General features: G+C 73.2%; 41 protein-coding genes and 1 tRNA gene. 15 read left to right on the top strand and 27 right to left on the bottom strand.

What is annotated here, in order from left to right; all coding sequences use genetic code 11:
* Nucleotides 1–68: 68 nt before the first annotated feature.
* From ACFV2S_RS03970 to ettA, 4 genes are read right to left on the bottom strand one after another with little or no spacing between them, the layout of a single operon-like run.
* A complete protein-coding gene (locus ACFV2S_RS03970) occupies nucleotides 69–470 on the bottom strand; it encodes a GNAT family N-acetyltransferase (protein WP_385553973.1) in 402 nt (133 codons plus the stop codon).
* Nucleotides 467–1,126, bottom strand: a complete 660-nt coding sequence (locus tag ACFV2S_RS03975; RefSeq protein WP_385553975.1) for a hypothetical protein — start codon at nucleotides 1,124–1,126, stop codon at nucleotides 467–469. The genes ACFV2S_RS03970 and ACFV2S_RS03975 overlap by 4 nt, the downstream gene beginning before the upstream one ends.
* The gene (locus ACFV2S_RS03980; RefSeq protein WP_385553977.1) at nucleotides 1,123–1,548 is read right to left on the bottom strand and encodes an acyl-CoA thioesterase; all 426 of its coding nucleotides are present in this window, start codon (nucleotides 1,546–1,548) and stop codon (nucleotides 1,123–1,125) included. Before ACFV2S_RS03980 ends, ACFV2S_RS03975 begins: the two co-directional genes overlap by 4 nt.
* A gap of 5 nt (nucleotides 1,549–1,553) precedes the next feature.
* A complete protein-coding gene (gene ettA / locus ACFV2S_RS03985; RefSeq protein WP_385553979.1) occupies nucleotides 1,554–3,218 on the bottom strand; it encodes an energy-dependent translational throttle protein EttA in 1,665 nt (554 codons plus the stop codon).
* Nucleotides 3,219–3,581: 363 nt separating this feature from the next.
* Here ettA and ACFV2S_RS03990 point away from each other — a divergent pair, with 363 nt between their 5' ends.
* Both ACFV2S_RS03990 and ACFV2S_RS03995 read left to right on the top strand, forming a co-directional pair.
* Nucleotides 3,582–4,091 carry a hypothetical protein gene (locus tag ACFV2S_RS03990; RefSeq protein ID WP_385553981.1) on the top strand — a complete coding sequence of 170 codons (510 nt, stop codon included), beginning with the start codon at nucleotides 3,582–3,584 and terminating at the stop codon, nucleotides 4,089–4,091.
* A gap of 259 nt (nucleotides 4,092–4,350) precedes the next feature.
* Nucleotides 4,351–4,677: a deoxyxylulose-5-phosphate synthase gene (locus ACFV2S_RS03995; RefSeq protein ID WP_385553983.1), complete on the top strand. Its 327-nt coding sequence runs from the start codon at nucleotides 4,351–4,353 to the stop codon at nucleotides 4,675–4,677.
* Here the strand turns inward: ACFV2S_RS03995 and ACFV2S_RS04000 are convergent.
* The 5 genes from ACFV2S_RS04000 to ACFV2S_RS04020 all read right to left on the bottom strand — a co-directional run bounded on the left by ACFV2S_RS04000 (nucleotide 4,674) and on the right by ACFV2S_RS04020 (nucleotide 11,051).
* Nucleotides 4,674–4,796 carry a hypothetical protein gene (locus ACFV2S_RS04000; protein ID WP_385553985.1) on the bottom strand — a complete coding sequence of 41 codons (123 nt, stop codon included), beginning with the start codon at nucleotides 4,794–4,796 and terminating at the stop codon, nucleotides 4,674–4,676. The two genes, ACFV2S_RS03995 and ACFV2S_RS04000, sit on opposite strands and share 4 nt — an antisense overlap.
* Before the next feature lie 453 nt (nucleotides 4,797–5,249).
* Nucleotides 5,250–6,692 (bottom strand): LAETG motif-containing sortase-dependent surface protein, encoded by a 1,443-nt coding sequence (locus ACFV2S_RS04005; RefSeq protein ID WP_385553986.1) that lies wholly within the window; start codon nucleotides 6,690–6,692, stop codon nucleotides 5,250–5,252.
* A gap of 225 nt (nucleotides 6,693–6,917) precedes the next feature.
* A complete protein-coding gene (locus tag ACFV2S_RS04010) occupies nucleotides 6,918–7,385 on the bottom strand; it encodes a single-stranded DNA-binding protein (RefSeq protein ID WP_385553988.1) in 468 nt (155 codons plus the stop codon).
* 218 nt (nucleotides 7,386–7,603) lie between these two features.
* The gene (locus ACFV2S_RS04015; protein ID WP_385553990.1) at nucleotides 7,604–9,421 is read right to left on the bottom strand and encodes a GTPase; all 1,818 of its coding nucleotides are present in this window, start codon (nucleotides 9,419–9,421) and stop codon (nucleotides 7,604–7,606) included.
* Between the two features lies 1 nt (nucleotide 9,422).
* Nucleotides 9,423–11,051, bottom strand: a complete 1,629-nt coding sequence (locus ACFV2S_RS04020) for a dynamin family protein (RefSeq protein ID WP_385553992.1) — start codon at nucleotides 11,049–11,051, stop codon at nucleotides 9,423–9,425.
* Between the two features lie 292 nt (nucleotides 11,052–11,343).
* On the opposite strand from ACFV2S_RS04020, the gene ACFV2S_RS04025 reads away from it, so the two are divergent.
* Nucleotides 11,344–11,416 (top strand) — tRNA-Arg (locus ACFV2S_RS04025).
* Nucleotides 11,417–12,294: 878 nt separating this feature from the next.
* Here the strand turns inward: ACFV2S_RS04025 and ACFV2S_RS04030 are convergent.
* A complete protein-coding gene (locus ACFV2S_RS04030) occupies nucleotides 12,295–13,767 on the bottom strand; it encodes a S1 RNA-binding domain-containing protein (RefSeq protein WP_385553994.1) in 1,473 nt (490 codons plus the stop codon).
* Nucleotides 13,768–13,933: 166 nt separating this feature from the next.
* On the opposite strand from ACFV2S_RS04030, the gene ACFV2S_RS04035 reads away from it, so the two are divergent.
* Nucleotides 13,934–14,701, top strand: a complete 768-nt coding sequence (locus tag ACFV2S_RS04035; RefSeq protein WP_385553996.1) for an SUKH-3 domain-containing protein — start codon at nucleotides 13,934–13,936, stop codon at nucleotides 14,699–14,701.
* 55 nt (nucleotides 14,702–14,756) lie between these two features.
* Here ACFV2S_RS04035 and ACFV2S_RS04040 read toward each other — a convergent pair whose 3' ends face one another.
* Nucleotides 14,757–16,901, bottom strand: a complete 2,145-nt coding sequence (locus ACFV2S_RS04040) for a hypothetical protein (RefSeq protein ID WP_385553998.1) — start codon at nucleotides 16,899–16,901, stop codon at nucleotides 14,757–14,759.
* Between ACFV2S_RS04040 and ACFV2S_RS04045 the strand changes: the two genes are divergently transcribed.
* Nucleotides 16,889–17,233, top strand: coding sequence for a DUF3761 domain-containing protein (locus ACFV2S_RS04045; RefSeq protein WP_385554000.1), 345 nt, complete (start codon nucleotides 16,889–16,891; stop codon nucleotides 17,231–17,233). The genes ACFV2S_RS04040 and ACFV2S_RS04045 overlap by 13 nt on opposite strands.
* A 520-nt stretch (nucleotides 17,234–17,753) precedes the next feature.
* Nucleotides 17,754–18,581, top strand: coding sequence for a hypothetical protein (locus tag ACFV2S_RS04050; protein ID WP_385554001.1), 828 nt, complete (start codon nucleotides 17,754–17,756; stop codon nucleotides 18,579–18,581).
* Nucleotides 18,582–18,773: 192 nt separating this feature from the next.
* Here ACFV2S_RS04050 and ACFV2S_RS04055 read toward each other — a convergent pair whose 3' ends face one another.
* Genes ACFV2S_RS04055 through ACFV2S_RS04070 form a run of 4 tightly spaced genes read right to left on the bottom strand, consistent with a single transcriptional unit; the run spans nucleotide 18,774 to nucleotide 22,358 of the window.
* Nucleotides 18,774–19,979, bottom strand: coding sequence for an ABC transporter permease (locus tag ACFV2S_RS04055; protein WP_385554003.1), 1,206 nt, complete (start codon nucleotides 19,977–19,979; stop codon nucleotides 18,774–18,776).
* The gene (locus tag ACFV2S_RS04060; RefSeq protein ID WP_385554005.1) at nucleotides 19,976–20,683 is read right to left on the bottom strand and encodes an ABC transporter ATP-binding protein; all 708 of its coding nucleotides are present in this window, start codon (nucleotides 20,681–20,683) and stop codon (nucleotides 19,976–19,978) included. The genes ACFV2S_RS04055 and ACFV2S_RS04060 overlap by 4 nt, the downstream gene beginning before the upstream one ends.
* Nucleotides 20,680–21,828 (bottom strand): peptidoglycan-binding protein, encoded by a 1,149-nt coding sequence (locus ACFV2S_RS04065; RefSeq protein ID WP_385554007.1) that lies wholly within the window; start codon nucleotides 21,826–21,828, stop codon nucleotides 20,680–20,682. Before ACFV2S_RS04065 ends, ACFV2S_RS04060 begins: the two co-directional genes overlap by 4 nt.
* A complete protein-coding gene (locus ACFV2S_RS04070) occupies nucleotides 21,825–22,358 on the bottom strand; it encodes a hypothetical protein (RefSeq protein WP_385554009.1) in 534 nt (177 codons plus the stop codon). The genes ACFV2S_RS04065 and ACFV2S_RS04070 overlap by 4 nt, the downstream gene beginning before the upstream one ends.
* A 333-nt stretch (nucleotides 22,359–22,691) precedes the next feature.
* On the opposite strand from ACFV2S_RS04070, the gene ACFV2S_RS04075 reads away from it, so the two are divergent.
* On the top strand, nucleotides 22,692–23,348 hold the full coding sequence (locus ACFV2S_RS04075) for a response regulator transcription factor (protein ID WP_385554011.1): 657 nt from the start codon (nucleotides 22,692–22,694) through the stop codon (nucleotides 23,346–23,348).
* Nucleotides 23,345–24,532 carry a sensor histidine kinase gene (locus tag ACFV2S_RS04080; protein ID WP_385554012.1) on the top strand — a complete coding sequence of 396 codons (1,188 nt, stop codon included), beginning with the start codon at nucleotides 23,345–23,347 and terminating at the stop codon, nucleotides 24,530–24,532. The genes ACFV2S_RS04075 and ACFV2S_RS04080 overlap by 4 nt, the downstream gene beginning before the upstream one ends.
* Nucleotides 24,533–24,614: 82 nt before the next feature.
* Here the strand turns inward: ACFV2S_RS04080 and ACFV2S_RS04085 are convergent, their stop codons facing one another.
* Nucleotides 24,615–24,827, bottom strand: coding sequence for a DUF4287 domain-containing protein (locus ACFV2S_RS04085; protein WP_385554014.1), 213 nt, complete (start codon nucleotides 24,825–24,827; stop codon nucleotides 24,615–24,617).
* Nucleotides 24,828–24,940: 113 nt separating this feature from the next.
* Nucleotides 24,941–25,630: a DUF998 domain-containing protein gene (locus ACFV2S_RS04090; RefSeq protein WP_385554016.1), complete on the bottom strand. Its 690-nt coding sequence runs from the start codon at nucleotides 25,628–25,630 to the stop codon at nucleotides 24,941–24,943.
* Nucleotides 25,631–25,931: 301 nt separating this feature from the next.
* Between ACFV2S_RS04090 and ACFV2S_RS04095 the strand changes: the two genes are divergently transcribed.
* Entirely contained in the window at nucleotides 25,932–26,603 is a 672-nt protein-coding gene (locus ACFV2S_RS04095; protein ID WP_385554018.1) for a DUF4097 family beta strand repeat-containing protein, read from the top strand.
* A 79-nt stretch (nucleotides 26,604–26,682) separates the two neighbouring features.
* Entirely contained in the window at nucleotides 26,683–27,576 is an 894-nt protein-coding gene (locus ACFV2S_RS04100) for a PhzF family phenazine biosynthesis protein (protein ID WP_385554020.1), read from the top strand.
* Here ACFV2S_RS04100 and ACFV2S_RS04105 read toward each other — a convergent pair.
* The gene (locus ACFV2S_RS04105) at nucleotides 27,494–28,381 is read right to left on the bottom strand and encodes a LysR substrate-binding domain-containing protein (protein WP_385554022.1); all 888 of its coding nucleotides are present in this window, start codon (nucleotides 28,379–28,381) and stop codon (nucleotides 27,494–27,496) included. The genes ACFV2S_RS04100 and ACFV2S_RS04105 overlap by 83 nt on opposite strands.
* A gap of 129 nt (nucleotides 28,382–28,510) precedes the next feature.
* On the opposite strand from ACFV2S_RS04105, the gene ACFV2S_RS04110 reads away from it, so the two are divergent.
* Nucleotides 28,511–28,966 (top strand): cupin domain-containing protein, encoded by a 456-nt coding sequence (locus ACFV2S_RS04110; RefSeq protein WP_385554024.1) that lies wholly within the window; start codon nucleotides 28,511–28,513, stop codon nucleotides 28,964–28,966.
* Here the strand turns inward: ACFV2S_RS04110 and ACFV2S_RS04115 are convergent.
* Nucleotides 28,945–30,726: an IucA/IucC family protein gene (locus ACFV2S_RS04115; protein ID WP_385554025.1), complete on the bottom strand. Its 1,782-nt coding sequence runs from the start codon at nucleotides 30,724–30,726 to the stop codon at nucleotides 28,945–28,947. The genes ACFV2S_RS04110 and ACFV2S_RS04115 overlap by 22 nt on opposite strands.
* Between ACFV2S_RS04115 and ACFV2S_RS04120 the strand changes: the two genes are divergently transcribed.
* The gene (locus ACFV2S_RS04120; RefSeq protein WP_385554027.1) at nucleotides 30,725–32,383 is read left to right on the top strand and encodes an IucA/IucC family protein; all 1,659 of its coding nucleotides are present in this window, start codon (nucleotides 30,725–30,727) and stop codon (nucleotides 32,381–32,383) included. The genes ACFV2S_RS04115 and ACFV2S_RS04120 overlap by 2 nt on opposite strands.
* 22 nt (nucleotides 32,384–32,405) lie before the next feature.
* Here ACFV2S_RS04120 and ACFV2S_RS04125 read toward each other — a convergent pair whose 3' ends face one another.
* From ACFV2S_RS04125 to ACFV2S_RS04135, 3 genes are all read right to left on the bottom strand, one after another.
* On the bottom strand, nucleotides 32,406–33,746 hold the full coding sequence (locus ACFV2S_RS04125; protein WP_385554029.1) for an esterase-like activity of phytase family protein: 1,341 nt from the start codon (nucleotides 33,744–33,746) through the stop codon (nucleotides 32,406–32,408).
* A 141-nt stretch (nucleotides 33,747–33,887) separates the two neighbouring features.
* Nucleotides 33,888–34,754: a hypothetical protein gene (locus tag ACFV2S_RS04130; RefSeq protein ID WP_385554031.1), complete on the bottom strand. Its 867-nt coding sequence runs from the start codon at nucleotides 34,752–34,754 to the stop codon at nucleotides 33,888–33,890.
* An 80-nt stretch (nucleotides 34,755–34,834) separates the two neighbouring features.
* On the bottom strand, nucleotides 34,835–34,987 hold the full coding sequence (locus tag ACFV2S_RS04135; RefSeq protein WP_385554032.1) for a hypothetical protein: 153 nt from the start codon (nucleotides 34,985–34,987) through the stop codon (nucleotides 34,835–34,837).
* Between the two features lie 52 nt (nucleotides 34,988–35,039).
* On the opposite strand from ACFV2S_RS04135, the gene ACFV2S_RS04140 reads away from it, so the two are divergent.
* Together ACFV2S_RS04140 and pucL are read left to right on the top strand one after the other, a co-directional pair.
* Nucleotides 35,040–36,185, top strand: coding sequence for a winged helix DNA-binding domain-containing protein (locus tag ACFV2S_RS04140; RefSeq protein WP_385554034.1), 1,146 nt, complete (start codon nucleotides 35,040–35,042; stop codon nucleotides 36,183–36,185).
* A gap of 240 nt (nucleotides 36,186–36,425) precedes the next feature.
* Nucleotides 36,426–37,343 (top strand): factor-independent urate hydroxylase, encoded by a 918-nt coding sequence (pucL, locus tag ACFV2S_RS04145; protein WP_385554036.1) that lies wholly within the window; start codon nucleotides 36,426–36,428, stop codon nucleotides 37,341–37,343.
* A gap of 9 nt (nucleotides 37,344–37,352) precedes the next feature.
* On the opposite strand, the gene crcB (ACFV2S_RS04150) is transcribed toward pucL, so the two are convergent.
* Both crcB (ACFV2S_RS04150) and crcB (ACFV2S_RS04155) read right to left on the bottom strand, forming a co-directional pair.
* Nucleotides 37,353–37,709, bottom strand: a complete 357-nt coding sequence (crcB, locus tag ACFV2S_RS04150; protein WP_385554038.1) for a fluoride efflux transporter CrcB — start codon at nucleotides 37,707–37,709, stop codon at nucleotides 37,353–37,355.
* A complete protein-coding gene (crcB, locus tag ACFV2S_RS04155; RefSeq protein ID WP_385554040.1) occupies nucleotides 37,706–38,122 on the bottom strand; it encodes a fluoride efflux transporter CrcB in 417 nt (138 codons plus the stop codon). Before crcB (ACFV2S_RS04155) ends, crcB (ACFV2S_RS04150) begins: the two co-directional genes overlap by 4 nt.
* A 419-nt stretch (nucleotides 38,123–38,541) precedes the next feature.
* On the opposite strand from crcB (ACFV2S_RS04155), the gene ACFV2S_RS04160 reads away from it, so the two are divergent.
* A complete protein-coding gene (locus ACFV2S_RS04160; RefSeq protein WP_385554042.1) occupies nucleotides 38,542–39,804 on the top strand; it encodes an IS701 family transposase in 1,263 nt (420 codons plus the stop codon).
* A gap of 3 nt (nucleotides 39,805–39,807) precedes the next feature.
* On the opposite strand, the gene ACFV2S_RS04165 is transcribed toward ACFV2S_RS04160, so the two are convergent.
* From ACFV2S_RS04165 to ACFV2S_RS04175, 3 genes are all read right to left on the bottom strand, one after another.
* On the bottom strand, nucleotides 39,808–41,823 hold the full coding sequence (locus ACFV2S_RS04165; protein WP_385554044.1) for a helix-turn-helix domain-containing protein: 2,016 nt from the start codon (nucleotides 41,821–41,823) through the stop codon (nucleotides 39,808–39,810).
* Nucleotides 41,824–41,999: 176 nt separating this feature from the next.
* Nucleotides 42,000–42,941, bottom strand: coding sequence for a BTAD domain-containing putative transcriptional regulator (locus ACFV2S_RS04170; protein ID WP_385554046.1), 942 nt, complete (start codon nucleotides 42,939–42,941; stop codon nucleotides 42,000–42,002).
* A 307-nt stretch (nucleotides 42,942–43,248) separates the two neighbouring features.
* On the bottom strand, nucleotides 43,249–43,731 hold the full coding sequence (locus ACFV2S_RS04175) for a DUF1772 domain-containing protein (protein WP_385554048.1): 483 nt from the start codon (nucleotides 43,729–43,731) through the stop codon (nucleotides 43,249–43,251).
* Nucleotides 43,732–44,184: the final 453 nt, after the last annotated feature.

Raw genomic sequence — 44,184 nt, forward strand, 5'->3', positions numbered from 1 at the left:
GGGGGGGGCCCCGGGGGGGTTGTTTGCGCCGCGCGCGGGCCGGCGGGGCGGCACCCCCACCACACCCCCTAAGCCGTCCGAGGGTCGAGCGCCATGAGCCCGGCGGCCGTGGGACGGAAGCCGCACCGCTCGTGGAAGGCGGTGAGGTGCGGCTCGAAGTCCACGTGCAGCCAGTGCGCGCCACGCTCCCGGGCGGCTCCGGCGGCCGCCCGTACGAGGGTGACGCCGAGGCCCCGGCGGCGCTCGTCGGGGTGGACGGTGGTGTCGAGGAGGAAGGCGTGCACGCCGCCGTCCCCGGCGACGTTCACGTACCCGACGAGCCGTCCGGCGCGCCGGGCGGTGACCCGGAGCAGGCTCCGGGCGAGGACCGGACCGAAGTCGGTGTCCCGGTGCCCGGGCCAGGACGCGTGGAAGAGGGCGTTGAGCTCCTCCCCGGTGAGGGGCCCGTCGACCTGGACGTCGACGGTCATCGGGGGGCGACACCCAGCGAGATCGGCACCGTGCGCAGCGCGATCGAGCCGTACGGGGTACGCAGCCGCAGCCACGGCCCGGAGGCGAAGAGCCCCACCGGCGCCTCCCCCGGCGGCAGGAAGCCGAGCGACTGGGCGGCGTGCACGGCGCGCAGCGGCAGCCCGGTGGTGCCGAGGGTCCGGGACCAGATGTCGCGGCCGAGGGCGTCGCGCTCGGCCCGGGTCCGCCGCTCCTGGGGCAGCTGCTCGTCCCGCGTGCGGAACTCGGCCACGGCGGCGGCGACGGCGCCCCGCATCGCGGTGACGTCGGGGAGGCCGGGGACCGGCTCCCAGCCGCCGCGCGGCGGGAGCACCCCGGCCCACGGCGGGCCGGTCACGGAGCCCGGGACGACCGCCTTGCCCGCGGACTCCTCGACGCCGTCGAGGAGTTCACCGGCGGAGACGGTGACGTCGAGGTCGACGGCGTCGACGAGGCGGGCGGTGCGGATCGCGAGCACCTCGAACGACGGGGGCCGCCCGAAGACGGCCAGCGCCCCGCCGCCCGCCTGGAGGCGGACGGCGGCGGCCCGGTCGTAGTGGACGAGCCGGGTGAGGAAGGCGGCGAGGGCCGCCGCCTCCCGGGCGTCGGCGAAGTGCAGCGGAGCGAGCACGGTCATGCGGCCGACGACATCCCGTCGTCGACGTACTCCTGGAGGAACGAGCGCTCCTCCTCGGTGATCCGCCGCGGCCGCTGCGCCTCCAGGTCGAAGGGCACGACGACCGTGGACGCCCGCACGTACACGACGTCGGCGTCCTTGACCTCGTAGGCGATCGTCAGCGACGCCGCGCCTATCTTCGTGACCCACGACTCGATGGTCACCGGCTCGTGCCGGTGGACCAGCGGTCGCTTGTAGTCGATCTCGTGCCGGGCCACGACGGACCCGCCGGAGAACGAGGGGGAACCGTCTCCCGGCGCCAGCCGGAACATGAAGTCGATCCGCGCCTCTTCCAGGTACCGCAGGAAGACGACGTTGTTGACGTGCCCGAAGGCGTCCATGTCCGACCAGCGCAGGGGACAGCTGTAGATGTGCCTGGTCACTGACCTCAGCCTCGGGTCAGCTTCTTGTACGTGGCGCGGTGCGGACGGGCCGCGTCCGCGCCGAGGCGCTCGATCTTGTTCTTCTCGTACGACTCGAAGTTGCCCTCGAACCAGAACCACTTCGACTCGCCCTCGTAGGCGAGGATGTGGGTGGCCACCCGGTCCAGGAACCAGCGGTCGTGGGAGATGACCACGGCCGCGCCGGGGAACTCCAGGAGCGCGTTCTCCAGGGAGGACAGGGTCTCGACGTCGAGGTCGTTGGTCGGCTCGTCGAGGAGCAGCAGGTTGCCGCCCTGCTTGAGGGTGAGCGCGAGGTTCAGACGGTTGCGCTCACCGCCGGAGAGCACACCGGCCGGCTTCTGCTGGTCCGGGCCCTTGAAGCCGAACGCGGAGACGTAGGCGCGCGAGGGCATCTCGACGTGGCCGACGTTGATGTAGTCGAGCTCGTCGGAGACGACGGCCCACAGCGTCTTCTTCGGGTCGATGTTGGCGCGGCTCTGGTCGACGTACGAGATCTTGACGGTCTCGCCGACCTTGACGGAGCCGGAGTCCGGGGTCTCCAGACCCTGGAGCATCTTGAAGAGCGTGGTCTTGCCGGCGCCGTTCGGGCCGATGACACCGACGATGCCGTTGCGCGGCAGGGTGAACGACAGGTCGTCGATCAGGACCTTGTCGCCGAAGGCCTTCGACAGGTTCTCGACCTCGACGACGATGGAGCCCAGACGCGGGCCCGGCGGGATCTGGATCTCCTCGAAGTCCAGCTTCCGCATCTTGTCGGCCTCGGCCGCCATCTCCTCGTAGCGGGCGAGACGGGCCTTGGACTTGGCCTGACGCCCCTTGGCGTTCGACCGCACCCACTCCAGCTCTTCCCGGAGCCGCTTGGCGCGCTTGGCGTCCTTCTGGCCCTCGACCTTGAGCCGCTCGGACTTCTTGGTCAGGTAGGTCGAGTAGTTGCCCTCGTAGGGGTGGGCGCGACCGCGGTCGAGCTCCAGGATCCACTCGGCCACGTTGTCGAGGAAGTACCGGTCGTGGGTGATGGCCACGACGGTGCCCTTGTACTGCGCGAGGTGCTGCTCCAGCCAGTTCACCGACTCGGCGTCGAGGTGGTTGGTGGGCTCGTCGAGGAGCAGGAGGTCGGGGGCCTCCAGGAGGAGCTTGCAGAGCGCCACGCGGCGCTTCTCGCCACCGGAGAGGTTGGTGACGGGCCAGTCGCCGGGCGGGCAGCCCAGGGCGTCCATGGCCTGCTCCAGCTGGGTGTCGAGGTCCCAGGCGTTGGCGTGGTCCAGGTCCTCCTGGAGCTTGCCCATCTCGTCCAGGAGCGCGTCCGAGTAGTCGGTCGCCATGAGCTCCGCGACCTCGTTGAAGCGCTTCAGCTTCCCCATGGTCTCGGCGGCGCCCATCTGGACGTTCTCCAGGACGGTCTTGCTCTCGTCGAGCTTCGGCTCCTGCATGAGGATGCCGACGGAGAACCCGGGCGACAGGAACGCGTCACCGTTGGACGGCTGCTCCAGGCCCGCCATGATCTTCAGAACGGTGGACTTACCGGCACCGTTCGGGCCGACCACACCGATCTTCGCGCCCGGCAGGAAGCTCAGCGTCACGTCATCGAGGATGACCTTGTCGCCGTGCGCCTTGCGCGCCTTGCGCATCGTGTAGATGTACTCAGCCAAGAGAAACCGTCCGGCAAAGAGTGAGTGGGCAGATACACCCCATCTTGCCTGACCGCCACCCCCGGGAGCCAACCAGTAGGCGGGACTCCCCCTGACCTGCACGTTCCCGAGCCCCTCGCGTAGCCCACCTGTCACTGTCGGTCGCCGACGATCACCCCTGAGCCCCCTCGCACGGCCTGCGGACGGCCCGGGAATGCTCGGCTCTGACCTGCCCGCCACGGGGGGGGGCGCCGCCCACCCCCTTGAGATGCGCACCACCGGGAACGTCCTGGCCGTGGGCGAAGGAGACGGCTCCCCGCGCGCGGGTGGGCCTGCCTGGATACTCCTTGGTAACCGCATGAGCGGGAGGGTTAACGTGCCCTCATGGATCGCCTACGCCGTGCAGCCCTGAAGCTGGCCCTCGGAGAGCAGCCCACCGAAGACCTGCCGATGCTCGCTGCCGAGGCCCTGGCCGACGGCCTGGACAGCCCGGCCCTGGTCGAGCTGGCAGGGCTTTCTCGACGTGACCCGCCGGCCGACATCCGCGACCTCTTCGTGGAGGCCATGGCAGAGCTGGGGCTCCCCGTGCCCGGGGTCGAGGACGCCTGGCGCGAACGAATGCTCGGGGCGGCGGAAGGCATGCTCAACGGCTCCCTTACGCACCTTGAGGCCAGCAACGAGATCTATTGGTGCGCCTGCCATCTGGAACGGACGGACACTACGACCGAGCTTGTGCACCGGTTCATAGGGCTATGGAGCAGCTGGGAAGACTGGCCGGACGAGCGCGCCTCCATCGAACGGGACATGCGGCTGGCTGCTGCCGACCTTCTGCGTAGCCATGGCAAGCAGGTGCCTGAGCGAGTCCGGCTTCCCGCACTGTCGGACACGGAATAGGCACGGCTGTCTTCTGATCCGTAGCTCTCGCTGGATCGGTCAGCGACAGTCATACCGGCCACCCTGAGGTCCTGGAGAGGCGCTATCGGGCGGGGCCGGTTGCTGGGATTGCAGTACGGAAGGCGGGTCTCTTCGGCCCGCCGTGGGCGAACCGATCCGATCTGACGCGAGTGAGTATCCGACCGACTCGGGATGGCTGACCCACGTCAGCGGGGCAATTGCCTGGCAGCGCTGCCGCGCAAGCGCCTAGCCTGCCCCCATGAGCCACGGCAAGACCTCCTACGTGTGCCTGCCGTGTCGGGCCTCGTACAAGCAATTCCACGGCCCCGATCGCGAACGGCGCTGTCCGCGGTGCGCGCGGGTGATGATCCACGCCGGTTCGGCGTTCGCGCCGCCCCGGCGTCGCGACAAGGACGCCTGGCGAGTGCTGTCGGTCCTTCTCCACGCGGGGATCGGCTTCCACAAGAGCTGCTGCGGAGGCCCCGGCTGGCGGCCCACCACCCTGCGCGAGGTCAAGGCCCGCACCGCGTACGCGCGCCGCACCGGCGAGCCCGCCGCGCGAGCCCTGCAGCGCTACGTCGTCTAGCCGTCGAACCAGACGACGAGCCGGACCTGCTCATCACCGTGGACGTCGGCCAGGGCACGCATCGTCGCCCACACCGGAGCCCACGCGCCGCGCTCGGGCACAGCGTCCCGCCGGCTCATGCGCACGCGCCGGAAGAGCCGGCCGTCCTGGGAACGCCTGCTCCCGCAGGGCCTGGGCCGGAAAGGTGGGCGCGCGCACCGGCTTCCTGAGCATCGAGGTCACGCTTCCCGGGCTCCGGCCCGACGGCGAGTCGCTGACCAGGACCCTGATTTCCATGCCCGTCAGGCTGACGGCACCTCATCCTGCCCGACCGCCCCGGGGCCTGGACGTGCGACGACCCCGGGCGCGGATGCGGTCCGGGGTCGTGCGGGGGTCATGGGGTGGAGCGTCCTGACGCGGATCACTCCGCGGGGTCGGCCGCTCACTCCATGAGGCCGGGCGCCTGGGGCGCGGCCCTGGCTTCAGGGCTTAGCGGCCCTGGCGCCCTGGGTCACGCCCCTGCGTGGGGCGCGGGCCCCGGTGCGTGGGCTGCGGCCCGGGTGCCGGCGTGGGTCCGGCACCCGGGAGCGGGCTCACTGGCCGGCGGTCTTCTTCTTGCGGAGGAAGAACACCGCGCCGCCACCGACCACGACGAGCGCGGCGGCGATGCCGGCGATCATCGGGGTGGCGTTGGAGCTGCCGGTCTCGGCGAGGTCGCCGCCACCGGTCGTGGTGGTGCCGGTGGTGCCGGTCGAGCCGCCCGTGGTGTCACCGGTGGTGCCACCGGTGGTCGACGGGGTGGAAGGCGTGGCCGAGGGGGTGGTGGAGGGGGTCTCCGACGGCTTCGGGCCGGGGGTGGCCGTCTTGCAGTCCAGGACGCCCTCGAAGGTCTCCTCGAAGCCGTTCGGGCCGGTGATCGTGAACTTGTACGCCTCGTCCTCGGCGAGCGGGACCGTGATGGTCTTGGTCTCCCCGGCGGGGACCGTGTACGAGGTGCCCTTCAGGTCGAAGGTCCAGTCCTCGTCACCGGCGTTGGAGGCGATGACCTCCAGGCCGCCCTTGGCGCAGTCCTTGGCGACCGTGACGGCCGGGACGGCACCCTTCTTCGCCCAGGAGGCGGAGGCCTTGGCCGTGACGGTGGAGTCGCTGGAGCCGGCCAGGATCAGGGTCTGCGACGGGCCGTCGACGGAGACGAAGGCGCGGCCGAGCGAGACCTTGGTGGTGGCCTCGGCGGTCAGCTCGGCGGTGCCGTCGGCGGTGCCGGCCGGGACGTCGAGGAAGACCTGGTCGCCGTTCTTGGCGTCGGTGACGGGCTTGCCGTCCTTGTCGACGACCTTGACGCCGGCGGGGGTGCCCGCGGCCGTCTGGAGCTTGGCCTTCTCGGCGTTGGTGGTGACGGTGATCGGGCCGAGCTTGTCGCCGGCCTTGCCCGCCACGGTGGCCGGGGAGAGGCTGAGGGAGGCCTTGGGCTCCTCGAGCTTCACGGCCTCCTTGAGGAGGTACTCCGTCAGCTTCTCGGCGTCGGGGCTCTTCGGCGTCGCCTTGACGTCGTCCGAGAGGGTCCAGATCGCGGCCTGGGTGCCGGCGGCGGCCTCCTTCTTGGAGAGGTCGACGCCGAGCTTCGCGCCGAGGGCCTCGGCGGAGTTCTTCGGGTACGCGTTCTCCAGGATCCAGAGGATCTTGCCCGCGTCACCGTTGTTGTGCAGGGACGACTCGTCCCAGCCGACCTCCTTGTAGGTGTAGTCGCGCTTCGCCCCCGTACGGAGGTCGATGCAGTAGGTCTGGAGGGTGCCCCCGCCGTCGACCTGCATCGTGAAGAGACCACCGGAGACCGGCCAGGTCTTGCCGTCCTTCTCCTCGATGACGACGCCGTCGGCCTCGGTGAGGCCTCCGAGCTTCGCCGTGACACCGCCGGTGCCGGCACCGTCATCGGCCAGCGCAGGACCCGCGGTGGCTATCGCACCGGCGGCGACCAGGCCGGAGACCAGGATCGTGGCGGCCGCACGGGCAACGCCACGCCCACGAACTGAAAACATTGGATTCCCCTCCGGGCGCGCCGCTCCGCGAACATGGTCGATTCGCGTGGGGGGAGCGCACGCCAGCAGAACTCACAGACTCGATGGGCTCACGTGCCACATGAGTATCCGGGAATCCTAGGGACGCGAAACCCCCCGGTGCCCTGCCTTCCGGTCAGATAACCATTCCGACTCGGAATCGTTATCGCACAGGCCAGTTGGTCGACAAATCCCCACAACACAAGGTCAGGAGGCGGTTACCAGCTGAGGCGTCACGGCCTCGCCCTCCTCCGCCGCGGCCGCCCAGGGGTCCGGCTCCGGCTGCTGCCGGGGGTCCGGCCGAGGCGGGGACTCCACCCGCGCCGCACGCCGGAAGGCCGCCGTCCCCCGGCTCAGGTCGTGTCCGACGGCCACCGCGTCCACGTCCACGAAGGTCCTGCGCTGGCCGTCGCGCTCCTCCTCACGGACCCTCAGCCGTCCGTGCACCACGAGCGGTTCGCCGACGGACACCGAGGCCGCGAGATTGGCCCCGAGCGAGCGCCAGGCCGACACCGTGTAGAAGCTGGTGTTCCCGTCGGACCAGAGCCCGCTCTCCCGGTCCCAGCGGCGCGCCGTCACCGCGAACCGGAAGCGGGCCACCCCGCCGGCCACGGTGTCCCGGTACTCCACCGCCGTCGCCACGTTGCCGACGAGCGTCACGGTCGTGTCGTTCATGCTTGCGCCCCCTGTGTCCCGGTGCCCCGCCGTGGGGCCACCCCGTGGGAACCATGCTGGGGCGGCCGGGCGGACCCCGCTCGGGCCTGTGGACAGCTCCGTACCGGTGGACAACTCCCCCACCCACACGGGTGAAACCGCCCTGTACCCGGACGACTCGGAACCCGGACGGCTCGACTACCCGGACGGCTCGGAGCTTCGCGCCGCCGGCCGTCCCGCTACCTCCCCCGCACGCCCGCCCGCGTCGCCCCCAGCCGCGCCGTGCCGGAGCGGCGGCCGCCGCCCACGACCCGGGACGCCGCCGAGGGCCGGGCGCCCACGACCGTCGCGTACTGCTCGCGCACCTCCCGGTAGCGCATGAGTTCCGCCGCCACCGGGTCGAGGACCCGGGCCCGGCCGCAGGCGGCGGTCGCCTCCCGCAGGCGGCGCTCGGCCTCCTGGCCGTACCGGCGGGCCGGGCCTTTCACCGCGCCCTCGCAGGCCCATTCGACGAGCGGGCCGCCGATGATGCCGCCGAGCATCACGAGGACCGGCGGCAGCAGGCCCGGCTGCACGACACCGACGATCTGCGCCACCAGCCACAGCGCGCCGAAGATCTGCAGGAGCGTCATCACCGCCTGGGCCAGGACGGCGGCGGGCCACCAGGCGGGCCGGGGCGGCCGGGCGGCCGGGTCGCCCAGGGAGACCGTCAGCTCGTCCAGGGCCTCCGGCAGCCCCTCCGCCCCGCGCGCCGCCGCCTCGCGCACCGCCTGCGCCCAGGGCACCGGGAGCCCGCGCGAGGCCTCGTCGGCGACGATCCGCACCGCCTGCTCGACGCGTTGGCGTGCCGTCAGCTCGTCCTCGACGGGGGGTTCGAGGCGCGGGTCGGTGGCGCCGTGCGCGCGCGTCCGCTCGTACCAGCGGTAGAGCCGCAGCCAGGGGGTTCCGCAGGCGCGGATGGCGCCCCGGCGCCAGACCCGCTCGGCGGCCTCGCCCGCGGCCTGGGCGCCGACGGCGACGGCGAGGCGGTCCGTGAAGGCGTCCCGGGCGCGCTCGTCGAGGCCGGCCCGTCCTTCGGCGACGTACGCCTGGCGCAGCCGGCCCGCGGCGGCGTCGACGTCGGCGGCGAGGCGGCGTTCGGGAGCGGTGCGTTCCTGGACGAACCGGGCGACGAGTTCGCGCAGTTCGGGGATGCCGTCGCCGGTCAGGGCGGAGACCGCGAGGACGGTCGCGCCGGGCTCGCCGTGCTCGCCGAGCGCCACGCCGTCCTCGTCGAGGAGGCGGCGCAGGTCGTCGAGGACGAGGTCGGCGGCCTCGGTGCCGAGCCGGTCGATCTGGTTGAGGACGACGAAGGTGACCTCGGCGTGCCCGGCGAGGGGCCGCAGGTAGCGCTCGTGGAGGGCGGCGTCCGCATACTTCTCGGGGTCGACGACCCAGATCACGGCGTCGACGAGGCCGAGGACCCGGTCGACCTGGTCGCGGTGGGCGGTGACCGCCGAGTCGTGGTCGGGCAGGTCGACGAGGACGAGCCCCTGGAGCTCGGTGTCTGCGGCGCCGCCCGCGAGGGGGCGGCGCCGCAGTCTGCTGGGCACCGCGAGCCGGTCGAGCAGCCCGGCGGCGCCCTCGGACCAGCTGAGCGCGATGGGCGCGGAGGTGGTGGGGCGGCGCAGTCCGGTCTCGGAGACGGGGACGCCGGCGAGGGCGTTGAAGAGGGTGGACTTGCCGCTTCCGGTGGCTCCGGCGAGGGCGATCACGGTGTGCCGGGAGGAGAGCCGCTGGCGGGCGGCGGCCTCGTCGAGGACGCGTCCGGCCTCGGCGAGCGCCTCGCTCTCGACGCGGGCGCGGGAGAGCCCGACCAGCTCGTGGAGGGCGTCGAGGCGGCTGCGGAGGGCTCCGCCGTAGCTGCCGCCGAAGGACGGCAGGACGTCCTCCTCCGGTGCCTCCGGGGGCGTCTCGGCCGTCTCGTCCGCGCCGGGGGCGGACCGCTCGCCCGCCCGCCGCGCGATCAGGCCGTCGTCCCAGCGCGCGCGGGCGCGCTCCCGGTCGTCGTCCACCACGTCACTTCTCCTTCTGCAGTACGGAGAGCGCGGCGATCAGCTCCGCCTGCGGCTCGGGGGTCACGTCGAGCGCGTCGAGGGGGGCGAGCCGCCGGTCGCGCTCGGCGTGCAGGACCCGGTCGACGTACGAGAGGACGAGTTCGCCGCCCTTGTCGCGCAGCCGCAGGGCGGCCTGGGCGCCGAGGAGTTCGGCGAGGCGTTCGCCGGCGGCGCGGGCGCGGCGGCCGCCGAGGAGGGAGGCCGCGAGGAGCGCGGCGACGGTGTCGGGTTCGGGGACGGCGGCGCGGGCCGCGCGCGAACCCGGGGGGCGCTCGACGTCGCGCACCTCCTCCTCGGCCAGCTCCTCGAGCACGCGGCGCCAGCGGCGTACCTCCACGCCGATCCGCTCCACCGCCTCCCGGTCGCCGCCGGTCCGGGACGGGCCGAGGGCCTGGGAGGCGGGTTCGCGGCGCCAGGTGTCCCGTACGCGCTCCTCGGCGGCGGAGACCGCGCAGTGGAGGAGGGCGGCGAGGGACTCGGCGAGGGCGTCGAGGAGCTCGTCCGCGGTGCTGTCGCGGGGATAGCCGCGCCAGCGGGTGCGGGCGTCGCCGGCGAGGACGGCGCCGCGGCCGAGCTCCTTGCGGACCCGCTTGCCCTGTTCGCCGTAGGCGGTCCGGACGGCGCCGCCGAGGCGGACGGAGGTGGCGTACTGGGCGGCGACGGCGGCGGCGAGTTCGGGCAGCCGGGCGTCGAGCGAGTCGATGACCCCGGAGGCGGTCCGGTCGGCGGCCTGCTGGCGGGCGGCCGGGTCCTGGGCGCGGTGGGCGAGCCAGTCGCGGAGGGCGGTGACGGCGCTGTCGGGCAGGAGTCCGCTGCCGCCGTCGGTGGACTCGGGCAGTTCGGGGATGGTGAAGCGGGGGACGTCGCAGAGGCCGGCCTTGTCGAGCAGGGCCTCGAACTGGCGGGAGACCTCGCCGATGACCTGGTGCGGGACGCGGTCGAGGACGGTGACGAGGGTGGCGTCGTACTCCTTGGCGGTACGGAGCAGGTGCCAGGGCACGGCGTCGGCGTACCGGGAGGCGGTGGTGACCATCACCCAGATGTCGGCGGCGCAGATCAACTCGGCGGCGAGGAGCCGGTTCTCGACGACGAGGGAGTCGATGTCGGGCGCGTCGAGCAGGGCGAGCCCGCGGGGCAGCGAGGCGGCCGTCTCGACGCGCAGCGCGTTCTCCTCGGGGGCGGGCTCCTCGACGGGGTGCTCCTCGTCGGCCTGCGGCAGCCAGACGCGGGTGAGCTGCGGGAGGACCCGCATCCCGGCGAACCAGTGGTGGTCCTCGGGGTGGCAGACGAGCACGGGGGTCCGGGTGGTGGGCCTGAGCACCCCGGACTCGCTGACGCGGCGCCCGACAAGGGAGTTGACGAGGGTGGACTTCCCGGCCCCGGTGGATCCGCCGACGACGGCGAGCAGCGGGGCGTCAGGATCCTTCAGCCGCGGCACCAGGTAGTCGTCGAGCTGGGCGAGCAGCTCGGCCCGGGTCTGGCGGGCGCGGGGAGTGTCGGGGAGGGGCAGGGGGAGACGCACGGCGGCGACTCGGTCGCGCAGGGCGGAGAGTGCGTCGATCAGCTGAGGCCGTTCGTCCAAGGTCACCACATGCGAAGAATGCCCAATTTATGAGTGTTTTTGAAGCCTATTGCGACCCTGCGCGCCGAAGAGAAGGGTGGTGACCGGAAGGCCGGGCATAACGAGTGCACAACACCCGCCCCGAGCGGCGCGAAAAGCGCTGCGCGAATCGCACCTGCCTGCGATTATCGGTTCGCTTCACCGAACCTCCACATCGTGCCACGCAGGTGAAGCAACCGGGCCAAGGCGATCGGAGCCCTATCCTTGTCCCGGCTGGCACACCCCACCCACCAGGGGCTCCCGGCCACACGGCCACCACCCGGCCCCCGTAGCTCAGTGGATAGAGCAGGTGCCTTCTAAGCACTTGGCCGCAGGTTCGAGTCCTGCCGGGGGCGCACAGCGGGACCCCTCCTTCGGGAGGGGTCTTTTTGCTGGTCATGGGCGGTTTTCGGCCGGGGGCGGGGGTACCGAAGAGAGAGTGTCGGATGGCTGAATCCGTCCGACTGGGACCGGTCAGGGGCGGCCTCCGGCGGCTGGTCTTCCCGAAAACTTCCCGAAGTTTGGGCCTGCCCGCAGCCATGCCTCAGTCCGACCGGCGGGCTCTCCTGTGTCGATCAGCCCCCGGCCGGACGACGGTGAGCCACCCCTCCGCACCGGCCGGCAGGGTGGAGCGGGGCGCGGCGTGGGGCGAAGCGACCGAAGAGGCGAAGATCGCAAACAAGTCGTGCGGCACGCTGGCGCTGAAGCTGGCGCATCACAGGTACGGATCCCCGACGACAGGCTCGGCCCCACACCTGCCAGCCGAGTCGGCCGGGCCGCGGATCGGCATCGCGGAGGAGCGGCGGCACCTCCTCCAGGAATCTACGGGGACAGGCCGATGGCAGGGCGTTGCAGTCCGAGAGCAGGAGAGGGGGCCTGAAGGCGCTGGACAAGAAGGGTTCTCGGCGGATCACAGCCGACGGGGCCGCCTACCGCTGGCGGATCCGCCGGAAGCCGTCCTACATGCAGGGACCGTGCTGGACGCCTATGGCCGACGCCGTCGAACTCGCCCGACGACGACCGCCCCGGCAGGACATTGGTTGTCACCACTGGCCAACCGCACCCCAGTAACTGGCTGGGCGTTGAAGCGGAGCCCGTCAGGCCGGATCATGTTGCCGCCAGCATCAAAGGGGCACTGGCGCAGGGCTGGGAGCCTGCCGCGTCCGGCTCCCCCTTCCTGGTTGACCAGTCGGCGACTTTCGTCCCGTCGCCTTGATCGTCAGGCAGCCTGGGGCTAGAGCCCTGAAACAGCTTGCCGGTGCGAGAGGGTGATTCGACGCCGGACCGTGTCGATGTCAAGGATCTTGACCAGTAGCGCGTCACCCACCTGGATGCCGAGCTGAGGGTTTTCCAGGTACTCGTCGGCCAGTTCGGAGTTGTGTACCAGCCCCTCGAAACCGTTCTCCACCTCTTCAATGCGTACGAAGACGCCGAACGGTATGAGTTTGGTGACGCGGCCGACGAGGGTCTGGCCGATCTCCACGGTCAGCAGTGGCATCGGATCTTCGTACAGGGCCCTGAGGGACAGTGATACGCGTTCGCGGACGGGATCGACGTCGAGGATTTCGGCGTTGACCTCCTGACCGACGGAGACGATGTCGGATGGGTGGTCGAAGGGGCGCCATGACAGCTCGGGGATATTGATCATCGCTTCGAAGCCGCCGATGTCCACGAAGGTGACGCCGAAGTCGGCGATGCGGGTCACCGTGCCGGTGACGATCTCGCCTCGGTGAAAAGTCTTGAGAAGGGCCCAGTTCCGGTCGCTCGGCGTCGGCTCGGTCTGCCAGCGGGCCCGTACCACTCCGTCGTCGTCAGGCATGACGGCGGTGAACAGAGGCGCACGCTCATCGGCATACACGGACAGGATTGCTGCAGCTTCGGCATCGGACAGCCGGGCGGCCAGCTCCGCGAACTCATCCTCGTCAGCGACGGCGCTGTGGATCCGGCCGTCCTTGTCCTGCCAGACACATTCGACGAGGCCCTCGGCGGGGAGGGCACCGATGGCTGCGTCGACGTCGGAGGACAGGTCCGGCCACACGGCCAGCCGGGCGCGGGGAGCGATCCCGGCGCGAACCGTGTCGACGGAGTCGCGCGTGAGGCGGTGCCATCGCGAGGCGCCTTCGACGTGCGTCTCTTCCAGAAGCCCGGCGCGGCATGCGGCGACCGCCCAGCGCAGACCGGCCCAGAACTCGTCGTCGCCGGGCCGCTGGACATCAGCGCCGTCGGTCTCCATCGCGTACGGAGAGGAGCCCAGGCGTTCCGGGAACAGCCCCAGCGCGCGGGTTCGGGCCAGCGCCTCCTCGCAGGGCCGGCTACTGCCGATGTAGAGGTACTGGTCCCATCCCACATGGACCGCGAACGCGCCTTCCGCCTCCAGCCGGCACCAGGCACCACTGCCACGCAACATGGCGCGCACCAGCTCCAGCGCGATGTCGAGCGGTACCTCTGCTCCGTCGTGAAGACCGGTCGGACCGGCAGGGAAGAGTCCGGCCAACCCAAAGCCGTCCACTGGAGGCTCCGAACCGAAGTGCGCGAAGGACGGGACCTGCGGTTCACGTACGGCCAGGTGCTCGACGCCGGTGCCTTCGGCGAAGGCCGCGACCGCCTGAAGATAAGACGCCTCGACCTCGCCGTGATCGCTGACCGTGTCCTCACTGCCGGTGTAATGCCCGTGTTCGTCACGGTCGGCGGGGTCGTACTTGGTCACGCGGTAGACGTAGGGGAGCTGCACCATCCCATCATCCAGCACACTGCCTGCCACCCCGCGAGAAAGGGTCGTCTGGAGCGTTCACGCCGGGATCGTCGCACGTCGGATGCCGGTGTCCACAGACATATCCGTTGACGGAGGTGATCGACACCGCCAGGGTCGGTGCATGGATTCCGCTCCCGCGTCGCTCGGTCACACGGCAGCCTGGCCGAAGCTGCTGGAGACGTACCGTCCTCGGCCCGCTGATGAGCAGCAGGGTCCGCCGTCCCTGGGGCGCCTGATCGAGGCGGCCGGCCGCAACACCACGCTCGGTGCGATGTATCCCTGGGTGTCGATGCAGCAGCTGAGTGTGTCCACTGAGGACAAATGGGAGGAGTGGGGGCACGCCCCACTTCCGGCGATGTTCGCCCGGCCCGACGGGTACGAGGTAGCCGCCGCGTTCGCAGCGGGCCTGGTGCGCACCGATGGCGCCGTGAGGCCGGAGGGGCCGCGGGCCTGGTCGTCCGAGGTGGAGCGAGTTCTACGGGAGGCGGGCTGGCGTCCCGGGCGGGCTGTCGATACGACCGGCTGGAAAAAGCAATTGGAGCAGGACGGCTTCCGCTCTCATGCCGCTGCCGAGGACTTCCTGGGCGAGTTCGGCGAACTGGTGGTCGGGCACGGAGGTGCAGGCATCACACGCGCCCGAGAACCCTTCGATCTGGACCCGCTCCTGGCGCTGGGCGAAGCCGAGCGCTTCGACGAGCGGAGCGAGGAGATCGGCCACCGCCTCTTCTCGGTGGGCGAACTCGCCGGTGGTCACGCGTTTCTCGGCCTGGACGAGGACGGTGAACTGTACGTCGTCGACGACTGGCTGGCGCGATTCGGCCGTATGCCCGAGGCCATGGAGAACCTCGTTCTCGGCATCATGCCCGTTCGCATGCCGGAACCCGAGTAGGCCGGAGCGCAGGAGAACGTCCCGCGCCGCCGGCACAACGCTCGTAGTCGCCCCCTCAGGGCGTCGCGGCATTCCTGAACGTGGCGAGGAGCGCCCGGGCGCGGTCCCGGAAGGCTTCGTCCTGGCGGATGATGCGGTTCTCGACTCCCGAGCGGACTACGCGGGCGTCGCCGTCGGCGAGGACTTCGAGCCGGCGCAGGTGGTCGTCGTTCAGTGCGGCGCATCCGAGGGCTTCCAGAGCGCCACAGGCCCCTGCCGGATCGGCGTCCGACTCGGCGGACGCCAGGGCGGCCGAGGCGAGTGCGGCATGGTCCAGAACAACAGGGTCCGCCACTGCTGCGAGGGCCAGCACCACGGCCGGCGCCTGCACCGGATCGTCGAGGGCCGCCTCCAGCCTGGCGGTGAGCGGACGACCGGCCGGGCCGAGGAGCGCGGTCGCCCGGGCGGCCCTCGCCACCGACCAGCGGGTCCACTGGCTCTGCGCGGCGCGGTCGAAAACCGACGCAAGGACGGCGACGGCAGGTTCCGGGTCCCCCGTGACACGCCACAGGGCTTCGGCGAGGGCCGTGTCCGTGTCCAGCGCGGGCGTGGTGTCCTTGCCCGGGTCACTGAGGGCTCCACGCAGGAGTGGCGCCAGAGCAGCTCCTCGGGAACCGAGCGCGGCAGCGGTCCTGGCGGCATCGCGCAGGTCCCAGCCACCACGGCCGAGCTCCTGTTCGAGGCATCGCAGCAACGGTGCGGGATCCTCCGTGAGGTCGTACAGGGCCTTCGCCGCCGGGAGGACGTCCCCTTGGGCTGCCGTACGCAGCGCGGCAAGGGCCATGTCGCGATCGGACGGAGCGCAGTCCGCCACGACGGAGACGAGGGCACGTGAGGCTTGGGCAGGAAAGTGCGGGACCGCTGCACACAGCTCGGGCAGCGCGGCCGCCGCTTCGGCGCCCCACCCGGCCAACAGACTGGTCAGCTGCCATGGTTCGTTGCTGCTGAGTGCCTCCGGCTGGGAGAGGCGGGAGCGAACAGCATCGAAGAGTTCCCTGTCGAACGGGAAAGCCGCACTCTCCGCGTCCCACAGGCCGGTCGCCGCGTCGAGGGCGCGCGGGCGGTGCCCGAGGCCGGCGGCGAGGAGCGGGGCAGCCTGCTCGGGTGCGACGAGCACGAGTGCGGCCAGAGCACGATCGGCGTGATCATCCTCCCGGTCCAGGTTCCTCCCAGCGAGAGGGGCGAGCACGGCCGCAGTGGGTTCGGCAGCACGGGCCAGCCGCTCCAAGAGAGACGCCATGCCCACCACTGCCTCGTCGTCGACAGCCGCCGCACGCAGGCTCTCCACCAACTGCTGCGGGGCACTGCGCGAGAGCATGCAGGCGCGGTCGGCCGCCCAGGCGCCCTCGGCCCGGACCTCGGCCCGGCTGTCGCGCAGGGCCGCGTCGACCAGGGCGAACGCGGCCTCCCGCTCCGGCCCACGATCCCGGCCCAGGAGGGCCTCGACAAGGGCGGCCAGCGGCTCGCCGCGTTCGAAATCGAGGTCGGAACGCAAGGAATCGGCAGGCAGGAGCGACAGCGTCGTCGCGTACAGGGAATCAGTCCACGGAGCGTCCGCGTCGAGGCAGGCGAAGAGGGCGGCCAGCCGCACCACGGCAGGCTGGGACGGGTCCAGGACGGAAGCCGCCTCAACCGCTCCGCGCTGCGGGTCGAGCCGAGCGATCCCGGCCAGGACCTCGGCCCGGACGGCCGGCTCGGTCTCCTCCGCCCAGCGAATCCCCAGCACGGACAGGACGGTACCTGCGCGGGTGTGTGAAACCGCCCAGGCGGCGGTCCGCCGGACCTCCGGCTCGGCATCGGCCAGCAAAGGCAGAAGCAGCTCCAACTGCGCGGCCACGGCAGCACGGACGCCACCCGATGCGACACCGTACTCGTCCTCGCTCTCGGCCATGCCGCCGAGCAACCCGAGAACATCAGTCGTACGGTGGCCGGCCGCCGCGATCCTGGCGAGGAACGGCACCGCTTCCGCGCTGGCCGCGTAGACCGTCCCCTGGTGCAGCACGCTCCCGTACAGCTCCGACAATGCTTCGTCCGCCGCAGCTGCGTCCGGACCTGCTAGAGCTCGAAGCAAGTCGGGAACGTCTTCCGCGCTGCCGTACGCGTGGGAGGAGGAGGCCCAAGGCAAAGCGTCCAGGCCGTCGAGCGGGTGTGCGAGATCCATGCGGGGCATGGTGCCATCCGCCCCTGACAGAGCCTCCCCGCAGCCATCGGCAAGGCTCCTCCGTCGCCGAAGGCATCCCGGACCACAGCCCGCTCATCGCCTCGGGCCGTACCAAGACTGCCCCCTGGCCGATCAGCTCCAGTTCACCGACCGGCTCATCCTCGTCGGGGAGTGATTCCAGCTCCTCTTCGTCCTCAGACGGCTCGCAGCAGGCGCCCGCAGGAACCACCGCCCCATGCAACGACGGTAGCTACAGCTATTCCGCGCACCGACGGGGTACCTGCTCTCACCACGGTGGTGTGGCCGTCTGGCTCGCCAGCGTGCCTTCCTAGAGAGGAAGCCGTCGTGATCGGACCGGCATTCGGCCTCATCAAATTGATGATGCGGTCCACGTCCGCATGCATCGACCTCATGTTTGCCCTGTGCACTCTGGGCAAGGTCGACCTCAAGACGCGCAGGTCCTTCTGAAACAGACCTCAGGACCAAGCAGGGCGGTGTGCCACGGCCGCCGGCCCCGCCGATGCCTACAACGAGGGACGGCGGTGAGCAGGTCGTCGGCGCCCCGGCCCCGGGGTGTCAGACGGGCTGCCGCGTACATGGAGTCGATGACGGGGTCGAAACCGATCTTCCCCTGTTTGTTCACCCTGACGGGCTTCGTCAATGCTCCCTCGACCCGGTCGAGTGTGCGGAAACTCTTGTCAGGGGCCGTTTTTAGGTGGGGGTGGGAGCGGCGGGGAGCGGTCGGTGGATCGGGTAACGCCCGGGAAACGTCCCGTCGGTTCGAATGGCCGCGGCGGGTCACGGTGGCCCGCCGCGGGCGTCGAGTCCGCGTCGTGATCGCGAGGTGTCACCATGCGTTCAGCCAGTCGCCCACGGGTGTCGCGAAGGTCCCTGCTCACCGCCGGCACCGCTCTCGGGCTGTCGGGTCTGGTGTCGGGGCCGGCGGCCGCCGTGCCGAAGCCCGGGGACCCGGCCGGCGGGCACCTGGTGCTCGACTACCGGCCGAGTCAGCCCACCGGCTGGCCGGAGATGCCGGGGAAGCCGACCGGGACGCTGGGCGGGCACACCGCCTCCCGGGACTTCGCCTTCAACGGCGTCCCGCACCGCGTCGGTCTCCTCTCCTCCGAGCCCCTCTACCAGGCCGTTCCCGCGGACCCGGCCATCGCCTTCGCGCAGACCCTCGCCGCCGCGTTCGGCGCGCACTACGCGTTCCGTCATGTGGGCGGTTTCCGGGGCCGGGGGGAGTTCCGCGTCCAGTCGTACGGCGTCTTCGCCACCGAGGCGACGGAGGCGCAGCCGGCGACGACCTTCGGGGGCGGGCTGTACGTCGTGTACGAGCCCGACCTGCGCGCCGGCGATCCGGGCATCCACGAGACCCTGCGCTGGATCCAGGTGGTCCGTCAGTCCGGGACCGTGGAGAACCGGCACGAGGTCGACAACATCGGCAGGGCGAACCCGTTCTACATGGACGGCGGGCTGACCTCGGTCCACGGCACCGAGGTCTGCAACTTCCACGACACCTCGCAGATCGCGTTCGACGGCAGGGCCGACCTCGACGAGGAGTTCGCGGCCGAGACCTTCCTGACGCACGACACCGGGACCAAGGACCGGTCGGGGCGCGGCATCGTGCACGTTCTCGGCGGGATCAGGTGGGGATGGCGGGTGCGCCGGGTGGAGTGACCGTCCCCCCACCGCCTGGGGGGGGGGGGGGCCCCCCCCCCCGCGGGGGCGGGCGCGCGGGGGGGGGGGGGGGGGGGGGCCGGGGGGGGGGGGGGGGGGGGGGGGGGGGCGGCCGGGCCGCCCCCCCCCGGGGGGCGGGGGCCCCCGGCCGCGGGGGGGGGCGCGGGCCGCTCTGGTCGGTCCGGTGGCCGGTCAGGGTGCGGCCAGGGCCTCCGTGGGCGAGAGCCGGGAGGCGCGGACCGCCGGACCGAGGCCGGCCAGGGCGCCGATGACCAGGGTGGCGGCCGTACCGCCGAGGACCGCCCAGCCGGGGAGCACCGCGGGCCAGCCCCGGGAGACGGCGTACCCGGTGGTCATGGCGGCCCCGAGCAGCGCGCCGCCCGCCCCGCCCAGGGCGGACAGCAGCAGGGACTCCGCGAGGAACTGGGTGCGGATGTGCCCCCGGGTGGCGCCCAGGGAGCGCCGCAGGCCGATCTCGGCGCGGCGTTCCAGGACCGAGATGACCATCGTGTTGGCGACGCCGACGCCGCCGACGAGCAGCGCCACCGCGCCGAGGCCGAGGAGAAGGCCGGTGAAGGCCCTGCTCGCGGCCTGCTTGGCGACCAGGGCGTCGGAGGGCCTGGAGACCTTGACCTCGTGCGGCGCCGCGGGATGGGCGGTGGCCCCGAGGACGGACCGGACGGCTTCGACGTCGGCGTCCGCGCTGCGCACGTAGACGCGGGTGGGCCGGCCGTCGAAGCCCAGGACGGTCTCGGCGGCCGGCCAGCCGACGAGGGCCGCCGCGTCCAGCTCCGGTGCGAGGGCGACCGGTTCGAGGATCCCGATGACGGTGAACCACCGCCCGCCGATCAGTACGCGGGTGTCCGGGCGGGCCGCGCCGATGCCCAGGCGCTCGGCGGCCTCGGCCCCGAGCACGGTCGCCGGGTACCTGCCGGTGGCCGCGTTGAGCCAGGTGCCGCCGCGCAGTTCGGCACCGGTGGCGGCGGGAAGGCTCGTCCGTACCGCGTACGCGGTGATGCCGCCGTTCTCCGCCTCGGGGATCTTCCCGGTGCGGAAGACGTCGGCGTCCGGGAGCCGGCCGATGGCCGAGGTGGAGGTCACCGGCCGGATGCGCGAGATCATCCCTTCCGAGGTGAGCGGGAGTTGGGCCGTTCCGCCGGTCAGGGTGTCGCCCGGGGCCACGGTGAGCAGGTTGGTCCCGAGGGTGGCCAGGGTGCGGTCGAGCCCGGCGCGGGAGGACGAGGAGACCCCGACCACGGAGATCATCGCGGCGATGCCGATGGCGATGCCCAGCGCGGAGAGCACGGCCCGTGTCGGCCGGGTCCGCAGGCCCACCGCACCGACCCTGACCACGTCGCCGGGCCCGATCCTGGCCGGCCGCAGGGTGTCGGCGGTCATCGCTTCCCCTCCCCCGCCCGCGCCCGCGGAGGGGCTTCCCGTCGGCGTACGTCGTCGACGACCCGGCCGTCGCGCATGCGCACCTGGCGGGGCAGGGACGCGGCGAGCTCCCGGTCATGGGTGATGATCACGACCGTGGTTCCGGCGGCATGCAGTTCGTGGAGCAGCCGCATCACCGCCTCCCCGGACGTCGAGTCCAGCGCCCCGGTCGGTTCGTCGGCGAGCAGCAGCGCCGGGTCGCCCGCCACCGCACGGGCGATGGCCACGCGCTGGCGCTCGCCGCCCGACAGCTCGTGCGGGTGGTGGTCCGTGCGGTGGCCGAGCCCGACGCGTGCGAGGACGCCCGTCGCGCGGCGTCTACGCTCGGCGGGCCGCAGCCCGCGGTAGAGGAGCCCGTCGGCGACGTTGTCGAGCGCGGAGGTGCCGGCGGCGAGGTGGAACTGCTGGAAGACGAACCCGATCCGGGAGGCGCGCAGGGCGGACAGCTCGTTGTCGGACAGCGCGCCGACGTCGTGGCCGGCGACGTGTACGCGACCGGTGGTGGGCCGGTCCAGGGTGCCGAGCAGGTTCAGCATGGTGGACTTGCCGGAGCCGGAGGGGCCGACGATGGCGGCGAGTTCACCGGGGCCGACGGTCAGGGACACCCCGTCGAGGGCGGTCACCCCGCCGGGGTAGGTCTTGGTCACGTCCGTGAGGGTGATCATTCGGGCATCCCCACCTCGGCGCCCCGGACGACGCCGGTGCCGGAGATCTCCACGCGGCCTTCGGCGAACAGCCCGGTGGTGACGGGGACGTACGTCGAGGTCGAGCCCTCGACCACCTCCACCCCGAAGCCGCCCCCGGCGAGGGCGAGCAGCGCGGAGACGGGAACGGTGAGGACGTTCTCGCGGGTGGCCGCGGTGAAGGTCACGTGGACGCCGGCCTCGTCGTACCCGCGGACGGCCGCGCGGGCCCGGGCGTCCGTGAGCCCGACGACCACCCTGATCTTCGTCCCGGCCTTCTTCTGGCCCTCGGCGGCCCTGGAGACGCCGGCGACCTCGGTGATCGTGCCCCGGACCACGGCTCCGTCCGGGAGGGTGACCTCGACGTGTCCGCCCCGCCTGGCGAGCCGCCGGTCGGCGCTGTCCAGCTCCGCGGTGACGGCCCGGGCGGTGCCGGTGTACGAGAGCACGCTCCGGCCCGGTCCCGTCTGGTCCCCCGGCTCGGCCTTCAGGGCGGCGACGCGGATCGCACCGGCGGTGAAGACGACGCGGCCGGGTTCCACGGTCCCGGTCTCCTTCAGGCCGAGGTCGTCCTGCCAGCGCCGTACGGCTCTCGCCGTGGCGCCGGTGTACTCGTCGTCGGGCGTGAACCCCGTGTAGCCGAGCGCGACGAGGTTCTCCTCCAGTTCCCTGACGTCGGTTCCCTCGGAGCCCTTCGCCAGGACGCGATAGGCGGGCAGCGATCCGTACAGCACGACGACGGGCTGCTCGTCGACCGCGTACAGGGTCTTGCCGCGGGTGATCTCCGCACCCGGCGCGGGGAGTCGGGTGAGCGTGCCCGGAAGCCGGCCGACCGCGGTCCGCTCCGTGCCGAAACCGAGCCGGGCGTCGGCGCTCCTGGTGTCCTTGAGCGTCTGCCGGAGCACTTCGGCCGTCGCCGGCGGCAGCCCGCTCGCCGCCCTGCCGCCGGCCTTGCCGCCGCCGTCCGGGGCGAGGACGAGCGCCGTGCCCGCGCCGGCCGCGGCCAGGACGAGGACGGCGGCCGTCGTCCTCACGACGCGGCGCGTACGGTGCCGGGGACGGCCGCGCCGGGGTGCCGGATCCGCCTGCCGCTCGTCGAATCGCTCGTCGGGGTGCGCGACCGTCACCGGGCGCTCCCCGCCTGCTCGCGCTCGCCCTGAGCGCCGCCGCACTTCTTCCACGCCTTCTCGAAGTCCGGGTCCTCGGCCTGCGCGGGGCCGATGTCGATGCCCTGGCCCTCCTTGGGATCGGCGAACTCCGCCACGCCGTTCTCGCGCATGCACCGCGCGAGGTCCAGCATGGCCCGGCGGTCCTTGGAGTCGTCCTGGTCGGCGGGCGCCGGCGGTGCGGCCGAACGGCACGCCTCGACGGCCCTGTCGGCCTTGTCCTTGTTCGCGCCGTCGACGGAGAGCCCGATGCCCTGACCGGGCTTGGGGTCCGCCACGTCCAGACCCTGCTGCCGCAGGCACCGCGCGTACCGCACGTTCATCTCGTCCCGGCTCAGGCCGGCGCCGGTGCCGGCCGTCGCGCTCCTGGTGCCGCCGTTCGCGGAGGCCACCCCGGTGCCGTCGGCCCCGGACCCGCATGCGGTGAGTGTCAGGGCCAGGGCCGCCAGGGACAGGGCGGCGAACCGGGCGGGGGTGCGTGTACGAGGCATGTGAGGCGTCTCCTTGCCGTGGGGCCGGCGGGGGGCCGGCCGACGGAAGGGATGCAACTCCCGGTGGCGTTACCTCACTGTTTCCCCGTCAGGCCCGCCGGCCTCGAACGAACCGGCGGGGGATCGCATACGAACCCGGTGGGGATCGCTTACGAACCTGGTGGGGATCGCTTGCGAACCCCGTGGGGAATCGCTTGCGAACCCCGTGGGGAATCGCTTGCGAACCCGGTGGGCGATCGCTTACGAGGAGGAAACGGCCCCCTGTACGACCATGGGCCCGAGACGTCACCGCCCGCCGGACGGGCGGCGGCCCCGAGGGAAGGACGGCGACGGATGCGGCTCCTGGTGGCGGAGGACGAGCGGCTGCTCGCCGACGCGATCGCGGAATGGCTCCGGCAGGAGACCCACGCGGTCGACGTCGCGTACGACGGCGCGGCCGCTCTGGAGCGGGCCGGCGTCAACGACTACGACGTCATCGTCCTGGACCGGGACCTCCCCCTGGTGCACGGCGACGACGTCTGCGCCCACCTCGTCGCGTCCGGCAGCCAGGCGCGGCTGCTGATGCTGACCGCGGCCGGCGAGGTGAGCGACCGCGTCGCCGGGCTCTCCCTCGGCGCCGACGACTACCTCACCAAGCCCTTCGCCTTCCCCGAGCTCGCCGCGCGGGTCCTCGCACTCGGCCGGCGCTCCCGCCCGGCCGCGCCACCCGTGCTCCGCCGCCGCGGCATCGCCCTGGACCCGGCGCGGCGCGAGGTGTTCCGGGAGCACCTTTACGTGCCGCTGGCGAAGAAGGAGTTCGCCGTCCTGACCGAGCTGCTGCGCGCCGACGGTGCGGCCGTCTCCACCGAACACCTGCTGGAGAAGGCGTGGGACGAGCACACCGACCCGTTCACCGGGGCCGTCCGCCTCACCGTCCTCAAGCTCCGCCGCAAGCTCGGAGACCCGCCGGTCATCGAGACCGTCACGGGCGTGGGGTACCGGATCCCATGAGGAAGCGCCGCATCACCCTGCGCGCCCGGCTCACCCTGCTCCACGGCGGTCTGTTCTTCGCCGCCGGCATCGTCCTGCTCGGCGTCACCCACGTCCTGTTCGCCCAGCAGCTCGACCGCGGTGGGGACCTGAGCGTCCGTTCCGACTCCAGCGGCAACGCCTCCCCGGGGCGGAACACCCCGTCCGACAGCCTCAACTGGGTGGCCGACGAGCAGAAGAGACTGCACGACGCCGCCACGGCCTCGCTCATCACCCAGGGCGGGATCGCGCTGACCCTCGTCGGCGGCGTCGCGGCGGGCTTCGGCTGGCTCATCGCCGGACGGGTCCTGGCTCCCCTGCACCGGGTCACCGACACCGCCCGCCGCATCGCCTCCGCTCCGGCCGCCGGGCGCGGCCTGCACGAGCGCATCGCGCTCGACGGCCGCGACGACGAGGTGAAGGACCTCGCCGACAGCTTCGACCTCATGGTCGAACAGCTCGACCGGTCCTTCGACGGCCAGCGCCGCTTCGTCGCCAACGCCTCCCACGAACTGCGCACCCCGCTGACCGTGGGCCGCGCCCTCGTCGAACTGGCCATGCACCGCACGACCGCCTCCCCCGACGTGAAGCGTCTCGGGGGGGACCTCCTGGAGATCAACGTCCGGCACGAGCGGCTCATCAACGGACTTCTGCTGCTGGCCGGTTCGGAGAACCGCGTCCCCGAGCGGCAGAGCGTCGACCTCGCCGACATGGTCGCGCACGTGACCGCGCAGAGCACCCCCGAGGCCGAGACGGCCGGGATCAGCCTGTACGAGGAGGCCGGCCCGGCACCCACCACGGGGGACGCCCTGCTGCTCGAACGGATCGTCCAGAACCTCGTGGAGAACGGCATCCGGCACAACAGCGGCGACGGCGGATGGGTACGGGTCACGAGCCGCACCCTCGAGGACGGCCGGGCCGAGGTCGAGGTGAGCAACACCGGCCCCGAGGTGCCGCCCTACGAGGTCCCCACCCTCTTCGAGCCGTTCCGGCGCCTCGGCACCGAGCGCCTGGTCACCGCCAAGGGCGCCGGCCTCGGCCTGTCCATCGTCCGCTCGGTGGCTCGCGCCCACGGAGGCGACGTGACCGCCCGCCCACGGCCCGACGGAGGCCTGACGGTCGCCGTGACCCTGCCGGAGCACAGCCGGTTCCCTCCGCGGGGGTGACCGCCGCACTCGCCGGGAGCGGGCTGCCGCCGGACCTGTCGAGCCGACGGCGCCCCCGGCTGTCCCCGGCACCCTCCCCGGGCTACTTGCCGGAGTCCTCGGCGAGGGTGTGGGCGACGAGGGCGTTGGCGTGGCCGTGGCCCAGGCCGTGCTCGGACTTGAGCCAGCTGACGAGCTCCATGTGCCGGGTGAGCGGAGAGGTGCGGATGAGTTCCTGCCACTCCCCGATCGGACGGCCGTACTTCTTCTCGATGGAGGGGAAGTAGCTGGCGGGACCCTTCACCGCGTCCGTCATGGCGATGCCTCGTTTCCTGTTCCGGATGATCTGGATGGCCTGGATGATCTGGACGGCCTGGACGGCCTGGACGATCTTGCTGTGTCGATGATGCGCGTGTGGTCGGCGGTCGTCTAGCGGTCCGCCGGGGAGGCGGTCCTCCAGCGGTCCGCCGGGGCGGCCGACAGCCGCGCCGCCACCGCGGCCAGCCACAGCAGGCCGAGGCCCGCGCCGGCGGTGAAGGCGAGGACCGAGACGGCCGAGGCCGCGAATCCGGCGAGGACGGCCACGGGCACGAGGCGGGAGGCGACGGCCCAGCCGCGGTGCCCCCGGGCGGCGAGCGGCCGGGCGAGGACCACGAACGCGGCGCACAGCGAGAGGTAGCCGACCATCCCCGCCAGCATGTGCGCGGAGCCGTGCCCGCTCATCACGGTCGCCTCGGGCGCACCGGCCGGGAAGCCCGCGCCCGCGTCCGCCGGGAAGGCCGCGGCGGCCCAGAACGAGGCGCCGAAGGTCCCGACCAGAGCCGGGCCCCAGACGGCGCCGGCGCCGAGGAGGCGGCGCAGCCCGGCCGCGCCCGCGATCAACAGGGCTCCTGCGATCAGGAAGTTCACGGTCTGCGTCCAGCCCGCCTCGCCGAGCGCGAGCTGGCTGATGGCGTGGCGCCGGAAGTCGAAGCCGTCACGGGTCAGCCCCTGGAGGGCGCCCGCCCCGAGGAACAGCGGTCCCGCGACGACCGCGCCGGCCGTCAGGCCGCGACCCGCCGACCGCGAAGGGGACGGGGTGCGGAGGGCGCGGGGACGGGCGCCGAGCGTCTGGGTCATGTCGGGCCTTCCTGGTTCGGATCCTGTCGCACGTCTGACCGGTGGCGGGCGGCGGACTCATCGGCGAGGGGGCGTGACCCGCGCCACACGAGATGGCGTCCCTGACGCCCGCCCTTGCGTTCACCCTCATTCATTGCAATGGCCTGGCCTCTCGGTGTTGCGTTACCCTTTGCCTCATTGCAATGAAATCCCCCTCTCTACCTGTACTGATGCTGGATTCACGCAACACTCTTGTTGCCACGCTCGTGAATGCAACGTAGCTTTTCCTTCATCGGAAACGACGAGTCCAAGGAGAAGCACCATGCAGAAGTTCGCCACCGCCGCCCCCGTCTCCGCCGTCCTCGACGTCCCCGCCGGGCGCATCCGGTTCATCGCCGCCGACCGGGCCGACACCACCGTCGAGGTCCTGCCCGCCGACGCCTCCAAGAGCCGCGACGTGAAGGCCGCCCAGCAGACCGGGGTCTCCTTCGGGGACGGTGTGCTGCGGATCGAGGCCCCCGCGGCCAGGAACCCGCTCTTCGGTCATCCCGGGGCCGTCGAGGTCACCGTCCAGCTGCCCGCGGGGTCCCGCGTCGAGGCCAGGACCGCCGCCGCGGAGCTCCGTGGGGTCGGGCGGCTCGGCGACGTCACCTTCGAGAGCGCGCAGGCCACCGTCAAGCTCGACGAGACCGCGCACGCCCGTCTCACCCTCCAGTCCGGCGACGTCACGGTCGGGCGCCTGGGCGGCGACGCCGACATCAGGACCCGTCAGGGCGACCTCCGGATCGGCGAGGCCCTGCGCGGCACGGTCGTGCTCCGCACCGAGGCCGGCACGATCGACGTCGCCGCCGCCCGGGGCGTCTCCGCCTCCCTCGACGCCGGCACCGCCTACGGCCGGGTCAGCAACTCCCTCCGGAACACCGAGGGCGCCGGCGCCGGACTCAGCATCCACGCCACCACCTCCTACGGCGACATCACCGCCCGCAGCCTCTGAGCCCGCGCTCCGCTCCCGGGGCACGCTCGCGGCCGTCCGTGGGTAGGGAGGTCGTGTGGTGTTCTTCGAAGGGGCGTCCGTGAGTGTCGTCCACGCGTGCGTGCGGGACGGCCGCGGGGGCAGCCCCACGGCCGTGATGGACGACGGGCCGTACGGCGACGACGAGCGGCGACGGGTGCCGGAGGTCGCGGGGACCTCCCACGCCGTCTTCGTCTCACCGGGCCCCGCACGGGACGGACCTCCCGTCTTCTCCCTCCGGTTCTTCACCTCCGAGGGGGAGCTGCCCTCCTGCGGGCACGGGACGGTCGCCGCCCTCGGGTACCTCGCCGCGCGGGCGGACACGGACACGTACCGGGTGATCCTGCGCGTCGCGGGCCGCACCTTCCCCGGCCGGGCCGTACGGAAGGGGCCGTACGCCGAGGTCGACTTCCCGTACGGGGCGGTGGAGCTGCGCCGGCCGGACCCGGGCGCGTGCGAGCTCGTCCTGCCCGCGCTCGGCATCGGCCCGGACACGCGGCGACCCGGGGTCCGGATCGCCTCCGTCGGGCGGCCCCGGCTGCTGGTCCCGGTGGCCTCGCCGTCCGTGCTCGGCGCCCTCGCCCCCGACATGGAGCGGCTCCTCGCCGCCTGCGACCGCCTCGGGCTCCTGGGCTGCTACGTGTACGCGGCGCCGTCGCCCTCGGGGCGGGTCGCCGCCCGGATGTTCGCCCCGTCGATCGGTGTCCCCGAGGACATCGCCAACGCCAACGGCACGGCCTGCCTCGCCGCCCGCCTCGGCGAGCTGGGCGTCGACCGCGTCCACGTCGACATGGGGGACTCCCTCGGCAGTCCCGCCACCCTCAGGGCCTGGTCGTCCGGTCCGGTGGTGCGGCTGGGCGGTGACGTCCTGGTCACCCGACCGCGTGGAGGGCCCTCAGCAGGTGCCGCAGGGCCGGGCCCGGCGGGCCCGGCCGCACCGCCAGCGAGGTGGTGACGGTGAGGCCCGTGAGCGGGCGCACCGCGACCCTGGGGGTCCCCGGCAGTCCCCGCACCTCGTAGAAGAGGGTCCACGAGGGTTCCCGGTCCGTACCGATCGCGGTGAGCGTCGCCCGCAGGTCGGTGAACGGCGGGCCCGCCTCCGGCCGGACCCCCGCGGCCCGGAACGCGTCGGCGACCAGGGCATGGAAGGGCGGATTCCGCTCCGGCGGGGCGAGCCTCAGCGGGAGGTGCGCCAGCCGTTCCGGGCGCAGTTCCGGCTCGGCCGCGAGCGGGTGGTCCGCGGGCAGGGCGGCGTACAGCGGATCGCTCCACAGCGGCAGCGCTTCGAGCCCGGGAGCGGCCCCCGGCCCGTCCGGCAGCGCCCGTACGAGGGCGGCGTCCAGCTCCCCGTCGCGTACCGCCTCCAGGCGTCGGGTGACGGGCAGCCGGTGCAGACGGACTCGTAACCGTGGTGCTCCGGCGGAGAGTTCGGCCAGGACCCGGTCGATCCTGTCCCCCGGACCGTGCACGCCGCCGAGGCGCAGGACGCCGTCCTCGCCCGCCGTGACGTCGACGGCCACGCGCGCGGCGCGGTCGGCGGCGGCGAGCACGGCGCGGGCCTCGGGCAGCATGCGCTCACCGGCACCGGAGAGGCGCACGCTCCGGGTGGTGCGCTCGAAGAGCTCCACGCCCCAGGTGCGTTCGAGCCGCCTGACCTGCTGGCTGACGGCCGACTGGACGACGCCGAGCCGCTCGGCGGCCCGGCCGAAACCGCCCTCCTCCGCCACCGTCACGAAGTACCGCAGCTGCCGCAGCTCCACCCCGGCTCCTCCCCCGCATTCATCACGAACGGTGATCTCCGCCGTCTGCAACCGCCTGTGGTGCGGCCCCTCTTCCCCGGCTCGAATGGGGAACGCAGCGAATCCGACACCCGGAAGGGACCGTGAACGATGTCCGAGCACCAGAAGGCGCTGATCGTGCGCGCCGAGGAGGCCGAGCGGATCGGCCTCCCCCACGGCGGCGCCTTCCACCTCCTCGCCGACGCCCGGCACACCGGCGGCGCCCTCGGAGCCAACCGGCTCTCCCTCGGCGAGGGTGCGGCCGGGGCCCGGCCGCACCTCCACGCGCTGTCGACCGAGCTGTTCTACGTCCTGGACGGGGTCATGCGCTTCACCCTGGACGGCGGGACGACGACCGTGGGCGCGGGCGGCCTCGTCTCCGTACCGCCCGGAACGCCCCACTCCTTCGGTGCGGCCCCCGGCTCGGCCGCGGAGCTGCTCGTGGTCCTGACCCCGGGGATCGACCGCTTCGGCTACTTCCGGTCGCTCGGCCGCGTCCAGCACGGCCTGGAGACCTTCGACGGCCTCCTCGCCGCGCAGGACCGCTACGACGTGCACTTCCTGTGAGGCGACGTACCGGCCAGGGGGTTGGCGACCGGGATCCACGCGTCGTGGTCCGCCCCCCGCAGCCGCATGAGGGTGAGCGCCTTGATCCGGAGCTCCGGGGCGAAGAGGGCCGCGCGGTCGGCCCGGTTCTCCGGGGTCGCGGGAAGGTCGTCGTACGCGCGGTGGGCCGCGGCGGCGACGGCCGCCCAGAGCCGGGCCCCGGCGGTCCGGTCCCGGTCGGCGAGGGCGGAGACCAGCGTGCCGAAGGTGGTGCCGAAGAGATGGCCGAACAGCAGGGTGCGGAGCACCGCCGGGTCGTCGTCGATCACCCGTCCGCCGACGGGGGCGGCGTCGTATCCGTGCCGGGCGAGGCGCTCCGGGCTCAGCCGGACGTCGGCGAGGTCGCGGTAGACGAGCCGGCGGGGGCGGGCGTGGTCGTCGAGCACCACCAGGAGGTTCTGTCCGTGGGCGGCGGGCGCCACGCCCCGGGCGAGGAGGCGCAGGAGCGGCGGGACCGCGAGGGCGGCGAAGGCCGCCAGCCAGTCGGCGCCCGCGTCCGGTGCGCCGGCGGACGCCAGGAGCGTACGGATCAGGGGCGGTCCGTCGCCGGCGGGGCGGGCCGCGAGCGCCGCCACCGGGACGATCGTCTCCCCCGCGCGCAGTCCGGCGGCGGCCGCGGGTGACTCGCGGAGCAGCACGGCGAGGTCGGCGCTGGGCCCGCCGCGGACGAGCGCGGAGGCGCCGGCGAGGTTGCGGGTGATCCGGAACGTGCCGGCCAGGTCGGCCACGACGTGCGCCAGCAGGGCCGAGAGGGGCGCGCTGTTCTCGACGCCGCCCGGCGAGATGTCGCGGATCGCGCTGGTCATCCGCGTGGTCAGCGCCGTCTTCAGGTGCGATCCGCCGTCGAGCGGGGCGAGGGTCCGTACGCTCATCAGCGGCCGGGCGGGGATCGCGCCGGTGACGTACGGGAGGTGTCCGAGGCCCGGCAGGACGTGCTCGCTCTGCCAGGGGTGCACGGGCAGCAGCAGCCGGTCGCCGTCCCGCAGCCGCGCCGGCCACTGCCCCGCGACACGGCACGTGGCGGCCGGGACCGCCACCAGGTCGAGACGGACGACCGGACGGTGCTCGGGCGCGTACGCGAGCTGCTCGGCGACGGAGAGGCCGGGGCGGCTGCGGCAGCAGGGGTGGTAGGGGTGCCCGTCGACGATGCCCTGCTCGACGGAGGCGAGGGGGTCGCCGGGCGCCCCGTGCGCACCGGCGCCCGCGCCCGTATCCGGACCCGCGCGCCCGCCGCCCTCCGTATCCGCCGCCCCCGCCCTGGACAGCGCCAGGGAGGCCACGCTGTGGTCGAGTTCGGTGACGAGGGCCGTCGCGCCCGGCAGGCCGAGCGCGGCCAGGAGGGCGGCCGGGCGGTCGTGGACGCGGCCGTCGAGCCGCACCGTCAGGTCCTCGCCGGGGACCACCAGGTCGTGCGGGAGCCGGGGCGGCCCGCTCAGGACCCGGCCGTCGGCGAGGTCCACCCGCCCGCCGTCCGGGTCCCGCGCCGTGACCCCGGGCAGCGGTTCGTGGAGCAGCGCACGCCACAGGCGGCCGAGGACCGCGGCCCGCGCCGGGGGCAGTTCCCGGCGGTAGGCGGCGAGGAGCCGGGGAGCCACGTCGGCCAGCCGGTCGGCGAACCCGTCCTCCGTGCCGGCGGCGGGCGCGGGGGTGCGCACCGGCGCCGGGCCGGGGGCGCGCGGGGCGCGTCGGGCGCTCGTATCGTGATCCGGAGCGGGGTGCATGAAGGTTCACTACCCTGCGCAGGATGTCCCTACCGGTGGACGACCCGCCGGGGCTCCGGTGGAAGGCGCTGTCGTGAGTGAAGCCAGAGGCCGGGCCGACGCCCTGTCGGCCACCGCCCTCCTCAACTGCCTGATCCGGGAGGTCGCCGGGCCCGCGCCGCGCCCGGACGCGGACCACGCCGTCCACCGGCTCCCGGCGACCGGCCGGCTGCTGCGGGTGCGGGCCGGGCGCCGGCCCACCGAACCCTGTGTCCGGACCGACGGCGGCTGGCTCCCGCTGACCTTCGACGCCCTCGTGGCGCTGACCGCCGACGAGCTCACCCGCCGCACCGGCGTCGCCAACAGGACCGTCGTCGGCGAGATGACCGACAGCCGGGACGTCGTCGCGGCCCTCCAGGACGCGCGCGCGTCCGCGTGCCCGTCGGAGGACCCGTACCTGCGGTCGGAGCAGGCGCTGCTCGCCGGGCACCGCTACCACCCGGCGCCCAAGGCGCGCGGGGCGGGCGCCCCGGAGACCTGGCTGCCGTACGCGCCGGAGGCGTACGCCCGCTTCCCGCTGGAGCTCCTCGGGGTCAGGGCCGACGTGGTCGCGGAGGACGGCGACCTGTCCCCGCTCGACGTGCTCGCCTCGGGCCCCGCGCCCGACGGGTACGTGCTCCTCCCGATCCACCCCTGGGAGCTGGACCTGCTCCGCGCGCGCGAGCTGCCCGCGTTCCGCGACGGGCGGCTGCTGCGGCTCGGGGCGAGTGCGCCGAGGGCGGGTCTCGCCGTGGCGACCTCCTCGGTCCGCACGGTGTACCTGCCGGACGCCGACGTCTTCTGCAAGTTCAGCCTGGACGTGCGCATCACCAACGGGAACCGCCGTCTGGAGCTGCGCGACCTGCTGTGGCTGCGGACGGTCGGCGATCTCCTCGCGCCCGCCTTCGACGCCCTGCCGACGGCGTCCTTCCTCGCCGACCGGGGCTACCGCACCGCCGACCTCGGCGGGCAGCACGCCTTCGAGGGCTTCGCGGTGATCGCGCGCGAGGGCCTGCGGCCGCACCTGCCGCCCGGTGTGACGCCGCTGCTCGCGGCGGGCATCGGCGAGGGCTTCCCCGGGAACCCGGTCGACGGGCTGACACCGGAACGGGCCCTCGACTGGTGGGGCCGCTACCTCGGCCTGCTGGTGCCGCCGGTGCTGCACGCCTGGCGGGAGCACGGCCTGGTCCTGGAGTGCCATCTGCAGAACGTCCTCGTCGGCGTGGACGCGGGCGGCCTCCCGGCGCGGGTGGTCTTCCGCGACCACGAGGGGGTGCGGATCGTCGCCGAGCGGCACCGCGCGCTCCTGGAGCGGCACCGGTCGCGGGGGCCCGCTCCGGTGCTCGACGCGGCCCACGGCTGGGAGCGGCTCGCGTACTGCCTGGTGACGAACAACCTGTCCGAGATCGCCGGCGCCCTCACCGACCGGCACCCGGAGCTCGCCGGTGAGCTGTGGCCCCGGGCGCGGGCGGTGTTCGCCGGGTACGTGGCGGAGCACGGCGGTCCGGCGGAGGTCACGGCGCTGCTCGGCTCGCCGCACGTGCCCGCGAAGACCAACCTGCTGCTGCGCTGGCTCGACGTGGACGGCGCGGACGCCCGCTACGTACCGATGGCCAATCCGCTGTGCGAGGCCCCGTAGGACCTCGCACCGCGGGACGGGCTCAGCGGACGGGACGGTCCAGCCGCACCCGGACGAGGGTGGTCTCCACGCCGCTGTCGACGAGACGGCCGTTCGCGTCGAAGGCGGCCGGGCCGTCCGTCATCCCGAAGTCGTTGTCGTTGAGCAGGACGAGGGTGGACGAGCCCTCGACGGCGACGCCCTCGATCTTCCCGGGCACGCCCGGCACGGTGTTGAGGTCGATGACCAGGCGCTTGTCGAGCACCGGCACCTCGGCCGCCGCCGCGTCGTCGAGCTGCTCCAGGGTGGGGCCCTGGGCGGTGTCCCAGGCGGTGCCGAGGATGTCGGAGCCGCGGCGCAGGCGGACCTCGTAGAGGCGGGCGGCCTTGTCGGTGCGCTCCTGCACGAGGAGGCGGTCGCCGCCGACCGCGACGAGCGCGGAGAGCTTCAGCTCGGAGGTCTTGGTCTGGCCGGGCTCGACGGTGCCCACGGCGTCGAAGCGGTAGGCGTACTCGGCGGTGACCCGGTTCCTGCGGGGCGAGAAGCGCAGCAGCCGGGTGTTGCGGGAGTCCTCGCCGGACACCTTGTCGGGGTTGAGCAGCGGGCTCTGCAGGCCGAGGACGAGGTCGCCGTCGGGGAGCAGCGCGAGACCCTCGAAGCCGCGGTTGATCTTGCGCTGGAGGAGGATCGACGGCAGCGACTCGACGACGGGGTAGTCGGTGCCGGTGAGGCCGAGGCCCCGGGGGACGTGGCGGGCGAGGACCCGGCCCCGGGCGGAGACGTGCACGAGCGAGGGCCCGTACTCGTCGACGAGCCAGAAGCTGCCGTCCCGGTCGCGGACGAGGCCCTCGGTGTCCAGGCCGTTCGGGTCGTACGCGAGCGGGGTGGAGGCGTCGTACGAGTACGGGGCCTCGTCGCGGCCGGGCTGGTTGGGCAGTCCGGTCACGGGGGCGCCGGAGGCGGTGGTCAGCGGGATGGATCTCAGGACCTGGATCCGGTCGCCGACGGTGCGGATCTTCACGATGGCCGGGTCGAAGCCGGGGACGGGGAAGGTGCGCCGCTTGTCCTTGCCGACGGCTATCTGGCCGTTGGGGCCGCGGTCGGTGACGGTCCAGTACTCGCCGCGCCGCTCGGCCGGGTAGAGGTCGCTGCCGATGCCGCCGAGGTCGACGCCCCGGTCGTCGGCGACGCTGCCCGGCAGCAGGGCGTTGCTGAAGGCGGCGAGCGGGAGGTCGGGCAGGGTCGAGGTGGAGACGACCCGGGCGGCGGGGCCGCCGTGGTGCGCCGGGGTGGCGTCGGCCGTGCCCACGACCACCGAGCACGCGAGGGCGGCGGACAGCGGCAGGACGACGAGGGCGGGCCGGCGCAGGAGGCGCGGATTCATCTGAACTCCCTGGAGTACATGGAAAGTCGCCGGTGAGGGCGGCCTCATGGTCCAGTCCTGCGCGCAACACGGGGCGACGTGTTGGCGACATCGGGGCGAGTCCTGGGTGAACGCGCGGTCCGTCACCGGCCCGCCGATTCCCTAGTACCGGTCGAGGATGAGCTGCGTCTTGAGGATGTCGCCGTGGTACAGCCAGCCGTTGGCCTCGGCGACGGAGATCGCGTCGGCGTGCAGGTCGGCCGCGTCGGCGTACGAGTCGGTCTTGAAGGACAGCTCGACGACGTACTCGGTGCCCGTGCCGTTGGCGCCGACGACGGGCAGCACCTCGATGCTCGCGTCGTCGGAGGGGCCCCAGGCGCCGCCGTACACCTGGGCGGTGACGGGTCCGTGGGCGCGGGAGGCCTGGAGGGTGGTCTTGCCCCAGCCGGTGGACTTCCAGTCCTGGAGCTTGCCGGGGATGTCGTTGACGAGCCAGGTGCGGCCGGTGGTGCTCGTCGGCAGGGCGGTGCCGGAGTAGCCGCCGGCGCTGTGCGACTTCTCGTTGGAGAAGCTGAGGGTCTGCTTGGCGTAGCCCCAGTCGACCTCGGCGTCGTAGTTGGTGTCGCCGCTGTCGAAGCCGGCCGCGTTGGCCGTGGTGAGCGCGGCGTCGATGTCGCCGTTCGTCACGGGGAAGCGCTTCTTGTACGTCTCCTCGAACGACGAGCCGCTCTTGTGGCGGAGGCGGACGCTCCAGCCCTGCGCGTCGAGCGCGAGCGCGTCGGTGTCGTAGTAGCTGTACGAGCGGGCCTTCGCGGAACCGGTGATGCCGAAGGCCGACTTGACCGCCGCGCTCGGCGCGGAGCCCGCGTCGAGGGCCGCCGCGGTCAGGTTGATCTTCACCTCGTACGTGGGGACGGCGTTGCCCGCGGCGTACGCCGGCGAGGACGGGGCGAGGAGGGCGACGCCGACGGCGAGGGCGACGGCCGGGCCGACGACGGCCGGGCGCGTGACACGGGACAGGAGGCTCATGCCCCGATGCTCACGAGCCCGGGTGAGGACGGGGTGACCCACGGACGTGGCCGGGGTGAACCGGCGGCGTCGGACACCCCCTACGGCGCGTACCTCCCCTCGGGCCGCTGGTGGGCACCGGGGACCTCGTGGCCGAAGTCTCCGGCGTTCGGCATGTTCTCGGTGAGCGCGGCGGTGATCCGTGCGGCCGGGGTGCGCCGTCGGGCTTCGGGCCGCTTGCTCCGTCTCCACATGGCCACGACCCTACGGTGCGTGTCCGGGGCGCCGGGGAGGCAGAATCGCGTCATGGTCATCACCGCGCGCGCCCTCAACCGCAAGACGCTGCACCGGCAGTTGCTCCTGGAGCGGGAGCCGGTGGGCGTCGCGGAGGCGGTGCGGCGGGTGGTGGGCCTCCAGGCGCAGCACCCCGGTTCGCCCTACGTGGCGCTGTGGAACCGGATCGCGGGCTTCGAGCCGGCGGACCTCGACGAGGCCCTGGGCGCCTTCGAGTTGGTCAGGTCGACGCTGATGCGGCTCACGCTGCACCTGGTGCGCGCGGAGGACTACCGGGCCTTCCGGGAGGGCATGGAGCCGACGCTGCGCGGCTCGCGGCTGCACGATCCCCGGTTCACGAAGGCGGGGTTCACCGCCGCCGACGCCGACGCGCTGCTGCCGGGTCTCCTGGAGTACGCGGCGAGCGCGCGGACCGGGGCCGAGCTGCGGGAGCACATCGAGAAGGTCCGGGGCGGGCCGGTGGAGGCCGTCGTGTGGCGGATGGTGCGGCAGTACGCGCCGCTGTGGCACGCGCCGACGGGCCCGCCGTGGTCCTTCGGCACCGCGCAGGCCTTCGTCACGGCGGCCGAACCGCCGGTGCTCCGCGACCCGGAGGCGTCCGCCGCCGGACTGGCCGTCCTGGTCCGGCGCTATCTGGAGGGCTTCGGGCCCGCTTCCGTACCGGACATGGCGCAGTTCACGACGGCCCCGCGCGGCCTGGTCCGCGCGGCGGTGCAGACCCTGGAGGGCGAACTGGAGCGTCTGCAGGGGCCCGACGGGACGGTGCTGTACGACCTGCCCGGGGCGCCCCGGGCCGACGGGGACCTGAGCGTGCCGCCCCGGCTCCTCGCGATGTGGGACAGCGTCCTGCTGGCCTACGCGGACCGGAGCCGGGTGATCCCGCCCGAGTACCGCCGGCACGTCATCCGCGTGAACGGCGACACGCTCCCGACGCTGCTCGTCGACGGGTACGTGGCCGGGGTGTGGCGACCGGTCGGGGGCGGGATCGAGGTCTCGGCCTTCCACCCGCTGTCCCCCGCCGACTGGGAGGCCGTCGGCGTCGAGGCCGCCTCGCTCGGGCGGTTGCTCGCGGCCCGGGACCCGCACGTCTACCGCCGCTACGACCACTGGTGGGTGAAGGGGCTGCCGGCGGCGGAGTCCCGCGTGCTGCCCTGCTGACCGTCGGCCGGGGCCCGCACGGCGCCGAGCCCGGGTACGTCGGCGCCTCCCCATTGCCAGCCACCGGGAACGGACCTATCTTCGAGCCGAACACCTACGGACCGGGATGCTCGTCAGTCCCGGGGCGGTCCGCCGTTCACGGGCCGGACGGCGGGGAGCGGACTCCAGGACGACGGAGGGCGCTGGACGCCGGGCGTACGGGATATCCGTATCCACGTACCCGCAGGAGCTGAGCAGCACATGAGCAAGCACGTCCTGGCCCAGAACCAGTACGGCAAGGCCGAGAACCGCATCGTCACGGTGACCCGCAAGGGCGGCGACGGCGCGTGGCACGAGATCCGCGACCTGAACGTGTCGGTGGCGCTGCGCGGCGAGTACCGCGACGTCCATCTCACCGGTGACAACGGCAACTGCCTGCCGACCGACACCACCAAGAACACGGTCTACGCCTTCGCCAAGGAGCACGGCGTCGACTCCCCCGAGGCCTTCGGCATCCTCCTCGCCCGGCACTTCGTGAACTCGCAGGCCGTGATCCACGAGGCGCAGATCCGGATCGAGGAGTACGCCTGGGAGCGGATCTCGGTGCCCTCGCGCAAGGAGCAGCACTCCTTCGCGCGCAAGGGCCAGGAGGTCCGCACCGCGCAGATCACGTACTCGGAGAACACCGGGCTGCAGGTCCTGTCGGGCCTGAGGGAACTGACCGTCATGAACTCGACCAACTCCGAGTTCCACGGCTTCATCAAGGACAGGTACACGACGCTCCAGGAGGCGTACGACCGCATCCTGGCGACCAAGGTGACCGCCCGCTGGGCGAACTCGGCCTCGGCCGCCGCCCACGCGGGGCACGACTGGGACGCCTCGTACGCGAAGGTGCGGCGCCACATGCTGGAGGCGTTCGCGGAGACGTACAGCTACTCGCTCCAGCAGACCCTGCACGCGATGGCGGACCGGGTCCTGGACCACGTCTCCACGGTCAACGAGGTCCGGCTCAACCTGCCGAACAAGCACCACTTCCTGGTGGATCTGGAGCCGTTCGGGCTGAAGAACGACAACGAGGTGTACTTCGCGGCCGACCGGATGTACGGCCTGATCGAGGGCACCATCCACCGTGACGGCGTCCAGCCGGTGATCGCGACCAGCGACTGGATCACCGCCTGACCCGGTGGGTCAGCCGAGCCCGGCCGCCGTCTCCACTCCCAGCCACACGGCTGCGAGCCCGGCGGCCAGGCTTCCGGCCACGTTCAGGGCCGCGTAGCCCTTCGCCCCGTTCTCGTACAGCCGGAACGTCTCGTACGAGAAGGTGGAGTACGTCGTGAGCGCCCCGCACAGGCCCGTGCCGAGCAGCAGGTGGGCCTGGGCCGAGGAGACGCCGGTCAGCAGCCCGAGGACGAACGAGCCGACGACGTTGACGGCGAAGGTGCCCCACGGGAAGACCGATCCGTGGCGGGCCTGGACCGCGCGGTCGGTCAGGTAGCGCAGGGGCGCGCCGACGGCGGCCCCCACCACGACGAGCAGCCAGTTCACGCGTGCCTCCCCCGGCTCCGTACGAGCAGCCGGGCGGCGGCGACGCCCGCCGCGACGGCGGCGAGGGCGGTGAGCAGCGTCCCGCCCAGATAGAGCAGGCCCCGCGTCGGGTCGCCGGCGCTCAGCAGGCGCTGGGTGTCGAGGGCGTACGTCGAGAAGGTGGTGAACCCGCCGCAGACGCCGGTGCCGAGGAAGGGCCGGAGCAGCGGGTGGGGGGCGGTCGTGGTCTCGGTGAGGAGGACCATGAGGACGCCGAGCACGGCGCAGCCGGTCGCGTTGACCGTGAGGACCGTCCAGGGGAAGGCGCCGTCCGGGGTCGGCCAGACCAGCGACGCGGCGTAGCGCGCGACCGCGCCGAGGGAGCCGCCGGCGGCGACCGCCGCGACGACCGGCAGTTCCTTGCGCAGCCCCATGCGCCCAGATTACGAGAGTCCCCCGGGGCGCCGTGACGGCGGCCGGGTCGAGGCGAGGCGCACAGGCGCGGCCCCCGGCCTGGGGCATTAACCGGGGTCCGGCCCGTGCAGCCTCGCTCTGCGATGGTCCGGCCACTCCGTGCGACGGGTCAAAGCGGGGCCGGCGAGTCTGTCAGATCCCCCCTCGGGGTATGACCGGAGGACCTCCGGGGCATTCCGGACGGCCATGTCGGGGGGTCATGACGGATCTCCGCAGCAGCGACGACGAGGCTCTGACCTGCGGCGACACGAGGGGAGGTGGCCTGGCCACCATCCGGCGGCCGATTCGGGTGCCGGGTACACCTCCTCCCGGCGGGCGGGTCCGGGCGAGGCTGGTGCAGCAGCGGGAGGGAGCTGCTCAACCTTCGGGCAGGAGTGTCGTGAGTACATCCGTCGCAACAAAGCGCAGGGCCGCCACCGGGGCCGTCTCCCCGGCCGTGCCCCTCGGCGTCGTCAGGTCCTCCGGCGGCGCGGCCGACTCGCGCGAGGACGTCTACGCCGAGCTGTGTGCCGCGCTGTTCTCCGGCTTCCCGCGGCGCGACCAGCGCCTGAAGGCCGAGCAGTACCTGCACGGTCTGCTCACGGCGCAGGGCCGCAAGTCGATCCGGAACATCGCCGCGCAGATCGGCGGGCCGGCGGCCGAGCAGAGCCTGCACCACTTCGTCTCCAGCTCCACCTGGGACTGGCAGCCCATGCGGGCGTCGCTCGCCCGGTACCTGGAGCGGAACGGCTGCCCGCAGGCGTGGGTGGTGCGTCCGATGCCCATCCCGAAGGCCGGGGAGCACTCGGTCGGCGTGGACCGGCGCTTCGACCCGGAGCGCGGGCAGGTCTTCCACGGTCAGCAGGCCTTCGGCGTGTGGTTCGCGAGCGACGAGCTGAGCGTGCCGGTCAACTGGCGGCTGTTCCTGCCGGATCCCTGGGTGAACGACCGGACGCGGCGCGACCGCGCGGAGGTTCCCCAGGAGGCCGGCGAGGAGACGCTGGAGGAGTGCGCGGTCGCGGCGGCGCTCGATACCGCCCGCTGGTCCGACGTCACCCGCAAGCCGGTGCTCCTCGACATCCGGGGCGGCGCGGGGCGGGCGGCCCTGACCCGGCTCGCCGGGGCGGGCGTGCCGGTCGTGGCCCGGATCAACCCGGGCTCCCGGCTCGCGATCGCCGACCGTTCGCTGCCGGGCTTCGGGGCGGGTCCGCTGTCCGCCGTGCAGATACTGGAGTCGCTCAAGGGCCTGCGCAGGCCCGTGAGCTGGGTGGACACGGTGGCGGGGGCCCGGACCTCGCGGACCTCGCTGGCGACGGCCGTGCGGGTGGCCCTGCCCGCGCCGGGCGGGGAGCGGATGCGTCCGCTGGTGCTGCTCGGCGAGTGGGACGACCCGCGCCGGGCCCCGGCCCGGGTGTGGATCAGCGATCTGACGGGCTCTCCGGTGGGTTCGCTGCTGCGGATCACGAAGCTGGCCCGCCGGGTGGAGCGGGACTTCGCCGAGGTCGGCGAGGGCTCGGGCCTGCGGGACTTCGTGGGCCGTTCGTTCCGCGGCTGGCACCGTCACATCACGCTGGCCTCGGCGGCCCACGCGGCGACGGTCATGGCCGGCGGCTGGGACGCGGCGTACGAGACGGGCTATGTCTCGGGGCGCTCGGCGAGCTGACGCTCACGCGGGTCCGGCGGGTCCCGCGGGACCCGCCGTCGCGCGTCCGCGGGCGAGGACCTCCCGGGTGCGCTGGAGACGCAGCGCCAGCTGGACCTCCAGGACCTGTCCGGGCTTCTGCCATTCGGGGCCGAGGAGTTCGCCGATCCGTTCCAGGCGGCGGGAGACCGTGTTGGGGTGGACGTGGAGCGCCTCGGCCGCGTTCGTGGGGCTGCCGCCCGAGGCGAAGTACGCCTCCAGGGTGTGGGTGAGGTCGGTGAACCGCTCGGCGTCGTAGTCCAGTACGGGTCCGATCGCGGCCTCGACGAACCCGTCGACGTCGTTGTCGTCGGAGAGCAGCAGCCCCAGGAAGCCGAGGTCCTGCGCGGAGGCGGCGGAGCCGGTGCCGCCGAGCGCGCTCATCGCGTCCAGGCAGCGCCCGGCCTCCTGGTGGATCCGTCCGACGCCGTCCGGGCTCTGCGCGGGTCCGGCGGCGGCCACCGACACCGGGTGCCCGAGCAGCGGGGACAGCTCGGCGGCGACGGCCTTGGCGGCGGCCGAGGCGTCTATGCCGGGGAGCAGCAGCACGATGCAGCCGCCCTGCACGGTCTTGAGGCCGGAGAGGCGGTACGCGTACGAGGACGCCCAGACGACCGCGCGGCCCTGCTCGCCGCCCTCGGGCCGGGCGAGCACGAGGACGTGGGGCCTGCCCAGGTCGACGCCGAGGCGGCGGGCACGCTGGGCGATCTGCTGCGGGGCGTGCGGCGGGTCGGCGATCAGGTCGTCGAGGAGCTCGTCGCGGACGGGCCCCTCGGCGACGGCGGTGGAACGGCGCATCAGGAGCAGGAAGGCGACGGACTGCGCGGCGAGTTCGAGGAGGCGTTCGTCCTCGCCGGTGAGGCTTCCGGCGGCGCGGACGACGAGGCCGCCGAGGTCCTCGGAGCCCGCGATGACGGGCGCGACCCAGGTGTCGTCGGTGGCGAGGACCGGACGGCGGCGGGCGTGGGCGTCGAGGGAGGCCTTGGCGACCGCCTCCTCGTCGAGGCCGGGGATGTCTCCGGCGGTGGCGAGGGGCCGGCCGCCGGGGTCGCGGATCAGCACGGTCGCGTCGAGGGCGTCGGCGGCCGCCTTGGCCACGTTGCACAGGTCGCCGCCGGCGAGGACGAGGTTCATGATGCGGCCGTGGGCCTCGCTGACGTGCCGCATCCGGGTCAGGCTGGTGCGCACCCGGGAGCTGTCCCGCTCCAGTTCGGAGACCTCGGCGCGGGTGCGGTCGAGGAGACCGGCCTTCTCGACGGCGAGGGCGGCGAGGTCGGCGAGTCCCGAGAGGAGCGCGATCTCCTCGGAGGTGTGGTGGCGGACCCGCCGGTCGGCGCCGTGGAGGGCACCGATGACGGTGTCTCCGCTGCGCAGCGGGGCGGCCACGATGGCGTGGAGGCCCTCGGCGCGCAGCGCGGACTCCGCGATCTCGTCGAAGGCGGGGGCGTGGACGCCCGCGTCGAGGGAGCCGGAGGGGGCGAAGCGCTCGTCGGCGAGGTAGTCGGCGGTCCAGACGGCTTCGCCGTGGAGCTGGACGGCGCCGCCGAGTCCGTACCCCTCGGCGATCCGGAGGCCGGGGGTGAGACGTGGTCCCGGTCCGGTCGCGGCGCGGGAGCCCTCGGTGGTGTGGACGTAGCAGGCGCCGTGCGGGCCGCGCAGGGTCACGTACGCCAGGTCGAGTCCGAGGAGGCGCCGGGCGCGCCGGGTGATGACGCGGAGCAGACTGTCGAGGTCGTAGGAGAGCGTGAGGTCGCGGGTGGTGTCGGTGAGGGCGGTCAGCGCGGCGTCGCGGCGGGCCTCGCACGCGCGGCCGGCGTGGACCTCGCCGGCCAGTCCCACGGCCCGCTCCAGGCGGTGGAGTTCCGCACCGCTCAGTCCGTCCCCGCGGGCCTCTTCGAGAAGTGCGTCGAGCTGGGCGGGCGGAGCCTGCCGGGCGAGCAGTTCGAGGACCGTGAGCAGCGCGTCGCCACCACCGGCTCCGTCCGCGCCGTCCATCGTCATGGCCCCTGCCCCCGTAGTCGAGCGAAATCGGGCACCTCGGAGGAAACCCGTACTGCTCGCCGAAAATAATTCGGCTTCGGGAGTCGGTCAACGGTGAGTTGCCGCACTTCATTCCCCGTGACGGGCGGTCACTCCGTCGGTCGGCAGCCGTACGGCGGCCGGAGGACCGCCGGAGGTCAGCCGACGGAGCCCGCCGGAACGAGCCGCTCGCGCGCGGGACCGTACCGCGCGGTGCCGTACTGGGCGGGGACGTACGCGGCCGGGACGTGCTGGGTGGGGACGTGCTGCGTGGGGATCCGCGGGGCGTACACGGGCCGTCCGGCCGTGTCGCGCACGGCCAGGACCGAGCGCTGGAGGCGGCGGAGCCGCGCCGAGGGTTCCATGCCGCTCTCGCCCTTGAGGTGCACGCGCAGCCGCTCGTACACGACGAGGGCCTCGTCGTGCTGTCCGCAGCGGAGGAGGGCGACCATGAGGTGGGCGTGGAGGGGCTCGTTGGCGCGGTAGCGGGCGACGAGTCCGGTGAGTTCGGAGACGAGTTCGGCGTGCCGGCCGAGGCCCAGCTGGGCCTCCATCCACTGGTCGAGGACGCTGAGCCGGGAGGTTTCGAGGCGTTCGACCTCCCTGCGGAGCCGGGGTCCGGCGGCGACTCCCGCGTAGGGTTCGCCGCGCCACAGGGCGAGCGCCTCGCCGAGGCGGAGCGCGGCCCGGGACAGGTCGCCGGCCTCCATGGCCCGGTATCCGGCGCCGGCCGCGCGCTCGAACTGCCAGACGTCGTTGACGCCGCCGCCGGTGTCGAGCCGGTAGCCGCCGGGCTGGGAGACGAGTATCGCGTCGGCGCTGCGCCGGTCCGACCAGCCGGGGCGCGGCTCCGCCGGGGCGGTGTCGCGCAGGGCGCCCGCGATGAGGGACCGCAGCTCGGCTATGTGCGCCTGCAGTTCGGCGCGGGCGCCGCGCGGCGCGCCGGACGGCCACAGCTCCTCCGTCAGGACCGTCACGGGGACGACCTGGTCGGCGCTGGCCGTGAGCAGGGCGAGCAGCTGCCGGGGTGCGGCCGCCGTCGGGGTGATCGACACCCCGTTCTCACGTACCGACAGTCCCCCCAGAATCCGGACGTCCACCTTGCCCCCTCATGCCTGTGCGGTGTCTGCGCGCGGGATGACTCTCGATGATTAGAAAAGACCCCCGTAGGCATGTCAATAAGAAACCGGAGGGTACGGAATGACGGTCCCGGATATCGTGGTGCTTCACCCCGTTTGTCCGGAAATTTTCACGTCACGTTTCCGTCAGTGGCGCAGAACTTGTGTACACGGAAAGCTGTTTCCGGACTCGGGGGTACGCTTTCGAGGCCTCCTCGCGGGTGCCGAGGGGGTTCACACCCGCGAGATCACGCCAGAAACCGGCAGGGGGGTCGGTTCTCCGGGGCCGCTAGAGCACGGCGGCGGCGGTGAGCAGCCCGAACGCGACGGTGATCAGGGCCGTGCGGACGCGGTGGAGACCGTTCCAGCGGCCCTCGAAGGCGGCCCGGACCGCGGAGGCGTCGCCCGCCGGGTCGCCCGCCGGCGCCCGCTCCGAGGACGCCAGGGCGTTGTTGAGCGGGACGTTGCCGCCGACGGTCACGAGGTGGTTGAGGACCGCGCAGACGAGCCCCGCGAGGACCAGCCACTTCTGGGTGTCCGTGCGCCCGTCCTGGGGGACGAGGAACGCGGCGGCGGGGAAGGCGACGACACCGAGGAAGACCGCGAGGAACACGGGCCTCGGCACGTACTCGTTGATCCGGCGCATCGCCGTGACGAACTCCGGGTCCGTCAGGCGGGCGAGCGCGGGCATGATCCCGGCCCGGAAGATCAGCATGAAACCGGCGTAGAGCCCGGTGCATCCGACGGCGAGGGCGAGCAGCAGGGTGGCCATGCGGCCATTCTGCCCTCGGACGTCGCGCGCTTCCCCCTCATCTCCCCGTCCGCGTAGGCCACTTGCGCGTGTGACGGGCGAGGGGCCCGCGGGGAGCGGGCGGACGAGTTGCGGAGGGAACCCGGTGCGGCGCCGGCGACGGGGGTGAAGTGGCGTGGCATGGATTCGCCATCCTTCTCAACAGGGGTTGTCACCGTGTGCAGTCACATGCGTACATGGAGTGGACATCGATCGCGCGGGGGTGGTCAGCGGTGGCAGAGAGCGCGGGCTCCGTGATGCTCGCCCGTTCGGCGATGAACCGGGCCGCGGCCGAGGGACAGCGGCCCGCCGGGCGGCCGGTCCGGGGCGGGGGGGGGGGGGGGGGGCGGGGGGGGGCCGGGGAGTGCCGCGCACGCCCGCGTCTCGAGGGTGAGGGGGACGGCGAGTCGGTGTGGGGCGGCGGTGTGGCTGTGT

The sequence above is a fragment of the Streptomyces sp. NPDC059695 genome (genome assembly GCF_042733785.1).
Lineage (GTDB): Bacteria > Actinomycetota > Actinomycetes > Streptomycetales > Streptomycetaceae > Streptomyces.

Bases quoted from the DNA above. Each gene is read 5' to 3' on its own strand.
- ACFV2S_RS03990 (WP_385553981.1), top strand. From the start codon at position 3,582: ATGGATCGCCTACGCCGTGCAGCCCTGAAGCTGGCCCTCGGAGAGCAG.
- ACFV2S_RS04060 (WP_385554005.1), bottom strand. From the start codon at position 20,683: ATGATCACCCTCACGGACGTGACCAAGACCTACCCCGGCGGGGTGACC.
- pucL (WP_385554036.1), top strand. From the start codon at position 36,426: ATGAGCAAGCACGTCCTGGCCCAGAACCAGTACGGCAAGGCCGAGAAC.
- ACFV2S_RS04000 (WP_385553985.1), bottom strand. From the start codon at position 4,796: ATGAGCCGGCGGGACGCTGTGCCCGAGCGCGGCGCGTGGGCTCCGGTG.
- ACFV2S_RS03995 (WP_385553983.1), top strand. From the start codon at position 4,351: ATGAGCCACGGCAAGACCTCCTACGTGTGCCTGCCGTGTCGGGCCTCG.
- crcB (WP_385554040.1), bottom strand. From the start codon at position 38,122: ATGGGGCTGCGCAAGGAACTGCCGGTCGTCGCGGCGGTCGCCGCCGGC.
- ACFV2S_RS04010 (WP_385553988.1), bottom strand. From the start codon at position 7,385: ATGAACGACACGACCGTGACGCTCGTCGGCAACGTGGCGACGGCGGTG.
- ACFV2S_RS04130 (WP_385554031.1), bottom strand. From the start codon at position 34,754: ATGAGCCTCCTGTCCCGTGTCACGCGCCCGGCCGTCGTCGGCCCGGCC.
- ACFV2S_RS04085 (WP_385554014.1), bottom strand. From the start codon at position 24,827: ATGACGGACGCGGTGAAGGGTCCCGCCAGCTACTTCCCCTCCATCGAG.
- ACFV2S_RS04005 (WP_385553986.1), bottom strand. From the start codon at position 6,692: ATGTTTTCAGTTCGTGGGCGTGGCGTTGCCCGTGCGGCCGCCACGATC.
- ACFV2S_RS04165 (WP_385554044.1), bottom strand. From the start codon at position 41,823: ATGACGATGGACGGCGCGGACGGAGCCGGTGGTGGCGACGCGCTGCTC.
- ACFV2S_RS04070 (WP_385554009.1), bottom strand. From the start codon at position 22,358: ATGCCTCGTACACGCACCCCCGCCCGGTTCGCCGCCCTGTCCCTGGCG.
- ACFV2S_RS04095 (WP_385554018.1), top strand. From the start codon at position 25,932: ATGCAGAAGTTCGCCACCGCCGCCCCCGTCTCCGCCGTCCTCGACGTC.
- ACFV2S_RS04040 (WP_385553998.1), bottom strand. From the start codon at position 16,901: ATGGATCTCGCACACCCGCTCGACGGCCTGGACGCTTTGCCTTGGGCC.
- ACFV2S_RS03975 (WP_385553975.1), bottom strand. From the start codon at position 1,126: ATGACCGTGCTCGCTCCGCTGCACTTCGCCGACGCCCGGGAGGCGGCG.
- ACFV2S_RS04050 (WP_385554001.1), top strand. From the start codon at position 17,754: ATGCGTTCAGCCAGTCGCCCACGGGTGTCGCGAAGGTCCCTGCTCACC.
- ACFV2S_RS04140 (WP_385554034.1), top strand. From the start codon at position 35,040: ATGGTCATCACCGCGCGCGCCCTCAACCGCAAGACGCTGCACCGGCAG.
- ACFV2S_RS04080 (WP_385554012.1), top strand. From the start codon at position 23,345: ATGAGGAAGCGCCGCATCACCCTGCGCGCCCGGCTCACCCTGCTCCAC.
- ACFV2S_RS04055 (WP_385554003.1), bottom strand. From the start codon at position 19,979: ATGACCGCCGACACCCTGCGGCCGGCCAGGATCGGGCCCGGCGACGTG.
- ACFV2S_RS04110 (WP_385554024.1), top strand. From the start codon at position 28,511: ATGTCCGAGCACCAGAAGGCGCTGATCGTGCGCGCCGAGGAGGCCGAG.
- ACFV2S_RS04175 (WP_385554048.1), bottom strand. From the start codon at position 43,731: ATGGCCACCCTGCTGCTCGCCCTCGCCGTCGGATGCACCGGGCTCTAC.
- ACFV2S_RS04075 (WP_385554011.1), top strand. From the start codon at position 22,692: ATGCGGCTCCTGGTGGCGGAGGACGAGCGGCTGCTCGCCGACGCGATC.
- ACFV2S_RS04090 (WP_385554016.1), bottom strand. From the start codon at position 25,630: ATGACCCAGACGCTCGGCGCCCGTCCCCGCGCCCTCCGCACCCCGTCC.
- ACFV2S_RS04135 (WP_385554032.1), bottom strand. From the start codon at position 34,987: ATGTGGAGACGGAGCAAGCGGCCCGAAGCCCGACGGCGCACCCCGGCC.
- ACFV2S_RS04035 (WP_385553996.1), top strand. From the start codon at position 13,934: ATGGATTCCGCTCCCGCGTCGCTCGGTCACACGGCAGCCTGGCCGAAG.
- ACFV2S_RS03970 (WP_385553973.1), bottom strand. From the start codon at position 470: ATGACCGTCGACGTCCAGGTCGACGGGCCCCTCACCGGGGAGGAGCTC.
- ACFV2S_RS04125 (WP_385554029.1), bottom strand. From the start codon at position 33,746: ATGAATCCGCGCCTCCTGCGCCGGCCCGCCCTCGTCGTCCTGCCGCTG.
- ACFV2S_RS04115 (WP_385554025.1), bottom strand. From the start codon at position 30,726: ATGCACCCCGCTCCGGATCACGATACGAGCGCCCGACGCGCCCCGCGC.
- ACFV2S_RS04120 (WP_385554027.1), top strand. From the start codon at position 30,725: ATGAAGGTTCACTACCCTGCGCAGGATGTCCCTACCGGTGGACGACCC.